Source organism: Enterococcus xiangfangensis (assembly GCF_005405365.1).
Taxonomy (GTDB): domain Bacteria; phylum Bacillota; class Bacilli; order Lactobacillales; family Enterococcaceae; genus Enterococcus_A; species Enterococcus_A xiangfangensis.
Window position 1 is genome coordinate 1 of sequence record NZ_BJDX01000015.1, and the last position, 44,369, is coordinate 44,369.

Here is a 44,369-nt window from a genome sequence, read left to right on the forward strand (position 1 = left end):
GAGTAGCGAAGTGGCTAAACGCGACGGACTGTAAATCCGTTCCTTAGGGTTCAGTGGTTCGAATCCACTCTCCTCCATTTGTTTCAGGGGCATAGTTTAAAGGTAGAACAGCGGTCTCCAAAACCGTTAGTGTGGGTTCAATTCCTGCTGCCCCTGTTTTTATTAATATGGCGATCGTGGCGAAGTGGTTAACGCACCGGATTGTGGCTCCGGCACTCGTGGGTTCGATTCCCATCGTTCGCCCTTGTATTATTGGGGTATAGCCAAGCGGTAAGGCAAGGGACTTTGACTCCCTCATGCGTTGGTTCGAATCCAGCTACCCCAGTTTTTCAGAAATTATCAAGAAATTTTCTTGATATACTTGTTCTGAGAAAAAATTAATAGTATAATGGCGGTATAGCCAAGTGGTAAGGCAGAGGTCTGCAAAACCTTCATCACCGGTTCAAATCCGGTTACCGCCTTAGTACTAAAATAGTATTATTGATATGCCGGCGTGGCGGAATTGGCAGACGCGCTGGACTCAAAATCCAGTGCCCTCACGGGCGTGCCGGTTCGACCCCGGCCGCCGGTATAAACTAAGATGCTAGATCATCTTGGTTTTTTCTTTTGAATTAAATAGCAATATGGCGATCGTGGCGAAGTGGTTAACGCACCGGATTGTGGCTCCGGCACTCGTGGGTTCGATTCCCACCGTTCGCCCTAAAACGAAAAAGATCAGACAAAAATGTCTGGTCTTTTTTTATGAATTCTAATTTAGTTTTCCTGTACTAATATGAAATTTTAGGTGAGCAGGTTCTTTTGGTAATTTTTTTTTGAGAGTGTATGATTAAATTTAAGATATTTCGGCATACTAGTATATCATTTAGGAAATGGTGAAATGAGACTCAAGGCCTATTTACAGGGTTTATCGGTCATCGATATACTTGAGACTAGTGAATACGAAGGAGGTGCGATTATGGATATTTATCGGGCGGATAGACTGCCATTTGATTGTCGCGAAGAATTAGGAATTATTTTTGCAGATGGTTTTACTCAATGGTTAGGATTTTTTTCAAAGGATAAGAATATAATAGCAAAAGCATTCAGTCACTCTTTTCAATTGGATCAATTTTATGTTGCTGTAGTGGATCAAAAAATCGCAGGCTTTGTCGCTTGTACCAATTGTTATGATAAGAGTCTAGTCTTAGAAAAAGAGGAGCTGAAAAAGCATTTTGGCTGGTTTAAAGGAACGATTGCTGCCAAAGTATTAAAAAAAGAATTCGAAGCTCCATTTAAAAATCCGCCAAACAATACAGGTTCGATTGAATTTGTTGGTGTCTCTTCGGAATTTAGAAAGCAAGGAGTGGCTTCAAATATAATCAAATATATTATTGAACAGACTCCTTATGCACATTACGTCATTGAAGAGGTGGCGGACACTAACTTAGCGGCTATGTCGTTATATTACAAGCTGGGTTTTACTGAAACAAAACGTAAGAATCTTTCCCAAAGCCAAGCGAAGAAATTAAAGATCAATTCTTTTGTATCTTTTCAATTGAACAAATGATAATTCAATTTAAGAGTCGTGAGATCACCTTTTCTATCAATCAAATTATTAATTAAGCTTGACAAATTTTGTCGGGCTTTTTTTTGTACCTTGAATTTGAAGCTTCTTTCAAGTTGATAGAAATTAGATAAGTACACAATTAGTCCTAAAATTTTTATGAAATAAGATGGAGAATATTATTTAGAAAATATTCTGAAAACTCATTGACTTTTAATTTAACGAGAGGTATAGTGTTGAAAAGGTTAGAACAACATTAAAAAACAAGGAGACGATTATTATGCATACAAGAAAATATAATAACTATGACGGTATCGTCTTATTAATTATTATGTCCAGGGCTTAGAACGCGGAGAAACAACCGTTAGTTTGAGTCCTGTTTGCGTTAAGAAATGGGATTCTTGCAAGAGCATCCCATTCTTGATGGGATGCTCTTTTTTGAAGGTAGGAGATGTGAATAGTGAGAGAGAATCGAATAAAAAAAAGAATCGATGCGCCACCAGTTGAAAGTTTCTTATTTGCTGGTCAAGCAATTCATCAGCATAACGCTATTGGTAGTAAAGGTATCAGTTACTCAGTAACAGCTTTAGCGGACACAAACAGCTTAATGAAAGTGTCTGAAGCATAGGAGGAATGGGAATGGAAGAAATGAAGCAAAAGGTGGAAGTTGAAAACCTGCAAACAGGTGCAGATATATTAATCAACTGTTTGGAAAATCAAGGAGTAGAATTGATTTTTGGTTATCCTGGCGGTGCGGTCTTGCCATTATATGATTCACTTTATGATGAAACTATTCCAAATATTCTTACTCGTCACGAACAAGGAGCTGTTCATGCCGCAGAAGGATACGCCAAAGCCACTGGCAAACCAGGTGTTGTGATCGTCACTAGCGGGCCTGGTGCGACCAATGTAGTGACTGGAATCGCCGATGCAATGATTGATTCGGTGCCATTAGTAGTTATATCGGGTCAAGTATCAAGGGCAGGAATTGGTAAAGATGCTTTTCAAGAAGCTGATATATTGGGAATCACAGTCCCAATCACTAAAAATAATTATCAGGTTCGTGATATCGAAGATCTTCCGCGAATTGTCAGCGAAGCTTTTCATATCGCGACGACGGGTAGAAAGGGTCCTGTGCTGATCGATTTGCCAAAGGATATTACGACATTGAAGTCTAATCCTAAAATCGAGAATGTCGTTCAGCTGGAAAGTTATCAACCTACGACGACACCTTCGACTTTACAAATCGAACGACTAATGAACTTATTAAAACAATCAAAAAAACCACTTGTGTTAGCTGGTGCTGGTGTAGTTGCAGCAAATGGCGGAGAAGAGTTACGACAGTTCGTTGAAAAATATCAATTGCCAACGGTCACCACGTTATTAGGTTTAGGGCTATTGCCTCATGATCATCCGAATTTTCTTGGGATGGGCGGGATGCATGGAGCTTATGCAGCTAATATGGCATTGATGGAGACCGATTTGTTGATCAACATCGGTAGCCGTTTTGATGATCGCTTAGCCTGTTCACCAGAAGCCTTTGCGCCATATGCGAAGGTTGCTCATATCGATGTTGATCCAGTTGAAATCGGGAAAGTTATTCCAACGGATGTACCAATCGTCGGTGACGCAAAAATTGCTTTGCAGCAAATGTTGGCAGTTGAAATTGGTTCACCAGATTATGATCAATGGCGAGAACTTTGTGAAGAACGCAAACAGAAACATCCATTGAAATATGAACGAGATGAGAAAGTCATCAAACCGCAAGAAGTGGTTGAAATCATTGGTCGGATCACTGAAGGTAAATCTTATGTGGTCACCGATGTTGGTCAACATCAAATGTGGGCAGCGCAATTTTATCCATTCCAATTTCCTAAACAGCTGATTACAAGTGGTGGTCTTGGGACGATGGGATACGGGATACCTGCCGGAGTCGGCGTAAAATTTGGTAAACCGAATAATTCGGTAGTAGTTTTTGTTGGGGATGGCGGGTTTGAGATGACGAATCAAGAGTTAGCAATCTTGAATCAAAATAATTTGGATATCAAGTTTGTCTTGATGAACAATCAATCACTTGGGATGGTTCGGCAGTGGCAAGAAAAATTCTTCAATGAACGGCGCTCCCAATCGGTCTTCCAGCAACAGCCTGACTTTATGAAAATGGCTGAAGCTTATGGAATTGGTGGTAAAAAAATCACAAATCCAGCTACTTTAGATAAAGAGTTGCAAGAAGCGTTTGCCGCACCAGGACCGATGTTGATCGAAGTAATGATCAGCAATCGTGAGCACGTATTACCGATGATTCCGGCTGGAATGCCAAATGATCAAATGTTGGGGGTTGATTAAATGAGGCGAATGATTACGGCAATGGTTCACGACCAAGCAGGGGTGCTGAGTCGAATCACAAGTGTTTTGAATCGACGGCAAGTAAATATGGATAGTGTTTCCGTCGGCCGAACAGAACGAGCAGGGGAGTCGCAAATGACGATTATTATCCAAGCTGATACCTTAGCCGATGTGGAACAAGTTACCAAGCAACTAAATAAACAAATTGATGTTGTTAAAGTATCTGATATTACCGATGAACCGCATCTGGAAAGAGAATTGGCATTGATCAAAGTCAATGCTCCGGCAGCAACGCGCTCGGAGATTCAAGCAATGATCGATCCCTTTCGTGCAGATGTCGTGGATGTAGGATTAAAAACGATCGTGGTCCAAGTTGCTGGCTCTACTGAAAAAGTCAACGCTTGTATCGATGTGTTGAGGCCTTATGGTATCAAACAATTGGCTCGAACCGGAGTAACCGGCTTTAATAGGGGTTAATAGCAGAAATGCTTTTAATATAGTTTAAAAAAATGGAGGAAAAAATTATGGTTAAAGTTTATTATGATAATGCAGTAGAAAAGGATGCTTTAGAAGGAAAAACAATCGCTGTGGTAGGTTATGGTTCACAAGGTCATGCGCACGCACAAAACCTTAGAGACACAGGCCATCAAGTCGTAATCGGTATCCGTGAAGGAAAATCCGCTGAGGCAGCTCGCAATGATGGATTTGATGTATTTCCTGTAAATGAAGCAACCAAAAAAGCCCAAGTGGTCATGATTTTGGCTCCAGATGAAATCCAAGGAAATTTATATGAAAAAGAAATCGCGCCAAATTTGGCAGAAGGCGATGCAGTAGCCTTTGCCCACGGTTTCAATATTCATTTTGACGTAATCAAAACACCTAAAAACGTAGATGTGTTCTTAGTTGCTCCTAAAGGCCCAGGTCATTTAGTTCGACGTACCTTTGCAGAAGGATTTGCCGTACCTGCCTTGTTTGCTGTTCATCAAAACGCTACAGGTGCTGCTCAGGATTTGGCACTATCTTATGCAAAAGGAATCGGTGCTACTCGAGTAGGCGTGTTAGAAACAACCTTTAAAGAAGAGACAGAAACCGATCTATTCGGTGAGCAAGCAGTTCTTTGCGGCGGTTTGACAAGTATGATCGAAGCTGGATTTGAAACATTAGTTGAAGCCGGATACCAACCAGAATTGGCTTACTTTGAAGTTTGTCATGAAATGAAATTGATCGTTGATTTGATCTATGAAGGTGGTTTCGGAAAAATGCGCAACTCGATCTCTAATACTGCTGAATATGGAGATTATGTTTCTGGTCCGCGTGTGATTACTGAGCAAGCTAAAGCAGGAATGAAAGATATCTTGACTGATATCCAAAATGGAAAATTTGCTAAAGGCTTTGTTGAAGATAATGCGAACGGCTTCCCAGAATTCAAGAAAATGCGTGCGGAAAGTGCCGGTCATCAGATCGAAGCAGTCGGCAGCGAATTAAGAAAAATGATGCCATTTGTAAGTCGTAAGGATTAATGGGGGAATAGCGATGGGATTAATTAAAGATACCGAAGTTCGAAGTGCCTATCAATTACTGAAGAACTCCGTAAATCATACACCGTTACAATATGATCGTTATTTATCTGAAAAATATCAAGCGACGATTCTTTTGAAACGTGAAGACTTGCAAAAAGTTCGTTCATTTAAATTACGTGGTGCATATTATGCCATAAAAAAACTTCCAGAGTCTGAACTGAAAAAAGGGGTAGTGTGTGCGAGTGCAGGCAATCATGCGCAAGGAGTCGCCTATACTTGTCAGGAATTAAAGACAAAAGCGGCGATTTTCATGCCGACGACAACACCACAGCAAAAAGTTTCTCAAGTCCAATTTTTTGGCGGCGAATTTGCTGATATTCATTTAGTCGGCGATACGTTTGATGCTTCTGCAGCAGCTGCGAGAAAGTACTGCGAAGAAAACGGGATGACTTTTATTGATCCTTTCAATGATCGAGATATCATTGCTGGGCAAGGAACATTAGCTTTAGAAATGATGACTGACGCAGAAAGTGAAGGCTATAAACCTGATTATGTGATCACAGCAATCGGCGGCGGCGGATTAATCAGCGGTGTTTCTGCTTATGTGAAGAATACGTCACCAGATACAAAAGTAATTGGGGTTGAACCAAAGGGAGCTGCTTCAATGCAAGCAGCTTTTGCCAAAGAGCAGCCAGTGACATTAACAGAGATTGATAAATTTGTCGATGGTGCGGCGGTTCAACGGGTCGGTGATATCACTTATTTGCATAGTAAAGAATACGTCGATGAGTTGATGTCCGTCGATGAAGGGTTGATCTGTTCAACGATTTTAGAATTGTATGGTAAACAAGCAATCGTTGTTGAACCAGCTGGAGCATTGAGTGTCGCCGCTTTAGATCTTATGAAAGAAAAGATCAAAGGCAAAACGGTGATCTGCGTCATTAGCGGTGGGAACAACGACATTAATCGGATGGCTGAGATTGAGGAACGTTCATTGATCTATGAAGGATTGAAACATTACTTTGTTGTGAATTTCCCGCAAAGACCGGGCGCATTGAAAGAATTTGTCTCAGAAGTTTTAGACAAAGGCGATGACATCACTCGTTTTGAATATACTAAAAAGAGTAATCGCGGCAAAGGCCCTGTTGTGATCGGTGTATTATTAAAAGAGCCTAAAACTTTGCCCAATCTGTTAAAACGACTGGAAAAATTCGATTCGACTTATATTGAATTAAGTCAAAACAAAACATTATACGATTTATTGGTTTAAATCAAAAAAGACGATGGCTTTTAATGTCATCGTCTTTTTTGTTCAGTCAGGCCTGGAAAGCTCATCATGGGAATCGAAAATTTTTGATCAGTAAGGAACGATAACGATCCAAGTAGGGTGACCATCAACTTGGACCTCTTTTAGTTTGAATTCAGGATGAGGGATAACGTTTGAAGAGCAGTCATAATTTTCTTTAAAGTAGGCTTTAATTTGTGCATCTGTCCATTGGCGAGCCGGGAAATGTTGAAAATTCTTTCCGTTGTACATGAAAACAAAGCCGATACTCCAGGCGTGTCTTACAGTTTCTGGGAATTGTTGGATCTTTTTTTCGAAGGTATTCATTCGCACACTCCTAGCTAAAAAATTTCTTAAAATCAGAGGGTACATTCATTATTGCGTAATTGAAACCATTCGTCCAGTAGATAGGAGACAAATCATTTGGTGTTTGACCAATTCTGATGTATTATGATCACGGATAGTTACTTACAAAAAGTAAAAGTGTAAATCTTTTTCATTTAGCTAAAAATGTTTTACACTATATCCGTAAGAATTTTTTATATTTTAGGAGGTTTGTTTATTATGGCAAAAGAACATTATGATAGAAGTAAACCACACGTTAATATTGGTACCATTGGTCACGTCGATCACGGTAAAACAACATTAACGGCAGCAATTACAACGGTATTAGGTAAGAAAGGTCTAGCAAACCCTCAAGACTATGCTAGTATCGATGCTGCACCAGAAGAACGTGAGCGTGGAATCACTATTAATACGGCTCACGTAGAATATGAAACAGAAAAACGCCACTATGCCCATATCGATGCTCCAGGACACGCGGACTATGTGAAAAACATGATTACCGGTGCTGCTCAAATGGACGGTGCGATCTTAGTTGTATCTGCTACAGATGGTCCAATGCCGCAAACACGTGAACATATTTTGTTATCACGTCAAGTTGGTGTTAAACACTTAATCGTCTTTTTAAACAAAATTGACTTAGTTGATGACGAAGAGTTGATCGACCTAGTTGAAATGGAAGTACGCGAATTACTTTCTGAATATGGTTTCCCAGGTGATGATATCCCTGTTCTTAAAGGTTCTGCTTTAAAAGCCTTAGAAGGCGATCCTGAACAAGAACAAGTGATTCTTGATTTGATGGATACAGTTGATGAATATATTCCAACACCAGAACGTGACAATGACAAACCATTCTTATTACCAGTGGAAGATGTCTTCTCAATCACTGGTCGTGGTACTGTAGCTTCTGGTCGTATTGATCGTGGTGAAGTAAAAGTCGGTGATGAAATTGAAATCATCGGAATCAAACCTGAAGTTCAAAAAGCGGTTGTTACTGGACTAGAAATGTTCCGTAAAACATTGGATTATGGGGAAGCCGGCGATAACGTTGGGGTTCTATTGCGTGGTATTACACGTGATGAAATCGAACGTGGTCAAGTTCTTGCAAAACCAGGTTCAATTACACCGCATACGAAATTTAAAGCTGAAGTATACGTATTGACAAAAGAAGAAGGTGGACGTCATACACCATTCTTTAACAACTATCGTCCTCAATTCTACTTCCGTACAACTGACGTAACGGGTAATATTTTATTACCAGAAGGTACTGAAATGGTAATGCCTGGCGATAACGTAACGATCGATGTTGAATTGATCCACCCAATCGCTGTAGAACAAGGAACAACATTCTCAATTCGTGAAGGCGGCCGGACTGTTGGTTCAGGTATCGTAACTGAAATCGAAGCTTAATGAGTTAGCAAAGAACACCGCAATTTTTGCGGTGTTCTTTTTTATGATTAGGATAATAAAGGCAATTTGTTGCGCAGCAGACAATTATTGAACAAAATATCCGCGAGAACTGAAAAGTTCTCACGGATATTTTTAGATATTTAAGACCTTATTCAAGAAATCTTGTGTTCTTGGATTGTGGGGATTATTGAAGACTTGTTCAGGTGTGCCGTCTTCTAAAATTTTCCCGCCATCAGTAAAGATCACACGGTCAGCAACTTCTTTAGCAAAGCCCATTTCATGAGTAACGATGACCATCGTCATGCCTTGCAAGGCTAAGTCTTTCATAACTTTTAAGACATCGCCGACCATTTCAGGGTCAAGCGCAGAAGTCGGTTCATCAAAAAGCATGATATCAGGGTTCATTGCTAATGCGCGCGCGATTGCAACACGTTGTTTTTGTCCACCGGATAAACTGTCAGGGTAGACATCTTTTTTCTCAGCTAGGCCAACTTGAGTGAGTAATTCGATGCCTCGTTTTTCTGCGGCATCTTTTTTTTCACTTTTTAAATCCAAGGGAGCTAAAATAATATTTTCTAAAACAGTCAGATGCGGAAACAAATTGAAATGTTGAAAGACCATTCCGATATGTTGACGGACTAAGTTGATATTGGTATGTTTGTCCGTCAAATCTTGTCCATCAATAATGATTTCACCAGAAGTCGGTTCTTCTAAACGATTCATACAGCGCAAGAATGTACTTTTACCTGAACCAGATGGTCCAATGATACAAACGACTTCGCCTTCACCGATGCTGATATTCAAGTCATTCAGAACAGTGTTGTCTCCGAATTTTTTTACTAAATGATTTACAACAATTTTTTTATCCATCTTATTTCACCTTCTTATCTAAACGGTTCGCTAACTTGGTTAAGATCGTGATCAAGATCAAATACATGATCGCGATAATCAAGTATACGTAAGAACTTTGGGTAGTCCGAGCAACAATGATTTTTCCTGTTTGCAACAATTCGACCACACCGATTGCAGAAATGATCGTTGTATCTTTCAAACTGATAACAAATTGGTTGATGAAAGAAGGAATCATAATCTTCACGGCTTGTGGTAAAATAATTTTTTGCATTGTCCGATTATAAGAAAGTCCCAAACTGCGGGAAGCTTCCATTTGTCCTACGGGTACGGCGTTGATCCCGCCGCGGACGATTTCAGCGATATAAGCACTAGCATTCAAAGTCAAAGTGATGATTCCAGCTGCAAAGTCAGGAATTTTAATCCCTGTAATCCCTGGCAGACCGAAGAAAATAAAGAAGGCTAATACCATCATCGGGATCCCGCGGATGATATCGATATAAATCCCCGCTATGATCCGCAAGCTGCTGACAGGAGAAACTCGGAACAAACCGAAAATAACACCAACGACTAACGCTAGTCCAAAGGAAACTAGTGCTAAGATGATCGTTTTCCATAGACCGTCTAATAATGATTTGTAGTTGTTTTTTAATAAACCAGTGATCGTTGATTCATCGACAGTTGATTGTTTTTCTTCGCTACCTGAACCGATGTATTGGTTTACGATTTCATCGTATTCGCCTGTACGTTTTAATTCTTTCAACCCTTCAGTGAACATTTCGCTAAGTTCAGGGTTTTGTCCTTTTTTGACCGCAAAACCATATTCACCGCCGACTTCGCGTTTGATCGGTGTTTTTAATGCTTGTCCTTGTTTTACTGCATAACCGATAACAGGGTAGTCATCCATCATCGCATCAATCGATCCAACTTTTAATGCATCATATAATTGATCGGCTGCATCAAAACTTTTAATAGTGTAACCATACTCTTTTTTATGCGCTTCTAAGAAATCGGCACTTTCCGTTCCTACTTTGGCACCGACTGTTTTTCCTTTTAGGTCTTTATAGTCTTTGATGTCTTTATTATCTTTAGCAACGGCTAATTGGATGCCGCTTTGGAAGTATGGATCAGAAAAATCATAGTTTGCTTTTCGTTCATCAGTGATCGTCATGCCAGCGATCATTCCATCGGCTTGTCCGGATTCTAGTGCTTGCATCGCAGGAGAGAACCCGATAAATTTGAAGTCGATTTTGAAACCTTGTAATTCTGCAATCCGTTTTAACAGATCCACATCGATCCCTTTATATTCGCCATCACTGTCTTTGTATTCAAAAGGGGCGAAAGCTGAATCACTAGCAACGACATAGACATCTTTTTTCGGTTCGATCTTTTTCATTTCACTTGAAGCAGCAGAGTCATTTGAACCGGTAGAGATATATTCGCTGACGATTTTATCATAACTGCCGTTTTGTTTTAAATCTTTCAAACCTTGATTGAATTTTTTCAATAACTCTTTGTTTTCGCCTTTTTTGACGGCAAAACCATACGCGCTGCCTTTTTCTGGATCACCGACTAGTTTAAAGGGTTGGCCATTTGTTACGGCATAACCTAAAACAGGGTAATCATCAAAAATTGCTTCAACATTACCATTTGTCAATGCGTTGTACATGGCGTCGGCGGCTTCGTATTGTTTGATTTCATAGCCGTATTTATCTTTGTTCTTATTTAAGAAAGTCGCACTTTCCGTGCCGATTTTTGCAGCGACCGTTTTTCCTTTTAAATCGCTGTAGTCTTTGATGTCTTTATTATCATTTTTCACAGCCATTTGAATGCCGCTATCAAAATAAGGATCAGAGAAATCAAAGGTTTTTTTTCGTTCGTCCGTGATACTCATACCTGCGATCATTCCATCAAGCTGGTCTGATTGTACACCTTGGATCGAACTGTCAAAACCTAAAGGGCGTAAATCTATTTTAAAATTTTGATCCTTAGCTATCTGGTTAAGTAAGTCCACATCGATTCCTATGTATTCGCCATCGGAATTTTGAAACTCGAAAGGTGCAAAAGTCAGATCCGTTCCGATTTTATATGTTTTTTCTGCAGCATTTGTCTTACTGGCAAAGCCAAGTGTGAAAATACTTGCCATTAAGAAAATGAAGAATGGAATTAATTTGTTTTTTCTCATAATAATCCTCCTAAGTACTTATCATTTGTTTATTATATGTTAGTTTAAGCTTAAAATACAAGGGAGTTTGACGTTAGATCGAAAAAAATCGTAATTTAATGACACGTTATGTAACAAAACGTTACATGAGGGTTTGTAGAAATTTTTGGGAACAAGTACAAAAAATGGCGAAAATATGTTCGGTATGCTATAATTTTAAAACGGAAAATCTTTGTTTATTGAATAGAAAAAGGGGGATTTTTGTGTGATTGAAAGAGTAACGGATACAGCGTTTGACCTTCATTCAAAATATCAGCCTGCTGGCGATCAGCCTGAGGCCATCAAACAATTAGCCGAAGGAATCGTCGATGGAAAAAAAGCACAAATACTTTTAGGCGCTACCGGTACAGGGAAGACGTATACGATTTCTAATGTAATCAAGGAAGTCAACAAACCAACTTTGATCATTGCCCACAATAAGACATTGGCAGGTCAATTATATGGTGAGTTCAAGGAATTCTTTCCTAACAATGCGGTGGAGTATTTTGTTAGTTACTATGATTATTACCAACCAGAGGCTTATGTGCCTTCTAGTGATACTTATATTGAAAAAGATTCAAGTATTAACGATGAAATCGATAAATTGCGTCACTCGGCAACTAGTGCACTGCTTGAGCGCAACGATGTGATTGTTGTTGCTTCAGTTTCTTGTATTTTCGGTTTGGGTTCACCTAAAGAATATTTGGAACAAGTCGTTTCACTGCGGGTCGGGATGGAAATGGATCGAAATCAATTGTTGCGAAACTTGATCGATATTCAATTTGAACGCAATGACATTGATTTTCAGCGAGGCCGTTTTCGGGTTCGTGGCGATGTGGTAGAAATATTTCCTGCTTCACGCGATGAACGAGCTTTGCGCGTGGAATTTTTTGGTGATGAGATCGAACGAATCCGTGAGGTCGACGCATTGACAGGAGAAATTACTGGAGAGACCGAACACGTCGCAATTTTCCCCGCCACTCACTTCCTTACAAATGAAGATCATATGGAAGTAGCAATCAGCAATATTCAAACGGAACTGGCTGAGCGATTAACTGAGCTACGTAATGATAATAAATTATTGGAAGCGCAGCGGTTAGAACAGCGGACCAATTATGATATCGAAATGTTGCGTGAGATGGGCTATACTTCTGGAATCGAAAATTATTCGCGGCATATGGATGGTCGTAAAGAAGGTGAGCCGCCCTATACACTAATCGATTTTTTCCCTGAAGATTTCTTATTAGTAGTCGATGAGTCGCATGTAACAATGCCACAAGTTCGAGGAATGTACAATGGGGACCGCGCGCGTAAACAAATGTTGGTAGATTATGGATTCCGTTTACCATCAGCATTAGATAATCGTCCATTACAGTTGAAAGAATTTGAAGAACGGGTGAACCAAATCGTTTACGTTTCGGCAACACCTGGACCCTATGAACATGAACAAACTGACACAGTAGTAGAACAAATCATTCGCCCAACCGGCTTATTGGATCCGGTCATTGAAGTGCGCCCGATTATGGGCCAAATCGATGATCTTGTCGGTGAGATCAATGAACGTGCTGAACGCAATGAACGTGTCTTTGTCACGACTTTGACGAAGAAAATGTCAGAAGACTTGACGGATTATCTCAAAGAGTTGGGAATCAAAGTCAAATATTTACACAGTGATATCAAAACATTGGAACGTACAGAAATTATTCGTGATCTACGGTTAGGAAAATTTGATGTACTGATCGGAATCAACTTGCTGCGTGAAGGGTTGGATGTTCCTGAAGTTTCGCTAGTAGCAATCTTAGATGCGGATAAAGAAGGATTCTTGCGTAGTGAACGTTCTCTTGTGCAAACGATTGGTCGGGCAGCTCGAAATTCTGAAGGACGAGTAATCATGTATGCTGATAAAGTGACGGATTCAATGCAAAAAGCGATGGATGAGACCACTCGTCGACGCACTATTCAGCAGCAGTATAATGAAGATCATGGAATGGTACCGAAAACAATCATTAAAGAGATTCGTGATTTGATCTCTATCAGCAAAGTAGCAGAAGAGACCGGAACTTATGACACGACTTCTTATGAGGACTTGTCAAAATCCGAGCGAAAAGAACTTATTGCGAAACTGGAAGACGAGATGCGTGAAGCTGCTAAGACCCTTGATTTTGAAACAGCGGCAACCTTACGTGATACTATTTTAGAATTAAAAGCAGCGGACTAAAGATAGTAAGCTCGGATGCCGGTTCTGCTTTTCGCAGAGGATAAAAAAAAGCGCGGGAACGTAATTTTTTCATACTATTGGTGATCAGCAGTTTAGCAGAATGGTATGCGTGATGAAAATAAGATTCATTTTTTACTTTTAAAAATGAATACATTGAAATGAAATAGGAGATATAAATGGCGAATGATAAGATTGTAATTCATGGAGCGCGGGCTCATAATTTGAAAAATGTAGATGTCACGATTCCTCGTGACAAGATGGTTGTTGTTACTGGTTTATCGGGTTCGGGGAAAAGTTCATTAGCTTTTGACACACTATATGCTGAAGGTCAGCGTCGCTATGTAGAAAGTTTGTCTGCATATGCCCGCCAATTTTTAGGCCAGATGGATAAACCAGACGTCGACAGTATCGATGGTCTGAGTCCGGCGATTTCTATCGATCAGAAAACGACAAGTAAAAATCCTCGGTCAACTGTTGGTACAGTAACTGAGATCAATGACTATTTGCGATTATTGTATGCTCGTGTCGGACATCCGATTTGTCCGAATGACCACATTGAGATTACGTCACAATCTGTAGAGCAGATGGTCGACAAAGTTTTGGAACTGCCTGAACGCACAAAGCTTCAAATTTTGGCACCAGTCGTTGCGAAGAAAAAAGGTCAGCATAAAAAAGTTTTTGAAATGATCCAGCGCGAAGGCTATGTCCGGATGCGTGTTGATGGAGAATTGTATGATGTAACAGAAGCACCAGAGCTGACTAAAAATAAAAAGCATGATATTGAGATCATCATCGACCGAATTGTTGTTAAAGAAGGAATCCGTTCGCGGTTGTTTGATTCCTTTGAAGCGGCGTTGCGCTTAGCGGAAGGCTATGCGATCGTTGATGTGATTGGTGAAAAAGAAATGTTGTTTAGCGAACATTACGCGTGTCCTTATTGTGGTTTTACCGTTGGTGAACTTGAACCACGCTTGTTTTCATTCAATGCTCCGTTTGGTGCCTGTCCAGATTGTGATGGTTTAGGAATAAAATTGGAAGTCGATACAGATCTAGTGATTCCAGATCAAAGTAAAACATTACGCGAAGGCGCATTAGTTCCTTGGAATCCGATCAGTTCACAATACTATCCTCAAATGTTGGAACAAGCTTGTTTGAGTTTTGGAATCGATATGGACACACCGTTTGAAGAATTACCGGAGGAACATCAAGCAATTATTTTGAATGGTTCCAATGGTGAAAATTTTCATTTCCATTATGAAAATGATTTTGGGGGTGTTCGCGATGTGGAAGTTCCTTTTGAAGGAATCATCAGCAACATCGATCGTCGCTACAAAGAAACAAACAGCGACTTCACACGGGATCAAATGCGTCTGTACATGACTGAATTGACTTGCCAAACGTGTCAGGGCTATCGCTTGAATCCGCAAGCTTTATCAGTTCAAATCAATGGCGAAAATATCGGGAAAATTAGTGAAGATTCGATAAATGGTGCATTGGGATTTTTTGAAACAGTGGCTTTGAGTGAACAAGAAAAAATCATTGCTAAACCAATCTTAAAAGAAATCAGAGACCGTCTAAGTTTTTTGCGAAATGTCGGCTTGGATTATTTGACATTGAGTCGTGCAGCCGGGACGTTATCTGGTGGCGAAGCTCAACGAATTCGTTTAGCAACACAAATTGGCTCAAACTTATCTGGTGTGTTATATATTTTAGATGAACCGTCGATTGGGCTGCATCAAAGAGACAATGACCGCTTGATCGAATCGCTGAAAAAAATGCGCGATCTTGGAAATACATTGATTGTGGTAGAACACGATGAAGATACGATGCGTGCGGCAGATTATTTGATCGATGTAGGTCCTGGTGCGGGAGATCAAGGCGGCGAGATCGTAGCAGCCGGAACGCCTAAAGAGGTTGAGGGAAATCCTAACTCACTAACAGGTCAATATCTATCAGGAAAACGAGAGATTGCTGTACCGAAAGAACGTCGTAAGGGAAATGGCAAGAAAATCAAAGTTACCGGCGCAGTTGAAAATAATTTGAAAAATATTGATGCAGAATTTCCATTAGGAAAATTTGTTGCAGTTACTGGAGTTTCAGGGTCAGGAAAATCAACGCTAGTTAATCAGATCTTGAAAAAGGCACTGGCACAAAAATTAAATCGTAATTCAAATAAACCCGGGAAGTTCAAGAAACTGACTGGTTACAAACATATCGAGAAATTAGTCGATATCGATCAGAGTCCAATCGGTCGAACACCACGAAGCAATCCAGCGACATATACTAGTGTGTTTGATGATATTCGTGATCTATTCGCTCAAACGAATGAGGCAAAAATTCGCGGATATAAGAAAGGTCGATTCAGCTTCAACGTCAAAGGCGGACGTTGTGAAGCTTGTCGTGGCGATGGAATCATTAAGATCGAAATGCACTTTTTACCAGATGTGTATGTTCCATGTGAAGTTTGTCATGGCAAACGCTACAATTCAGAAACGTTGGATGTTCATTATAAAGGAAAAAATATTGCGGATATTTTAGAAATGACCGTAGAAGATGCGGTAGAATTCTTCAAACACATTCCGAAGATCCACCGCAAATTGCAAACGATCGTTGATGTTGGTCTAGGCTATGTGACGATGGGACAACCAGCAACGACCTTATCTGGTGGAGAAGCGCAACGGATGAAGCTTGCCAGCGAACTGCATAAAAATTCGAACGGCAAAAATTTCTATATTTTAGACGAACCGACGACTGGTTTGCATACCGACGATATCGCGCGTTTATTAAAAGTCCTTGAACGGTTTGTCGATGCTGGTAATACTGTTTTAGTGATTGAACACAATTTAGATGTCATTAAATCTGCAGATTACATCATTGACCTTGGTCCAGAAGGCGGCGATGGCGGCGGGACAATTTTAGCAACGGGGACGCCGGAAGAAATCGCTGAAGTACCAGAGAGTTATACTGGATATTATCTAAACCGTGTGCTTAAAAAATAAATAACTGATAAGTAAAAATGCGAGTAAAGGATTCTCCTTTGCTTGCATTTTTCTTTATGGTATGATTATCAAGGATTTAGAATGAGAAGGTGTAAGAGAATATGAATGAAAAACAAAAATTTGTACCGATTTTATTAGGAAGCGACATTAACGTATATGGGATGGCGCGTTCTTTTCATGAAGCTTACGGAATCGTTTCTGAAGCTTATGCCGGTTTACAGTTGGCACCGACGAAATACAGTAAGATTGTAAATGTCCACATTGTTCCAGGGTTCGATAAAGATCCTGTATTTATGGAGCAAATGCGTGAACTGGGAAAAAATACTTATAATGATCCTGCAACGAAATATTTAGTGATTGCTTGCGGCGATGGGTATGCCGAATTGGTTTCCCAACACAAAGAAGAACTTTCTGAATGGTTTGTCTGCCCGTACATTGATTTTGATTTACTGCAACAATTGATCAGTAAAGTCAGCTTTTATGACATCTGCGAAAAATATGATTTGCCTTATCCTAATACATTCATTATTACAGAAGATATGCTGGAAGCAGGCAAGTTGAAACAAGATCTGCCGTTTGATTTTCCAATCGCATTGAAACCTGCAAATAGCGTCGAGTGGTTATCAATCGATTTTGAAGGACGCAAAAAAGCGTTTATTTTAGATACACGCGATGAGTTTGATACGATCATTGAACGGATTTATCAAGCGGGATATACGAGCGAAATGATCGCACAAGATTTTATTCCTGGTGATGACAGCAATATGCGGGTTTTAAATGCTTATGTTGATCAAAATCATCATGTTCGAATGATGTGCTTAGGGCATCCGTTACTGGAAGATCCTTCACCAGAGGCAATCGGTAACTATGTGGCGATCATGCCGGAATATAATGAAAAAATCTATCAAACGATCAAAGGGTTTTTAGAAAAAATCAATTATACTGGTTTTGCAAACTTTGATATGAAATATGATCCTCGAGATGGCGAGTATAAATTATTCGAAATCAATTTGCGCCAAGGTCGCAGTAGTTTCTTTGCGACATTGAACGGCTTTAATTTGGCTCGATTTGTGACAGAAGATCGTGTCTTCGAAAAACCATTTACTGAAACACTTTATGGCAAAGCCGAACCTGAAACAGCGATGTTGTGGATGGGTGTCCCAAAAAGTGTGTTTGAAAAGTTTGCACGAAACAATTCAGATAAAGAACAAGCGTTAGCACTGATTAAAAAGGATCAGTGGGGAACAACGGTCTTTTATAAAAAAGACATGTCTTTGATGCGCTGGATCTTAATGAAATACATGTTCAGTAAATACAAAGGACGCTTTGATTTATTCTTTAAAGAGAAAGAAGGGTAAGCATGGAAAATTTCTTTAGTATTCTTGGCGGGATGGGGACGATGGCGACTGAAAGTTTTATTCGTATCTTGAATAAGCGGACGCAGGCGCACAATGATCAAGAATATTTGAACTATGTGATGTTCAACCATGCCACCATTCCTGACCGAACGGCGTACATTTTGGATCATGAAGCGGCGAATCCATTGCCGTTTTTGTTAGATGATATTGAAAAGCAAAATTTATTACAGCCTGATTTCATCGTATTGACCTGTAACACGGCTCATTATTTCTTTGAACAATTACAAGGAGCAACAAAAATTCCAATCTTGCATATGCCGAGAGAAGCGGTAAATGAAGTAACACGACATCACCAAGCTGGCGAGAAAATTGCTGTGCTGGCGACGGCAGGAACGATGACTGCAAAAGTATATCAGAGTGAATTAGAAGCACGAGGCTTTGAAGTCTTGGTTCCAGAAAAAGAGTTGCAAGACAAGGTCAACTATTTGATCTATCATGATGTGAAAGAACATGATTTCATCAATAGTGAACTGTATTTAGAGATTCTTTCAGATGTTTTTGAAAAATATGAGTGTCAAAATGCTATTTTAGGTTGTACAGAACTTTCTTTGGTCCAAGAGTTGACAAAAGACGTTCCATATCCAGTCATCGATGCGCAATCAATCTTAGCTGATCGTACGATTGAACTGGCGTTAAAAAACAGATCTTCCAAGTAGGAGGTCTGTTTTTTTAGTTTTATAACTAGAAGGACAGCCGAAAAATCAGCAAAATGAGTAAAAAGAGAAGAATTAGGAAAGAGTAAAGAATTATAAATAAGTAGCAAAGACACGCCAGGAGTGTTATAATTTTATAGATAGCTAAGGAAGCTAACGTTCAGTTTCTTTGGCATCTTTTTGTGTGGTCAGAAATTTAAACAATCAAAAAATTATGGTTAAAAGAAGTGATCCAGTTAGATTCAATTAAGAGGATCCCAGGAATAAAATCAATGATTCAACAAAATCATTTTCTAATTATGTGAAAGGAGTGACACAAATGACTGATAGTTTACATTTAGTTGTCATTACTGGTATGAGTGGCGCGGGGAAGACCGTTGCAATCCAAAGCTTTGAAGATATGGGCTATTTTTGTGTAGATAATATGCCTCCAGGACTGATTCCAAAATTTTGGAAGTTGATCCGTGAATCAGGGAAAGTAACTAAAATTGCCCTAGTGGTAGATTTACGTTCACGTTCATTTTTTGAAGATATCCAAAAAATGTTGATAGAGATCGAGAATACCGGTTTCATCGATACGAGTATCTTATTTTTAGATTGTTCAGACGAGGAGCTTGTTTCTCGTTACAAAGAGACTCGCCGCGCCCATCCATTAGCAATGGATGGGATGATCACAGAAGGGATTCGCAAGGAACGTGCGATCTTGGAGGATTTAAAAAATCGTGCGACGTTGATGATCGATACAACTGAATTATCGCCGCGACAATTACGCGAAAAAATCAATCAATCCTTTAAACAAAAAGACGATGTAGGATTCCATGTCGAAGTCGTTTCTTTTGGTTTTAAATATGGATTGCCGATTGATGCAGATATCGTAATGGATGTTCGTTTCTTGCCAAATCCTCACTACATTCCAGAGCTGCGTCCGCAGACTGGCTTAGACAAGCCTGTCTATGATTATGTGATGTCTTTTGCTGAAACGGAAAATTTCTATACGAACTTTGTCCGTTTGATCATGGATATTTTGCCAGGTTATATCAAAGAAGGCAAAAGTTCACTGACGATTGCCATCGGCTGTACTGGCGGACAACACCGCTCAGTCGCTTTGACCGAGCGGATAGGCAAAGCAATCACTGAGGCGGATTATCGAGTGAATATTACTCATCGTGACAAGGATAAGCGGAAAGAGACGGTGAATCGTTCATGAAAATGAAAACATACCGTATTCGCAAGCCTAAAATCGTTGTGATTGGCGGCGGAACAGGACTGCCGGTCATTCTAAAAAGTTTACGCAACCAAAGTGCAGAGATCACAGCCGTCGTGACTGTGGCTGACGACGGTGGCAGCAGCGGTGAATTACGCGATTCAATCGATATGGCACCGCCGGGAGATTTGCGCAATGTTTTGGCAGCTTTATCTGATATGCCTAAATTGTATGAAGATCTATTTCAATATCGTTTTCATGAAGATGATAAATTTTTAGCCAATCATACAATTGGGAATTTATTGATTGCGGCTTTATCGGAAATGCGCAGCAGTACGTATGAGGCAATCCAATTACTTTCTAAGATGATGCATGTGGATGGACATATCTATCCTTCATCGGAAACGCCATTGATCTTGCATGCTGATTTTACTGACGGAACCAGTGCAATCGGTGAATCAAAAATCGCTCTTGATCGCAAAACGATCGAAAGAGTGTATGTCACTGAAAAAAATGGTCAAGAAGCGGTTCATGCGGCACGTAAAGTTGTGAATGCTATCAATGAAGCAGATATGGTGGTACTAGGACCGGGCTCTTTATTTACGAGTATTTTGCCGAATTTGGTGATTGAAGAATTAGGCGAAGCCGTTCGGACGACCGCCGCGGAAGTAGTCTATATTTGCAATATCATGACCCAAAAAGGCGAAACTGAGCATTTTAGCGATGCGGATCATATTCGTGTGTTGCATAAACATTTGGGCAGCCATTTTATTGACACTGTTTTGGTCAATACTGAAAAAGTTCCAGAAGGATATATGGATCCTGAGATTTATGATGAATATTTAGTACAAGTAACACATGATTTTAATGGATTAAGAGAAGAAGGATGCCGAGTGGTTTCAACGGATTTTTTGAAACTGCGTGACGGCGGTGTATTCCACGATGGTGAAAAGGTCGTGGATGAATTGTTCCGGATTGTGTTTGGTGCAAAACTTTAAACAATTGGACTGCTTCTATCTGGTAAAGCAGTATGATCCTCAAAATCAGAAATATTTATCAAACTAGTATTATAGAATTAAAATAATTTTTCTAATTTAAAAAAAGGAGGGCTCGTCATGTCTTTCGCAGCAGAAGTAAAAAAAGAATTAACGAGTCTGACAGTCCAAAAGAATCTCGCACAGGCTGAACTAGCTGCTTTGATTCGAATGAATGGCTCGCTTAGTTTGAGCAATCATCAATTTGTTTTAAATGTCCAGACTGAAAATGCGGCGATCGCTCGTCGGATTTTTACTTTGTTGAAGGAGCATTACGGTGTACGCAGCGAATTACTGGTACGTCGGAAGATGAAGTTGAAGAAAAACAATGTCTACATTGTCCGGCTGAAACAAGGGACTCAAAATATACTATTAGATTTAGATATCATGGATGGAATGATGTTCCAAGCCCATATCACCAATGAGATCAAGCAGTCTGATGAAAAGACAAGAGCTTATTTACGCGGCGCATTTTTGGCATCCGGTTCAGTCAACAATCCGGAAACAAGTCGTTATCACCTGGAAATTTCTTCGATTTATGAAGAACACAACCAAGATATTTGTGATTTGTTGAATCAATTTGAACTTAATGCCCGAACATTAGAACGGCGCAATGGGTTCATCACTTATTTAAAAGGGGCAGAGAAAATCGCCGACTTCTTGACATTGATAGGTGCGACAAATTCGATGTTGAAATTTGAAGATGTCCGGATTGTGCGCGATATGCGCAATTCCGTGAATCGGTTAGTCAATTGTGAGACTGCTAATATGAATAAAACAATCGATGCTGCTTCAAGGCAGATTGAAAACATTCATTTTATTGAGGCAACTGTCGGATTGCAATCATTACCGGAAAAATTACAGGAAATTGCCGAGTTAAGAATTCAAAATCCAGAGATCAGTTTAAAAGAATTAGGAGAAATGATTCCTTCAGGAGCAATCTCTAAATCAGGTATCAATCATCGCATTCGAAAGATCAATGATTTTGCGGACAATTTGCGAAAAAAAACAGTTTAAAATAAAATCGACCTTCAAAGTTAGCGTAAAAAGCTAACTTTGAAGGTCGATTTTTCATTCAGCAATATAGGCTTTTAACGTTGTGTCATCAATCGCTTCATCAAAAATATGTTCGCCTAAAATAATCGTTGGAACAAATGTAATGTTGGCTTGCTCGGCTTCATTCCGAATTTCTTGCTGCAAACTGCGATTTGCTTGTTGAACAAACTGCAGCGTTTTTTCAGCGTATTCGGCAACGGCTTCTAATTCAAAATCTTCCCAAGTTTCTTGAGTTTCAAAGGCTTGCTGGATTTGGATCAAGGCTTTTTTAGGATCAGCACTGATATATTCGTGCATTACATTTCCGCGTTGCAAACTGAGTTTATCTTTATCTAATAATTTAATAACACGTTGAATCTTCCCGTCAGCGACCGCTTGGTTCAAAGTAGCATAAGATTGTTCGAACCATTGCTTACAATACGGACACCGAAGATTGATAAACTCAATTAAGCGTTTAGGGGCAGTATCAGAACCAATCTTTATTCCATTGAAGTCATTGACTAACTTTGCATTAATAATCGAAATATCCATAAAAAAGACACGTCCTTTCTTTTATTAGTGTACAAAAAAAAGATTAGAAAACAAAATTTTTCGTATAAATAAATGAAAAAGCTTAAAACCTAGGTTTGAAATTGTGCAAGGTTGGTTTATAATTAAAGCGTTATAGCAATGGTTATATGGAAGTTGCTTCGATTTTTTTCAGCCTGTTAAATTTAAGAAAAATGACAAATTTTCTGCAATGAATTACAGGTGAAAACGTTGGAGTGTAGCAAACGGAGGAATCTGATGGGGTTTCTAACAAGAAATACTCGGATATTATTATATAAATGAGGAGGAGAAACATGCGTAAGAAAAAAACGATGGATGGAAATACAGCAGCTGCTTATATTTCCTATGCATTCACGGAGTTAGCCGCGATATATCCAATCACTCCCAGCTCAACGATGGCCGAACTTGTAGACCAATGGGCATCGCAGGGAAAGAAAAATATATTTGGCCAACCTGTATCAATTACAGAAATGCAATCAGAAGCTGGTGCGGCTGGAGTTGTCCATGGTGCGTTGAAAACAGGTGCACTAACTACAACATATACAGCCTCACAAGGCTTGCTGTTGATGATCCCGAATATGTATAAAATTGCCGGAGAATTATTGCCGGGCGTTTTTCATGTTGCGAGCCGCGCGGTGACGACGAACGCATTAAATATCTTTGGCGACCATGGCGATGTCATGGCAGCACGTCAAACGGGTTTTGCGATGCTGCAAGAAAGCAGCGTACAAGAAGTGATGGATTTGTCCGCCGTGGCACATTTAGCCGCGATCGAAGGCAGTCTTCCTTTCATGAACTTTTTTGATGGGTTCCGGACGAGTCATGAGATTCAAAAAGTAGAAGTCCTTGATTATGAAGAATTGGCTCCATTGATCGATCAAGAAAAATTGCGCGCTTTCCGCAAACGCAGTATGAATCCTAATCATCCAATGATCAGCGGGACGAATCAAAATCCGGATGTTCATTTCCAACAGCGGGAAACAGTCAATCGTTATTATGATGAGTTGCCGGCAATCGTACAAAAATATATGTTTGAGATCAATAAACTTCGTGGGACCAACTACGATCTAGTGACTTATTATGGTGCAGAAGATGCAGAAGAAGTTATCGTTGCGATGGGCTCTGTTGCTCAAACGATTGAACAGACAGTGGATTATTTAAATGCGAATGGTCGCAAAGTCGGTTTTTTGAATATCCATTTGTATCGTCCGTTCCCAACCGAAAACTTTTTAGAAAAACTGCCAGCTACAGTTAAATCAATTGCGGTACTGGATCGTTCAAAAGAACCCGGAGCAGATGGAGAACCGCTTTTACTAGATGTTCAAAGTGTAATGTATGAAGCAGATGTTCGGCCAAAAGTTATCGGTGGACGTTTCGGTTTAGGTTCAAAAGATGTGACGCCAGATCAAATTATCTCTGTTTATGATGAGTTGTTAAAAGATAAAAAAACGGCGAAAAAACGATTTACGATCGGAATTGTTGACGATGTGACGAATATGTCGTTGAAAAAAAGAGAGGTTGTTGATTTAACCAATCCAACTACATTCCAAGCGAAATTCTGGGGATTCGGATCCGATGGGACAGTTGGAGCGAACAAATCAGCAATCAAGATTATTGGTGATCATACGGATAAATATGCCCAAGGCTATTTTAGCTATGATTCGAAAAAATCCGGTGGACTGACGGTTTCTCATTTGCGTTTTGGAGACACACCGATCCGTTCAACGTATCTTGTTGAAAGTGCTGACTTTATTGCGTGTCACACGCCAGCATATATTCATACTTATGATTTATTGAAAGGCTTAAAACCAGGCGGAATCTTTTTGATGAACTCTATGTGGAGCGATACGCAGATAGATAAATTATTGCCTGCGAAGATGAAACGTTACATTGCTGAAAATGATATTAAATTCTATACGATCAATGCTGCAAAATTAGCGATGGAAGTCGGTCTTGGTTCACGAATCAACACCGTGATGGAAACAGCATTCTTTAGTTTGACAGAAATCATTCCATTTGATGAGATCTTGCCGATTTTACGAGCTGAAGCTGATAAAAGTTATCGTCGTAAATCGTTGGAAATCGTAGAAAAAAATATCGCAGCAATCAATCAAACGGTCGAATTATTACACCAAGTACAAGTTCCTGCGACTTGGCGGACCGTTGAAATACCTGAAAAAATTCGTAAAACACCCGTTTCTCAATATGTGGAACAAATTGTCGAACCAATCAATTCACAGCAAGGAAACGATTTGACTGTAAATGATCTTGTAGCAAATGGAATGACAGATGGAACCATTCCGACTGGGACGGCGAAGTTTGAAAAACGAGGTGTCGCACTGGAAGTTCCTCATTGGATCAGCGATCGTTGCACGATGTGTAATGAGTGTTCCTTCGTTTGTCCGCATGCGGCAATTCGACCATTTTTAGCAGATGATGAGGAAATGGAAGAAGCGCCAGCGGGCTACATCGTTCGTGAAATGCGCGGCGCTGACGGCATGAAATATCGTATCCAAGTTTCAGTTGAGGACTGCACTGGCTGTGGATTGTGTGTTGAATCGTGTCCTGCAAAAGACAAAGCGTTGGTTATGAAACCTTATGAAGAAGAAAAAGAACAAGCAATCAATTGGGCCTTTTCAATGACGTTGAAACAAAAGGCCAACCCTGCAAAAACAAATTCTGTTATCGGATCGCAATTTAACCAACCGTTGCTTGAGTTTTCAGGCGCATGTTCTGGTTGTGGTGAAACACCGTACGTTAAATTGATGACACAAATGTTTGGCGATCGGATGATGATTGCTAACGCGACAGGCTGTTCATCCATTTGGGGCGCAGCAGCACCGGTCAGCCCTTATACAACGAATGAAAAAGGTCAAGGTCCTGCATGGTCTAATTCATTGTTTGAAGACAATGCTGAATATGGGTACGGTATGTTTTTAGCAAATCAAACGCGGCGAAAAGAGTTAGCCGATAAAATCAGTGACGTCTTAGATACCGTTTCTGAACCTTTGCGCAATCTGATGGAAGACTGGATGGATCATATGTCCGAATCAGAAGGAACGCAGCAGCGGGCAACGAAATTGACAGCAGCACTTGAGGCAGAAGGTTTAGCTGATCCTAAATTAGCAGATATTTATGATAACCGCGATCTATTCGTCAAAACGAGCCAATGGATGTTCGGTGGCGATGGCTGGGCGTATGATATCGGCTTTGGCGGAATCGATCACATCTTGGCAAGCGGTGCGGATGTGAACATTTTAGTCATGGATAATGAAGTTTATTCAAATACTGGCGGTCAGACCTCTAAAGCAACACCGGCTTCAGCTATTGCGAAATTCTCTGCCGGCGGTAAGTACCAATCTAAAAAAGATTTAGGGATGATGGCGATGACATACGGCAATGTTTACGTTGCGCAAATCGCTTCAGGTGCAAACCAAATGCAAACGATCAAAGCTTTAGAAGAAGCAGAGAAGTTCCCTGGGCCATCACTGATAATTGCTTATACGCCATGTATCAACCATGGGTTACGCGGCGGTATGAGCCAAACATTGAAAGAAGCTAAAGATGCAGTCAACTCAGGTTACTGGTCATTGTATCGCTTTAATCCTGCCCAACGGGAAAAAGGAAAAAATCCGATGTCATTGGATTATAAGAAACCTGATTTCAGTAACATGATCAGCTTTATGAAGCAACAAAATCGCTTCTCAGCATTAGAAAGAATCCAGCCTGATGACGCACAGCGTCTATACCAAAAGACAGTTGATGACGCACAGACTCGTTTTTATAACTATGCGCGTTTAGCCGGTCAAGAAGAAAAGATTCGTGCAAAATTGGAAGGAACAACAGTCGCCGTTGGTGTCGCTGAGGCAAAACCAACTCGTGAACGTACAGTTGATCCTGAAGCAGAAGCGCGCCGTGCTGCCCGCAGAGCCGCTCGAGCTGAGAAACGCAGCAAATAGTAAAAGTTTTGAAGAGCCTTAGTTTACTAGGGCTCTTTTTCTGTTCAATTCTTATGCCAGAACTGTACCACTGTGGTATAATTGTAAAGAATTTTGGATAGAAAGAGAGGTTATCTATGCCTAATCGTCTAATTGAATTATTCAAACCAGAATATTGGCTTAGCTTTTTTTCTGAGAATCTTTCAACTTGGGATATCATCGTCAACCTTTTAGATATATTTGTCGTTTGGTTTTTGATCTATCGTTTGTTTGAACTTGTTCGAGGAACGAAAGCCGTCCAATTAATCAAAGGTGTGGCGATTTTTATTGGGATTCGAATCGTGGCAGAATTGATTGGTTTGCACACATTGTCGTGGCTGATGAATCAAATTATCACATACGGTGTGATCGCAGCAATCGTCATTTTCCAGCCAGAAGTTCGACGCGGACTAGAACATTTAGGGCGTAGTTCTTTCTTCAAAACAACGAAGAAAGAAGAGCGCGATGATGAACGGATGATTCTGGCGTTTGACAAAGCGATTCAATACATGTCCAAAAGGAAAATCGGCGCATTAGTAACGATTCAACGTTTCACTGGCTTGGAAGAATACATTGAAACAGGAATCGATTTGGACGCAGATATCACCGGTGAGTTATTGATCAACATCTTTATACCGAACACACCTTTGCACGATGGCGCTGTGATTGTTAGAAACGGCAAGATTGCTGTTGCTTCAGCATATCTGCCCCTTTCAGACAGTATGTTCATTCCAAAAGAATTTGGGACACGGCATCGGGCTGCTGTAGGGATCAGTGAAGTCAGTGATGCATTGACATTTATTGTTTCTGAGGAGACTGGTGGCGTGAGCATTACGCTGAACAACGAATTCCTTCATGATCTATCTCAAGAAGAATATTTGGCTGTAATGCGGCGTGAGTTATTACCGGATGAAAAGAATGTTGGTAAAAAGAGTCTCTTGCAAACCTTTTTGGAAGGATTGACTAAAGGAGGCCAAAAATGAGAATTAAATTTAAGAAAAGCAATGCACCGTATATGCTGATCTCATTATTATTTAGTTTGATCTTATTTTTTAACGTAAACAGTCAAAGCTTCAGCCGCTTGATTTCATCTGAAACCAATTATGAAGAAGCACTTCAAAATGTGCCAATCAACGTTTTATATGATTCGGATGAATATTTTGTTCACGGTTTTTCGTCGACCGTTTCAGTAAAATTGAGCGGAGCAAATCGGATTCAGCTAAATAGGGAAGTCGACCCGGATACACGTAATTTTAGTGTCGTGGCTGATTTAACGAAATTGTCGACAGGAACGCATGAAGTACGCCTGAAAACAAAGAACTTATCCAGCTCGCTTTTTGCAACGATTGAACCTGAGACTATCTCGGTCACGATCGAGAAAAAAGTGACGAAGCAGTTTGATGTATCGCCGATTTTAAGCAGTACGACTAACAATACCGGTTTAGAGATTGGTCAAATGTCTGTTGAACCGACAAAAGTTTCAATCACAACTGGCGAAGATACAATGAAAGAAATCGATCGTGTGGTCGCGTCAGTAGACAGTAGCAAACTAACTGCGGATCAAAAAAGTGTCCGCACGTCTGTCCAAGCGTTAAATGCTAGCGGGGAATCTCTACCAATCCAGTCTGATCCGCAAAATGTTACGATCAATCTTGAAATTCAGACACCAAGCAAAGAAGTATCGCTTTATCCGATTCAAGAAGGAGAGCTGCCTTCGACGATTGAAAGTGTCAAAATCACCTTGAATCGTTCAAAAGCAACGATTACCGGTGCAGAGTCAGTAATTGATCAAATAGACAGTATCGGAATTCCAGTCGATGTCAGTCAAATACAAGGGACTGTAAAAAAATTGGTCGATATACCAGTCGCTGGAAATTATCAAGTTAATCCTAAAACGGTGAACGCGCAAGTGACACCGGTATTCAAGAAATCACAAGAAACAGAAACTAGTAATACAGATCAGTCTAACGCATCAACAGAAGCATCCAAAAATTCGAGCGAAGCTTCAAGTTCTGCTGAAACAAGTACCACTCAAACGACGAGTGATCAAGAAGCAGCGACAGATCAATCGACTAACTAGATGGAGAAGGGAAATATAATTTAATGGGTAAATATTTTGGAACGGATGGCGTACGCGGGATCGCAAATAAGGAATTAACGCCGGAATTAGCATTTAAATTAGGGCGATGCGGGGGATATGTACTAAGCCAGCATCATAACAGTGAAGAACGTCCGCGAGTTTTAGTTGGTCGCGACACACGTATTTCTGGTGAATTATTAGAAACAGCTTTGATCTCTGGTTTATTATCTGTTGGGATCGAAGTATTCCAGCTGGGTGTTATTTCAACGCCAGGTGTAGCATATTTGACAAGATTACAAAAAGCTTCGGCAGGTGTCATGATTTCTGCTTCTCACAACCCGGCAGAAGACAATGGAATCAAGTTTTTCGGTGGCGACGGGTTCAAATTAGTCGATGAACAAGAAGCTGAGATTGAAGCATTGATCGACGCTGAGGAAGATACGTTGCCTCGTCCATCTGCTGAAGGACTTGGAACATTGGATGAATTTCATGAAGGTTTATTGAAATACTCGCAATTTTTGGTCCAAACAATTTCAGGCGATCTATCAGGATTGACTGTTTGTGTCGATGCAGCGAATGGCGCGACTTCGACAAGTGTCGATCGATTATTTGCTGATTTAGAAACTGATTTCTATACAATGGGAACATCACCAAACGGCTTGAACATCAACGCCGGTGTTGGTTCGACCCATCCTGAAACATTAGCGAAAATGGTAGTTGAAAAAGGAGCAGATGTCGGTTTAGCTTTTGATGGCGATGGCGACCGAGTGATCGCAGTAGATGAGCTAGGAAATATCGTTGACGGCGATCGGATCATGTTTATCTGTGCTAAGTATTTAGCTGAACGCAAACGATTAAAAAAAGATACTGTAGTGACGACGGTTATGAGCAATTTAGGTTTTCATAAAGCAATTGAAGAAATTGGTTTAGCGGATGTCATTACCCAAGTTGGTGATCGTTATGTCGTTGAAGAAATGCGTAAAAATGAATACAATCTTGGCGGCGAACAATCTGGTCATGTCTTATTCTTAGATTATAATACGACTGGTGATGGCATGTTGACTGGCGTTCAATTATTGAACATCATGAAACAAACAGGCAAAAAGCTTTCTGAACTTGCAGGAGAGGTAACAATCTATCCGCAAAAGTTAGTCAATATTCGTGTGAGCGATAAATATGGCGCAATGGATGTTCCAGCTATTAAAAAGGCGATTGAAGAAGCAGAAGCTGAGATGAATGGCGATGGACGGATCTTAGTTCGACCTTCAGGGACAGAACCATTATTACGAGTGATGGCAGAAGCACCCACTGATGAAAAGGTCGAATACTATGTTGAAAAAATCGCGTCAGTTGTCCGTGCAGAAATCGGTTTAGACTAGACAAACGAAGTTGTGACAGAAATGAGCAGTTTCAAGAATAAAAAGTAGTTTTTGTAAATTGCTTCTGAAATTTTTGAAACAATATTTATTCAAAAAAGATGGGGGATGATGAGAAATTTGTCATTCCCTTATTTTTATGAATTAAAAAAAGAGTACTCGCAAAATAGATTGAACTATTTTGCGAGTACTCTTTTTTGATTTATTCTACTGTAACTGATTTCGCTAGATTCCGTGGTTTATCAACATCATGTCCCCGTAATAAGGTCGCATAATAGGCGATCAATTGTCCTGGAATAACTGAAATTAGTGGACGCAAGAATTGATGAACAATCGGTAAAATAATTTGATCGCCCTCTTTGCTCAATTCTTCTGAAACAATGACTAATGTATGAGCACCGCGGCTTTCTACTTCGCGTAAATTTCCACGGGTATGAGGAGCAGTCACTGCTTCAGTGATGATTCCGATAACTGGTGTTCCTTCTTCGACCAAGGCAATTGTTCCGTGTTTTAATTCACCAGCTGCAAAACCTTCTGCTTGAATATAAGAGATCTCTTTTAGTTTTAGAGCAACTTCCATAGAGACATAATAGTCTTCTGAACGTCCGATATAAAAAGCATTCCGAGTCGTTGCTAAATATTCTTTCGCTAATTCTTCGATCATTGCTTTTTCAGAGATCATCACATCCATCGCGTTAGCTGCGATTCCTAATTCTTTTGTCAAATCGAATTCTTTAGCCGCTGCGATTCCTTTTGCCTGTCCAACCGCTTTAGCTAAGACAGTTAGTGCTGCAATTTGCGCAGTGTAGGCCTTAGTAGAAGCCACCGCGATTTCTGGACCCGCGTGTAATAACATTGTGTAGCTTGCTTCCCGTGATAGAGTGGAGCCTGCGACATTTGTTATCGTAAGTGCTGGGTGCCCTAATTCGTTGGTCTTAACCAAAACTTGGCGACTATCTGCTGTTTCACCGCTTTGAGTTAAATAAATGAAGAATGGTTTTTTTGAAAGAAGTGGCATATTATAACCAAATTCACTCGATAAATGGATCTCAACGGGGATATCGGCTAAACCTTCGATGATTTGCTTGCTTGCCCAACCGGCATTGTTACTTGTACCGCAAGCAACAATATAAATACGATCGCTTGTTAATAAGCTCTGCAATAAGTCATTGTCGATTACGACGGTTCCTGTTTCATCGGTATATTCACTGATGATCCGACGCATCGTTGCAGGTTGTTCGTCGATTTCTTTCAACATGTAGTAAGGATAAGTTCCTTTCTCCATATCAGAAAGGTCAATTTTTGCTTCATAAGAGGCACGTTGGATCTCGTTGCCGTTTTCGTCTTCAATCTCCACGTGTTCTTTTGTTACGATGACCATTTCGCCATCGTTAATTTCAACAAATCGATTGGTTTGTTCTAACATAGCCATTGCATCGCTGCAGACAACATTAAAGCCGTCGCCTAATCCAATCAATAATGGGCTTTTATTTTTTGCAACATAAATCGTTTCGCGATCGTTTTTGTCAATCAAACCAAAAGCATAAGAACCATGGATCTCTTTCAATGCCTTTTTAAAGGCATCTTTGGTCGATAGGCCTTGGTCGGCGAAATATTCAACTAAGTGAACAGCAATTTCTGTGTCGGTTTCACCATAAAAACGATCATTTGCCAAATATTTTTCTTTTAAATCATCATAATTTTCAATCACGCCATTATGAACCAACACAAAACGCTTACTTTGCGAGGTATGAGGATGCGCATTTTCTTCGCTTGGTTCGCCGTGAGTTGCCCAGCGTGTATGACCGATCCCGATCGTACCGTGAACATCCTCACCGATTTTTCCAGCCAATTCTTTGATCCGTCCTTGTGATTTGATCAAGAAATCTTCGTTTTGATCTGCTACAAAAATACCAGCAGAGTCATATCCACGATATTCTAATTTTTCCAATCCGTTAACTAAAATACTTGTTGCTTGCTCATTTCCTACGATTCCTACAATTCCACACATAATGTTTTCCTACTTTCCTAGCATTATATGTTTCCGAGCTGTCTGACCATTTTTTTGTTCTTTTAATAAAGTTTTTGTAATGATCTGTAGAGCACAGCTACCCTGAAGCCACCCGCCGAAACGTTCGATCAGCTTCTTCCTCGTCACCCTAAAAAAGGGTCTGGCGCTATCTTATTGGTCCATTTAAGATTTTATTGTTTTATTATCGGAAACAAGGACTAATATAATATAAACTTTCTAACTAGTCAAATATTTTTTTATTTTTATAGAATTGGTATATATGTAATTTGTGAAAAGTCCCAAGTGAATGAATTTGTTTCTACATTTCATCTATTAGAAGAATAGGTTAGAATGAAAGAGTATTATTTATAAAAATTCTGCCTGATAAGCGGAGTTGAACGAAGTTTGTTTCAAAAAGAGGAGGAAATTAAATGAATCAACTAGAAAATCTAACAGTTGGAGACTTGCGTAATTTTTTAGCACAGCTGACCAATGATCCAGAAGTCACAGATGAAACTAAAATATTTTTAGATACTGGCTGGGATAGTATCCAAGAGATCAGTCCAGATGCTTTGAGTATTGAAGGTGCCCAAGCATTTAAAATAGAAGATCCTTTGACCCATGAATTTTTTGGCGGGTATTCTCTATTGGAAAAGGCAGAAAAGATGAAAGGTGAAGGTCCGATAGAAAAAGTTTTAGTTATCCGCAATTTATATTAAAATTTGGGTCGAGGTCATTTTTGGAAAAAACGGTCGTACGTTAAGAGGGTTCTCTGAAGAAAATTAGGAAATAGTTGTATTCGAAAGTATTCGTATGAACGAGGAGGAAAATGATGAATAAAAGACGGTGGGCTGCTATTGGTATTGCAGTGACATTATTGATTTTATCAGGAATATCATCAGCAATCAGCAGCAAAAAAGACGAGAAAAAGGAACTTAGTCAAGTCAATGAATTGTTGTATGGGACAAATGAAGTACAAGAAAAAATAGAAGAAGCTGGCTCAAATAATAAAAAAATCGTCAAATTGGTAGTAGAAGGTGCAATTATTGATGATGGGACCAGCGGTTTGTTTTCAACTGGCGGATACAATCATGAATCATTTATGAAACAACTGGCAAAGATCAATAATGATTCTAAAGTCAAAGGAATCCTATTAGAAATCAATTCTCCAGGGGGGTCTGTGTATGAGACGGCTGAAATTACTCGTGCGCTGAAAGAACTTCAAGCATCTAAAAAAATCCCAATTTATGCTTCGATGGAGAGCCAAGCGGCTAGCGGCGGTTATTATATTGCGGCTAATTCGGATAAAATCTATGCAACGGAAGACACGATGACCGGTTCAATTGGTGTCATCATGTCTAGTATGAACTATTCTGGATTGATGGAAAAACTTGGAATCAGTGATACGACAATTAAAAGCGGTGCTTTAAAAGATATCGGTTCTTCCTCGCGTCCGCAAACAGAAGAAGACAAAAAAGTTTTGCAAGCTTTTGTTGACAGTATGTATGGTCGTTTTGTAAAAACAGTCGCAGAAGGGCGCGATATGAAAGAAGCGGACGTGCGCAAATTAGCTGATGGTAGAATCTATGATGGGACACAAGCAGTTGAAAATGGCTTAGTTGATACGCTTGGCTATCCAGATCAAGCGTTAAAAGCACTAAAGAAAGATAAAAAATTGAGCGATGCAAAGGTTGTTTCTTATACTAGCGGATCGACCAACTTTATGAATACTTGGTTAGGGAATAACTTGGCAGAGTTTCAAGGAATCAAACCTTCACAAGAAGAATTAGTCAGAAATATCGTTGAAAGTGTCGGCACGCCTCAAGCACCTAAAGCAATGTATCTTTACGGAGGTGAGTAAGCATGAATGAAGAAACTAGCCAAAAACCGGCAGTTGGACCGGTGACGCGCTTACTGGAAAAACAAAACCACCGGCCCCAGTTTCATGACTATCCTAATTACTTTTATGCAGGTTTTTTGATTCGGCTGTTTGCTTATTTATTAGATTTATTATGTATTACTGCGGTGACGGGGCTTTTGTTAGGCTTACCAGCAAATTTATTTGGTTGGACAAAAAGTACTGAATTGTTAAGCGTATACGGATCGTTGACACTTCTGATCTATTTGGCGTATTTTATTTTGTTGACAAAATTAAACCAGGGACAAACAATCGGGAAAATGGTGTTTGGTATCCGAGTCATCTGCTTTAATGAAGAAGAATTAAGTTGGCAAACGGTTTTGATCAGAGAAGGTGCTTGTCGATTCGTTCTGCGGGGATCATTTTTTATGATTGGATACCTTGTAACGATTTTTACAGCAAACAAACAGCACATCGGCGATTACTTTTCCGATACCAGTGTAGTAACTATAAACTTATTAGCAGCTAGAGAGGGCTTTATTCAAGAATGAATCCGATAGAATTTCCCAATAATGATCAATATTATTTAGCGCTTGCCGAAGAAGCATTTTCAGCCGGCAACTATCAGCAAGCGTTAGAAAAGTATCAACTTGCTTATCAAGAAAATTCTTCGACAAAACTGAATCATTTGATCGCAAGCTTGGCCTTAGAACAAGGTGAATTTGCTGAGGCACTAGAATATGCGAATGAAGCAGCCGATAGTTACCTTGAAACAGCTGAAACGATCGATTTGTATTTGCAGATTCAAACATATTCAAAAAAATTTTTTGCCGCACGGGAATTTTTATGGCGGGGACAAAAAGAGAAACTGTTGACCGAAGAACAAGGCGAACTATGGCTGTTGCGGATCGATGACCAAGAAGCGTTTTATCAAAGACAGCAGCAGACACTGCTCAAGCAAATTGAGGAACAACTTAGTCAATTACCAACATTAATGCCGATGGAGCAGTTGGTGCTGGTCCGCAAAATCAAACAACTCCCAGAAGAACGCCTAAGGTCAGTGGCTGAAGATTTTATGATCGATTCTAAAATAGCACCATTAGTCCGCGGTTATTTGTTTGAAAGCTTGGCACGCGTGGGAATTGCTGATAAGGTCCGCTATTTGACTATTCAAGCTGAGATCGTAGAATTGTCACCCGCAGAGACAGGATTTGATGTGACGTTGCAGACTGAAATCGAAATGCAGTTAGATGAAAAGCTGCGTGATAATGATCCAATCCTTTTAGCCAACATATTAGAGCAAGTTAAATTAGAAATGGCGTTTTTATATCCATTACAGACCGCTTATCAAAAGCCGGAAGCCTGGGTTTCCAGTTATTTAGCCGATTATTTAAATGAAGCAGAGACACTTGACGAAACGATTGAAGCAATCCGCGAAAAAATCAAACGACTGATGTTTGATTACCATTAAAAAATGCCGAGAGTAACAGCTTTATATTTACATTTTATAAGCAGTAGTGTAATATTTAATGGTATGCAAAATGCAAGTATATTAGTATTCGGAGGGAACAAACGTGACTGTAAATTTTGAAAAAACAGGCACCAATGATGGTGTGTTAACATTTTCAATTGAACAAACTGAGATTCAAAAAGGATTAACAAATGCATTCAACAAAGTGAAAAAAAATCTTAATGTACCTGGCTTCCGTAAAGGAAAAGTATCACGCCAAGTATTTAACCGGATGTATGGTGAAGAAGCATTGTATGAAGATGCGTTAAACGACGTATTGCCAACTGCTTATGAAGCTGCTGTAAAAGAAGCTGGAATCGATCCAGTCTCTCAACCAAAAATTGACGTAGACAGCATGGAAAAAGGCGAAGCTTGGGTCATCAAAGCAGAAGTTATCGTAAAACCTGAAGTAAAATTAGGCGACTACAAAGAACTTGAAGTTCCTAAACAAGATGTAGAAGTAAATGAAGCTGACGTAGATGCTCGTTTGAAATCAGAACAAGAATCTCAAGCAGAATTAGTTATCAAAGAAGACGAAGCCGCTGAAAATGGCGACACAACTGTTATCGATTTTGAAGGTTTTGTCGGAGACGAAGCATTCGAAGGCGGTAAAGGCGAAAACTATTCACTTGAATTAGGTTCTGGCTCATTCATTCCTGGCTTTGAAGAACAATTAGTTGGTCACAAAGCAGGCGAAAGCTTAGACGTAACAGTAACTTTCCCAGCAGATTACCAAGCTGAAGATTTAGCGGGTAAAGAAGCTGTCTTTAAAGTAACGATTCATGAAGTAAAAGCCAAAGAATTACCTGAATTAGATGATGATTTTGCTAAAGACGTTGATGAAGAAGTAAATTCTTTAGACGAATTGAAAGCAAAATATCTTGAAGAATTAACAAAACAAAAAGAAGAAGCTGCCAAAGAAGCAAAAGACGAAGCTGCAATCAAGCAAGCTGTTGAAAATGCTGAAATCGTAGACCTTCCGCATGTAATGGTTCATGACGAAGTTCATCGCTCAATGGATGAATTCCTAAACAACATGCAACGTCAAGGAATCTCACCAGAAATGTACTATCAATTAACTGGTTCTACAGAAGAAGATCTTCACACACAATTTGAAGGCGAAGCTGAAAACCGCGTGAAGACAAACTTAGTGATGGAAACAATCGTTGAAGCAGAGAAAATTGAAGCGACAGAAGAAGATATCGCTAAAGAAATCAAAGAATTAGCAGATATGTATCAAATGCCTGAAGAACAAATCCGTCGTGTCCTAACAGAAGACATGATCGAACATGATATCAAAATGAAAAAAGCAGTTGAATTAGTAACTGGAACAGCTATAGAAAAATAAGTCTAATGATGAAGCTCTTCGGATCTTAGTAATGAAGACTAAATAAATTTTGGCTCTTCGTCAAATTGTGTTAGTAGAGACAAATTTTAATAAAAGTGAGTCGAATATGCGGTGCGTTTTGCGCGCCGCATATTTTTTGGTTTTTAAAACTAGTCCTTTGGTAGAAGTAATTTTAGTCGCCTAAATTTTACCAAAAGTGGAGTTTTTTTGATTTGTCTACAAAAAAAGTGTTGGTAGAAAAGCTGTTTTGAATGTCCGTCCATACGAAACATTATTGAACCTAAGTATGTAGCATGATATGTTGCATACTTTTTTTGTATCCATTAAGTTTAAGCAGATACATGTCTAATAATCTCTAATTTGATTCCTCTTTTTTATAAGGATAATTTACAAATTTTTAGTTGGAAAATCGAAGCAAATAACCACTTTGAAAAATAATAATTTAAATTTGGGATGAAAATATCTCATATTTGGGTTCACTTTTTTTGGAGCAATAAAGATCAACTGAACTGAAAACGCTTTTTAGGTTCTTTTCGAAAGTTGCTATCCATGTATATTTAATAAAAAGTGATAAATTGCCTCAATTGAGAACGCTTTTTATTTTATGCCAATGAAAAAGGTGAACTTAATGCTCATTGTCAATTGTTTATTAAGTAACTATATTATAGATGTGCACAAGAAATAAACGAAATTGAGGTGAAGTAAGTGTTAAGTAAAGTAATCAAAGATGAATATATTCAGCTGGATGTTCAGGCAAATAATTTTGAAGATGCCATTAAAAAAGCTTTGCAACCTTTTTTAGAGGCAGATGTAGTTACCGAAAAATATATAGAAGCAATTTTACGAATCTACGAAGAAACTGGTCCATATATTGTAATTACTAAAAATATTGCTTTGCCTCATGCACCAGTCGAGGAAGGGGCGAAAGATGTCGCCATTGGATTCACACGTTTGAAGACTCCGGTTGTTTCCGGACACAGTACAAATGATCCTGTTAAATATCTTTTCCCATTAAGTGCTAAAGATAGTCAGTCACATATTGAACTATTATCAGAACTGGCAAATTTATTAGGAGATCCTGAATTTTTAGGGTTTATTGAAACAGTACCATCTGAAGAAGAGTTTAAAAACTATATTACAAAAACAGAAGGAGAGAACAAAAATGAGTAATCATAAAGCATTAGTAGCCTGTCGTGCAGGTGTTGGATCAAGTTTGATGTTAAAAATCAAAGTAAACGAAGTCGTTAAGGAAAATAATTTTCCATTAGAAGTAGAACATTCATCTTTAGATGGTGTACCAGGATTCCCTGGAGATATGATTATTACTTTACCTGATGTAGCAGAAGAATTAAGAGAAAAAAATCTTCCACAAAAAATTGTAGGTATTGCCAATATTGTAGACAAGAATGAAATCAAAACAAAACTAGAAGAAGCATTTGCTGAATTGGAAAAATAAAAGGTAGAAAGGGAGACTGAAAAATGGATTTTATTATTAGCTTCTTAAGTACACCAGCCGTCTTGTTAGGACTTGTGGCAATGGTTGGGTTATTGGCTCAACGAAAATCTGGAACGGAAGTCCTGACTGGGACTTCTAAAACAATCATTGGTTTCTTAATCTTTAGTGCAGGCGGCACGATCATGACCGGTGCCTTGCAGAACTTCAATACATTGTTCCAAACTGGATTTCATATTAATGGTGTCGTAGCATCACCGGAAGCCGCAACAGCACTGGCACAGACAGAATTTGCATTTGTTACAAGTAGTACCTTGATTTTAGGATTTATTATGAACTTAGTAATTGCCAGAATCACTCCATTTAAGAATATCTTCTTTACAACTGGTCATAGTTTATTCTTTGCTTGTGTATTATCTCTAATTCTGAAAGCGCATAAATTTTCAGATGTATCAGCAATTATCGTTGGTGGCTTATTACTTGGATTCTTCTCAGCAGCATTACCACAACTATGTCAACCATTTATGCGGAAAATCACGGGAAGTGATGCAACTGCGATTGGGCATTTTAACATGGTGGGGTATGCGCTATCAGGTTATATTGGTAAATTGTTTGGTAAATGGAAAGACCGTACAACAGAAGATATCAACTTCCCTAAATGGTTATCTTTTTTTAGAGATTTCTTAATGGGTGTAGCAGTTGTCATGTTGTTCTTGTTTTATATTTCAGCGTTGAAAGCAGGTCGTGAAGTAACACAAGAACTTGCAGGAACAATGCATTGGTTAGTATTCCCGTTTGTTCAAGCATTTACATTTACAGCAGGTATGTCTATCTTGATGACCGGTGTACGGATGTTCTTAGCAGAAATTACAACAGCTTTTGTGGCAATCTCTGAAAAATTCATCCCTAATTCACGTCCTGCATTGGATGTTCCAACCGTATTCCCATTTGCACCTACAGCGGTTATCGTGGGATTCCTTTCATCATACACAGCTGGATTGTTGGGCGTATTGATAATGGTAGTCTTCAAATTCCCTATTGTCATCATCCCAGCTGCTCATATTTGTTTCTTCTCTGGTGGTACTGCAGCTGTATTTGGTAATTCAACCGGTGGTTGGCGTGGCGCAGTTGTTGGATCATTTGTAGTTGGTCTATTATTAGCATTCTTACCAACAGTTCTATATCCATTATATGGAAGCTTAGGAATTGAAGGCTCTACCTTCCCTAATATTGATTATAATGTTTGGGGTATCTTATTAGATAAAGTCTTGAGTGTATTTGGAATGTAATTATTCTTACAGCAGGCTCAGTAGTTAGTCTACTGAGCCTATTTTTAGAAAGAAGGTAAAATTTTTGGAAACAAATAAATTAGATAACTTTATTGAAACAGTAGATAAGGAAGTTCATAACTTTATAAATGAAATTGATAAACAAGAATTAATTGCCGCAGCTAAATTGATCACTAACAGTAAAAAAAACCATGGGCGGGTTCATATCACTGGCGTAGGCAAACCGAGCCATGTGGCTGAATATATTGCTGCACTGAATTCATCAATTGGAACACCAACTTATTTTTTAGACACGACTGAGGCTGTTCATGGTTCAGCAGGTCAAGTTTTGCCTGAGGATATTGTTATTGCTATTTCCAACAGTGGTCAAACAGATGAACTAAAACGTACTATTCTTGCTTTGAAGAAAATTGGTGCAAAAATAATTGGTGTTACAGGGGGAGCTTCTTCGTGGTTGAGTGAAAATGTAGATGTTTTCTTATTTGCTGGAGTAACTAAAGAGGGCGATGATCTGAATAAACCGCCAAGAACGTCTATTTTAGCAGAGATCATTATTTTACAAAGCTTATCGATCCTTTTACAACAAGCAGAAAATATTGACCTAAATGATTACTATCTATGGCATCCAGGTGGAGCATTAGGACAATCAATTCTGGAAGAAAAGGGAGCAAAAGTAAAATGAAAATAGAAGGTATTGTTACAGCAATGGTTACTCCATTAAACGAAAAGGGCATTGACGAAATTGCAACTAGAGCATTAGTCAATCGTTTAATTGACTCCGGTGTGGCTGGACTGTTTATCTTGGGAACAAATGGTGAATTTTATGCATTAAGTGAAACAGAAAAAATGATGTTAGCAAAAATCGTAGTCGATGAAACAAATGGTCGTGTACCAGTATTTGCTGGTTCTGGTGGTATTTCTACAGAAGCGACGATCAAACTAACGAATAAGCTAGAAAAAACTGGTGTGACAGCGGTATCTGTTATTACCCCATTTCTAATGAAGATTAATGATGAAGAACTAATCAATCATTATGAAAGAATCGTAAAAAATACCAATTTACCGATTATCCTTTACAATATTCCAGCAAATACAAAAATTAATATCAGTGAAGATGTTTTCAAGAAATTGGTCCAAAATGATCAAATTATTGGGATTAAAGATAGTAGCGGCGATATTGAGAATATTAAGATGTATATTGAAAACAGCCAACAACGAGAAGACTTTTCAGTTCTAATTGGATCAGATTCAAAGATTTTAACGGGATTAACGCTTGGAGCAGATGGAGCTGTAGCAGCTACTTCAAACGTTTTAACTAAAACAGATGTAGGAATTTATGATCAATTTATAAAAGGTAATATAGAAAAAGCGCAAGAGTTACAAAATAGTCTTGAGGAATTTCGCAGAGTCCTTAAATTTGCGACAGTGCCTAGTGTTTTAAAATATAGTTGCACAATCATTGGAAATTCAGTAGGTGTTCCCAAATTGCCAGTATTACCTGTAAAAGAAAAATATTATCAAGAGATCAAAAATGTAGTAAAGGGATATCAAAATGTAGAAGGGTTTGAGATTGACAATGAAGAAAATTAAAATTCTATCTAGAATTGAAGCAGAGAAATTAATGGCAATTGTTCGAGTTCAGACAATTGAAAGAGCAAGAGAGATTGTGGATGGATGTTTAGCAGGAGGCGTTTCATGCCTTGAAATTAGCTATACAAACGAGAATGCCGGAGAAATCATTGCACAGTTAAAAGAGATTTATAAAGACGATGTATTAATTGGTGCTGGTACTGTTTTGGATAGTGAAACAGCCAAACAAGCCATTTCAAGTGGTGCGGAGTTTATCATTGCGCCTAATTTTCAATTGTCAGTTGCCAAACTTTGTCATAGATATCAAATTCCATACATGCCTGGTTGTACTTCGGTAACTGAAATAGTAGAAGCTTTGGAAGCTGGTGCGGATATGATTAAGGCCTTTCCTGCTTCTAGCTTTATCGGTCCGAAAGTTGTTTCCACAATCAAAACACCGATGCCACAAGTTCCGGTCCTATCTTCTGGTGGGGTTACATTGAATAATGTAACAGAATGGCTTGAAAATGGTGTGGACTGTATGGGTGTTGGAACGTTATTATCTAAAGGGACGCAGAAAGAAATTGAAGAACACGCTTCAATATTAAAAAATAAAGTAGTGGAATTTTATAAGTAACCGAAAGGAATGAGCATGGATGGTGATGATTGATCAAAGGACTCGTCTTTTAATGAAAAAATTAATTGAAAAGCCAATTAATAGTCAGCAAAATTTGATGGACCAATTATCATTATCGAAATCTCAGATTGACTATGCGTTGGAAAAGGCAAGTGCTGTGCTAACCGAAGCCGGCCTTGAACCGTTGTTCATAGACAATCTGAATGTGGAGCTAAGTGAGGAGAATAAAAATTATTTCCTCACTTTGTTTTCGCAGAAGAAGATATATGATTATTATGAATTGAGTTCGGAAGAACGAAAAAAATATATCTTTCTAATGTTGTTGTTTCATTATAAGGAGTATTTATCTCTGAATCATTTTATTCAAGTTTTAAAAGTAGGCAAGACTACTTTTACAAGAGATATCAAAAAAGTCGAAGAAGAGTTAAAGAATCACAATTTGGAGATCATTTACACTAGAAAAGAAGGATACCAATTAGTCGGAGATGAAGCGAAAATACGCTATCATCTAATGAGAATGATTTTGGAAGATTCTAGTTTGGGTGATAATTTATTTTTATACAACTATTTTCTTAGCCAAGAAAGCGAGATTGATGTAAATGAAATTTCAAAGATAATAAAAGAACTAATGGACCAGTTTAATATCAAATTGGTCGAAAATAGGTTTAATGAATTTTCTTACATGTTGATATTTCTGGTTCCTCGCTTGAGTAAAAACTGGACAGAGTTTTATACAAAATATAATTATCAAACTTTTTTCAAAATGCAAGAGTATCAGTTTTCGGTGGCGCTATTAAAGAGTTTTAATATCACAAATGAATACGCAAGTTTGTACGTTTGTGGATGGATATTAGGAATGGCCATGGGTACCGCTGATCAAACAATTCCTGACTATTCTATTATTAATGAATTAGTTGAACGAATCTTTAATCGTTTTGAAATGTTATCCGGTGTCCGATTCAGAGATAAACAATCCGCCAAAAAACAATTGTTCAGTCATTTTAGGCCAGCATATTACCGTTTGTTTTTCCATTTGCCTATTGTGAACTATCTTCATGAAAAAATTTTAGTAGAATTTCCTGATTTATTTGAAATTGTCAAAGAGACGATGCGTCCTATTGAAGTTCTTTTTGGCACTGATATACCTGATGAGGAAATCACATTCCTAACGATCCACTTTGCTTCCCTGCTAGATGATTATGATGAATATCCTGTGCGTCAAAAAGTAGGTTTAATTGTATGTCCTAATGGGATTGGAAGTTCAGCTATCATTTACAATGAATTAAAGAATATTTTTCCTGAAATGATTTTGATTGGGCCGGTAGAGACGAATGAGTTGACTACTGTTACTGAAAATTATGATATGATTTTTACAACGGTTCCGAACATTCGGCTTTATTCCCAAAAGAAACCCATTTATGTAGTCAATCCCATTATGAGTATCGATGAAAAATACCATTTGATTCACGAAATTCAAAACACAAGTGATATTTCTCCTAGAAGATATAAAACAGAAGAATTACTAGAAATAATTGATAAATATGCTGATATAAAAGATAAGGAACAATTAGGAAAAGCATTAGAGTCCTATCTACATGAGAATAGGTCTTCAAAATCGAAAGGAAATGTTAAAGCTAAAGCAACTGTAAATTCTGAACTAAACTTATTGGATATTTTGAAACCAGAATATATCCAATTGGATGTGATGACTCGAAGTTGGGAAGAAGCGTTCTATGTAGCAGCAACACCTCTAGTTGATGCAGGAGTTTTCGGACGTCGGTACATTGATACGATCATCCAAACCACTCGAAGAGAAGGACCATATATGGTAATCATGGACAAAGTAGCGTTGCCTCATGCTCGTCCAGAAGATGGTACGAAGAAAGTTGGTCTGGGAATTACTGTATTAAAAAATGAGATTAAAGTAATGGGGAAAACACCAATTAAATATATCTTTACCCTTTCAGCCGTCGATAACAAGAAGCACTTAGCAGCAATTGCAGAACTGGTTTCGTTACTAGATAAAAAGGAGTTCTTTAATATCCTAGATCATTCGAATCAATCCACTGAAGTGTATCATTGGTTAGAAAAAGAGTTGGCTAAGGTTTAATCGGGCTTTAAGCAAGTCTATCTTGTTGAAAGCCAGATTTGGTACCAGTAATAGGGAGCTGACGATACTCATCCTGTAAAATGATGTAATGCTCAAAAAGTATAATTATTGAAACAATTTTTTGTTTTATTCATTACTATTAATAGTCATATCAAAAAAAGAGGACAATTATGTTCTCTTTTTTATTATCTAATGTCAGATAAATTTCTATCGATATGTTTTGACGAGAATCCTATTTAAGTTTACTTAACTTACTTTATTTCAAGTGATTGCTTAAGTCTTTGACAGATTTACTCTTTTATCCATATAATAGTGTGTTAGTTAAATGCATGACACAAGATCCCTATATTGATAATAATCAAACAAATAATTTTAATTGCAATACAACTAATAACTTTTAAATAGTACTTTAATTTGTTATTATTAAAATAATGACAAAATTAGTGGTTGCGTCAAGAATTATGTGTAAATGGAAAAGCCCATTCTGTTGATCAAGTTAAAACATTGATTCTAATGTATCAT

Annotated in this window: 35 protein-coding genes and 7 tRNA genes; 37 read left to right on the forward strand and 5 right to left on the reverse strand. The window is 38.9% G+C overall.

The genetic code is table 11. The features are described 5' to 3' along the window. The 13 genes from FFM68_RS12700 (at position 1) to ilvA (ending at position 6,679) form a co-directional block, all read left to right on the forward strand. A tRNA-Tyr gene (locus FFM68_RS12700) sits at positions 1-77 on the forward strand. An 8-nt stretch (positions 78-85) separates the two neighbouring features. After that, positions 86-156: transfer RNA gene (locus FFM68_RS12705), tRNA-Trp, on the forward strand. A 14-nt stretch (positions 157-170) separates the two neighbouring features. After that, positions 171-243 (forward strand) — tRNA-His (locus FFM68_RS12710). A gap of 10 nt (positions 244-253) precedes the next feature. Next, positions 254-325, forward strand: a tRNA-Gln gene (locus tag FFM68_RS12715). Between the two features lie 65 nt (positions 326-390). After that, positions 391-461: transfer RNA gene (locus FFM68_RS12720), tRNA-Cys, on the forward strand. Positions 462-487: 26 nt separating this feature from the next. Next, positions 488-571, forward strand: a tRNA-Leu gene (locus FFM68_RS12725). A 55-nt stretch (positions 572-626) separates the two neighbouring features. Then, a tRNA-His gene (locus FFM68_RS12730) sits at positions 627-699 on the forward strand. Between the two features lie 256 nt (positions 700-955). Continuing rightward, positions 956-1,546 carry a GNAT family N-acetyltransferase gene (locus FFM68_RS12735; protein WP_204652639.1) on the forward strand — a complete coding sequence of 197 codons (591 nt, stop codon included), beginning with the start codon at positions 956-958 and terminating at the stop codon, positions 1,544-1,546. Positions 1,547-2,003: 457 nt separating this feature from the next. Then, positions 2,004-2,171, forward strand: a complete 168-nt coding sequence (locus FFM68_RS13155; RefSeq protein WP_167483499.1) for a hypothetical protein — start codon at positions 2,004-2,006, stop codon at positions 2,169-2,171. Positions 2,172-2,182: 11 nt separating this feature from the next. Beyond that, positions 2,183-3,889 carry a biosynthetic-type acetolactate synthase large subunit gene (ilvB, locus tag FFM68_RS12740; protein ID WP_137619652.1) on the forward strand — a complete coding sequence of 569 codons (1,707 nt, stop codon included), beginning with the start codon at positions 2,183-2,185 and terminating at the stop codon, positions 3,887-3,889. Then, positions 3,890-4,366 carry an acetolactate synthase small subunit gene (gene ilvN / locus FFM68_RS12745; RefSeq protein ID WP_137608301.1) on the forward strand — a complete coding sequence of 159 codons (477 nt, stop codon included), beginning with the start codon at positions 3,890-3,892 and terminating at the stop codon, positions 4,364-4,366. It begins immediately after the preceding gene. Positions 4,367-4,413: 47 nt separating this feature from the next. Continuing rightward, entirely contained in the window at positions 4,414-5,409 is a 996-nt protein-coding gene (gene ilvC / locus FFM68_RS12750; protein ID WP_137619653.1) for a ketol-acid reductoisomerase, read from the forward strand. 13 nt (positions 5,410-5,422) lie between these two features. Then, on the forward strand, positions 5,423-6,679 hold the full coding sequence (gene ilvA, locus FFM68_RS12755) for a threonine ammonia-lyase IlvA (protein ID WP_137619654.1): 1,257 nt from the start codon (positions 5,423-5,425) through the stop codon (positions 6,677-6,679). 87 nt (positions 6,680-6,766) lie between these two features. On the opposite strand, the gene FFM68_RS12760 is transcribed toward ilvA, so the two are convergent. Continuing rightward, positions 6,767-7,021 (reverse strand): hypothetical protein, encoded by a 255-nt coding sequence (locus FFM68_RS12760; RefSeq protein WP_137619655.1) that lies wholly within the window; start codon positions 7,019-7,021, stop codon positions 6,767-6,769. Between the two features lie 237 nt (positions 7,022-7,258). Between FFM68_RS12760 and tuf the strand changes: the two genes are divergently transcribed. Further along, complete coding sequence (gene tuf, locus FFM68_RS12765; protein WP_137619656.1) at positions 7,259-8,446, forward strand: elongation factor Tu; 1,188 nt, start codon at positions 7,259-7,261, stop codon at positions 8,444-8,446. Positions 8,447-8,578: 132 nt separating this feature from the next. Here the strand turns inward: tuf and FFM68_RS12770 are convergent, their stop codons facing one another. Both FFM68_RS12770 and FFM68_RS12775 read right to left on the reverse strand, forming a co-directional pair. Next, positions 8,579-9,316, reverse strand: a complete 738-nt coding sequence (locus FFM68_RS12770; RefSeq protein ID WP_137619657.1) for an amino acid ABC transporter ATP-binding protein — start codon at positions 9,314-9,316, stop codon at positions 8,579-8,581. Position 9,317: 1 nt separating this feature from the next. Continuing rightward, positions 9,318-11,480, reverse strand: a complete 2,163-nt coding sequence (locus FFM68_RS12775; RefSeq protein WP_137619658.1) for an amino acid ABC transporter substrate-binding protein/permease — start codon at positions 11,478-11,480, stop codon at positions 9,318-9,320. Positions 11,481-11,724: 244 nt separating this feature from the next. Between FFM68_RS12775 and uvrB the strand changes: the two genes are divergently transcribed. The 7 genes from uvrB to whiA all read left to right on the forward strand — a co-directional run bounded on the left by uvrB (position 11,725) and on the right by whiA (position 22,041). Next, positions 11,725-13,716, forward strand: coding sequence for an excinuclease ABC subunit UvrB (uvrB, locus tag FFM68_RS12780; protein WP_137619659.1), 1,992 nt, complete (start codon positions 11,725-11,727; stop codon positions 13,714-13,716). A gap of 176 nt (positions 13,717-13,892) precedes the next feature. Continuing rightward, a complete protein-coding gene (uvrA, locus tag FFM68_RS12785) occupies positions 13,893-16,715 on the forward strand; it encodes an excinuclease ABC subunit UvrA (protein ID WP_137619660.1) in 2,823 nt (940 codons plus the stop codon). Positions 16,716-16,816: 101 nt separating this feature from the next. Then, complete coding sequence (locus FFM68_RS12790) at positions 16,817-18,073, forward strand: carboxylate--amine ligase (protein WP_137619661.1); 1,257 nt, start codon at positions 16,817-16,819, stop codon at positions 18,071-18,073. A 2-nt stretch (positions 18,074-18,075) separates the two neighbouring features. Beyond that, positions 18,076-18,789 carry an amino acid racemase gene (locus FFM68_RS12795; RefSeq protein WP_137619662.1) on the forward strand — a complete coding sequence of 238 codons (714 nt, stop codon included), beginning with the start codon at positions 18,076-18,078 and terminating at the stop codon, positions 18,787-18,789. 316 nt (positions 18,790-19,105) lie between these two features. Beyond that, entirely contained in the window at positions 19,106-19,993 is an 888-nt protein-coding gene (rapZ, locus tag FFM68_RS12800) for an RNase adapter RapZ (protein ID WP_137619663.1), read from the forward strand. After that, the gene (locus FFM68_RS12805) at positions 19,990-20,988 is read left to right on the forward strand and encodes a gluconeogenesis factor YvcK family protein (protein ID WP_137619664.1); all 999 of its coding nucleotides are present in this window, start codon (positions 19,990-19,992) and stop codon (positions 20,986-20,988) included. The genes rapZ and FFM68_RS12805 overlap by 4 nt, the downstream gene beginning before the upstream one ends. A 117-nt stretch (positions 20,989-21,105) precedes the next feature. Beyond that, positions 21,106-22,041 carry a DNA-binding protein WhiA gene (gene whiA, locus FFM68_RS12810; RefSeq protein WP_137619665.1) on the forward strand — a complete coding sequence of 312 codons (936 nt, stop codon included), beginning with the start codon at positions 21,106-21,108 and terminating at the stop codon, positions 22,039-22,041. 54 nt (positions 22,042-22,095) lie between these two features. On the opposite strand, the gene FFM68_RS12815 is transcribed toward whiA, so the two are convergent. Beyond that, complete coding sequence (locus tag FFM68_RS12815) at positions 22,096-22,611, reverse strand: thioredoxin domain-containing protein (protein ID WP_137619666.1); 516 nt, start codon at positions 22,609-22,611, stop codon at positions 22,096-22,098. Between the two features lie 311 nt (positions 22,612-22,922). On the opposite strand from FFM68_RS12815, the gene nifJ reads away from it, so the two are divergent. From nifJ to glmM, 4 genes are all read left to right on the forward strand, one after another. Continuing rightward, on the forward strand, positions 22,923-26,588 hold the full coding sequence (gene nifJ / locus FFM68_RS12820; RefSeq protein ID WP_137619667.1) for a pyruvate:ferredoxin (flavodoxin) oxidoreductase: 3,666 nt from the start codon (positions 22,923-22,925) through the stop codon (positions 26,586-26,588). Between the two features lie 116 nt (positions 26,589-26,704). Then, positions 26,705-27,589 carry a diadenylate cyclase CdaA gene (gene cdaA, locus FFM68_RS12825; RefSeq protein WP_137619668.1) on the forward strand — a complete coding sequence of 295 codons (885 nt, stop codon included), beginning with the start codon at positions 26,705-26,707 and terminating at the stop codon, positions 27,587-27,589. Continuing rightward, positions 27,586-28,686: a CdaR family protein gene (locus FFM68_RS12830; protein WP_137619669.1), complete on the forward strand. Its 1,101-nt coding sequence runs from the start codon at positions 27,586-27,588 to the stop codon at positions 28,684-28,686. Before cdaA ends, FFM68_RS12830 begins: the two co-directional genes overlap by 4 nt. Positions 28,687-28,709: 23 nt before the next feature. Continuing rightward, a complete protein-coding gene (gene glmM / locus FFM68_RS12835; protein WP_137619670.1) occupies positions 28,710-30,065 on the forward strand; it encodes a phosphoglucosamine mutase in 1,356 nt (451 codons plus the stop codon). A gap of 199 nt (positions 30,066-30,264) precedes the next feature. Here glmM and glmS read toward each other — a convergent pair whose 3' ends face one another. After that, positions 30,265-32,073, reverse strand: a complete 1,809-nt coding sequence (glmS, locus tag FFM68_RS12840; protein ID WP_137619671.1) for a glutamine--fructose-6-phosphate transaminase (isomerizing) — start codon at positions 32,071-32,073, stop codon at positions 30,265-30,267. A gap of 431 nt (positions 32,074-32,504) precedes the next feature. Between glmS and FFM68_RS12845 the strand changes: the two genes are divergently transcribed. The 12 genes from FFM68_RS12845 to FFM68_RS12900 all read left to right on the forward strand — a co-directional run bounded on the left by FFM68_RS12845 (position 32,505) and on the right by FFM68_RS12900 (position 43,847). Continuing rightward, positions 32,505-32,792 carry a hypothetical protein gene (locus FFM68_RS12845; protein WP_137619672.1) on the forward strand — a complete coding sequence of 96 codons (288 nt, stop codon included), beginning with the start codon at positions 32,505-32,507 and terminating at the stop codon, positions 32,790-32,792. Between the two features lie 113 nt (positions 32,793-32,905). After that, positions 32,906-33,934, forward strand: coding sequence for a signal peptide peptidase SppA (gene sppA, locus FFM68_RS12850; RefSeq protein WP_137619673.1), 1,029 nt, complete (start codon positions 32,906-32,908; stop codon positions 33,932-33,934). 2 nt (positions 33,935-33,936) lie between these two features. Next, positions 33,937-34,482, forward strand: a complete 546-nt coding sequence (locus FFM68_RS12855) for an RDD family protein (protein WP_137619674.1) — start codon at positions 33,937-33,939, stop codon at positions 34,480-34,482. Then, positions 34,479-35,402 (forward strand): tetratricopeptide repeat protein, encoded by a 924-nt coding sequence (locus FFM68_RS13160; protein ID WP_167483500.1) that lies wholly within the window; start codon positions 34,479-34,481, stop codon positions 35,400-35,402. Before FFM68_RS12855 ends, FFM68_RS13160 begins: the two co-directional genes overlap by 4 nt. Before the next feature lie 103 nt (positions 35,403-35,505). Beyond that, the gene (gene tig, locus FFM68_RS12865) at positions 35,506-36,789 is read left to right on the forward strand and encodes a trigger factor (RefSeq protein ID WP_137619675.1); all 1,284 of its coding nucleotides are present in this window, start codon (positions 35,506-35,508) and stop codon (positions 36,787-36,789) included. A 705-nt stretch (positions 36,790-37,494) separates the two neighbouring features. Next, positions 37,495-37,959, forward strand: a complete 465-nt coding sequence (locus tag FFM68_RS12870) for a PTS sugar transporter subunit IIA (protein WP_137619676.1) — start codon at positions 37,495-37,497, stop codon at positions 37,957-37,959. After that, positions 37,952-38,245, forward strand: a complete 294-nt coding sequence (locus tag FFM68_RS12875) for a PTS sugar transporter subunit IIB (RefSeq protein ID WP_137619677.1) — start codon at positions 37,952-37,954, stop codon at positions 38,243-38,245. The genes FFM68_RS12870 and FFM68_RS12875 overlap by 8 nt, the downstream gene beginning before the upstream one ends. A gap of 23 nt (positions 38,246-38,268) precedes the next feature. Then, positions 38,269-39,531: a PTS ascorbate transporter subunit IIC gene (ulaA, locus tag FFM68_RS12880; protein ID WP_137619678.1), complete on the forward strand. Its 1,263-nt coding sequence runs from the start codon at positions 38,269-38,271 to the stop codon at positions 39,529-39,531. Positions 39,532-39,595: 64 nt separating this feature from the next. Next, positions 39,596-40,213: an SIS domain-containing protein gene (locus FFM68_RS12885; RefSeq protein WP_137619679.1), complete on the forward strand. Its 618-nt coding sequence runs from the start codon at positions 39,596-39,598 to the stop codon at positions 40,211-40,213. Continuing rightward, entirely contained in the window at positions 40,210-41,121 is a 912-nt protein-coding gene (gene dapA / locus FFM68_RS12890; RefSeq protein ID WP_137619680.1) for a 4-hydroxy-tetrahydrodipicolinate synthase, read from the forward strand. The genes FFM68_RS12885 and dapA overlap by 4 nt, the downstream gene beginning before the upstream one ends. After that, a complete protein-coding gene (locus FFM68_RS12895; protein ID WP_137619681.1) occupies positions 41,108-41,737 on the forward strand; it encodes a bifunctional 2-keto-4-hydroxyglutarate aldolase/2-keto-3-deoxy-6-phosphogluconate aldolase in 630 nt (209 codons plus the stop codon). The genes dapA and FFM68_RS12895 overlap by 14 nt, the downstream gene beginning before the upstream one ends. Before the next feature lie 19 nt (positions 41,738-41,756). Next, a complete protein-coding gene (locus FFM68_RS12900) occupies positions 41,757-43,847 on the forward strand; it encodes a BglG family transcription antiterminator (protein ID WP_137619682.1) in 2,091 nt (696 codons plus the stop codon). The last annotated feature ends 522 nt before the right edge of the window (positions 43,848-44,369 follow it).

Bases quoted from the DNA above. Each gene is read 5' to 3' on its own strand.
- whiA (WP_137619665.1), top strand. From the start codon at position 21,106: ATGTCTTTCGCAGCAGAAGTAAAAAAAGAATTAACGAGTCTGACAGTC.
- FFM68_RS12855 (WP_137619674.1), top strand. From the start codon at position 33,937: ATGAATGAAGAAACTAGCCAAAAACCGGCAGTTGGACCGGTGACGCGC.
- FFM68_RS12815 (WP_137619666.1), bottom strand. From the start codon at position 22,611: ATGGATATTTCGATTATTAATGCAAAGTTAGTCAATGACTTCAATGGA.
- FFM68_RS13160 (WP_167483500.1), top strand. From the start codon at position 34,479: ATGAATCCGATAGAATTTCCCAATAATGATCAATATTATTTAGCGCTT.
- nifJ (WP_137619667.1), top strand. From the start codon at position 22,923: ATGCGTAAGAAAAAAACGATGGATGGAAATACAGCAGCTGCTTATATT.
- ilvC (WP_137619653.1), top strand. From the start codon at position 4,414: ATGGTTAAAGTTTATTATGATAATGCAGTAGAAAAGGATGCTTTAGAA.
- FFM68_RS12805 (WP_137619664.1), top strand. From the start codon at position 19,990: ATGAAAATGAAAACATACCGTATTCGCAAGCCTAAAATCGTTGTGATT.
- uvrA (WP_137619660.1), top strand. From the start codon at position 13,893: ATGGCGAATGATAAGATTGTAATTCATGGAGCGCGGGCTCATAATTTG.
- FFM68_RS12845 (WP_137619672.1), top strand. From the start codon at position 32,505: ATGAATCAACTAGAAAATCTAACAGTTGGAGACTTGCGTAATTTTTTA.
- FFM68_RS12875 (WP_137619677.1), top strand. From the start codon at position 37,952: ATGAGTAATCATAAAGCATTAGTAGCCTGTCGTGCAGGTGTTGGATCA.
- glmS (WP_137619671.1), bottom strand. From the start codon at position 32,073: ATGTGTGGAATTGTAGGAATCGTAGGAAATGAGCAAGCAACAAGTATT.
- ilvB (WP_137619652.1), top strand. From the start codon at position 2,183: ATGGAAGAAATGAAGCAAAAGGTGGAAGTTGAAAACCTGCAAACAGGT.
- FFM68_RS12735 (WP_204652639.1), top strand. From the start codon at position 956: ATGGATATTTATCGGGCGGATAGACTGCCATTTGATTGTCGCGAAGAA.
- tuf (WP_137619656.1), top strand. From the start codon at position 7,259: ATGGCAAAAGAACATTATGATAGAAGTAAACCACACGTTAATATTGGT.
- FFM68_RS12895 (WP_137619681.1), top strand. From the start codon at position 41,108: ATGAAGAAAATTAAAATTCTATCTAGAATTGAAGCAGAGAAATTAATG.
- FFM68_RS12830 (WP_137619669.1), top strand. From the start codon at position 27,586: ATGAGAATTAAATTTAAGAAAAGCAATGCACCGTATATGCTGATCTCA.
- FFM68_RS12775 (WP_137619658.1), bottom strand. From the start codon at position 11,480: ATGAGAAAAAACAAATTAATTCCATTCTTCATTTTCTTAATGGCAAGT.
- ilvN (WP_137608301.1), top strand. From the start codon at position 3,890: ATGAGGCGAATGATTACGGCAATGGTTCACGACCAAGCAGGGGTGCTG.
- dapA (WP_137619680.1), top strand. From the start codon at position 40,210: ATGAAAATAGAAGGTATTGTTACAGCAATGGTTACTCCATTAAACGAA.
- ulaA (WP_137619678.1), top strand. From the start codon at position 38,269: ATGGATTTTATTATTAGCTTCTTAAGTACACCAGCCGTCTTGTTAGGA.
- FFM68_RS12760 (WP_137619655.1), bottom strand. From the start codon at position 7,021: ATGAATACCTTCGAAAAAAAGATCCAACAATTCCCAGAAACTGTAAGA.
- rapZ (WP_137619663.1), top strand. From the start codon at position 19,106: ATGACTGATAGTTTACATTTAGTTGTCATTACTGGTATGAGTGGCGCG.
- FFM68_RS12790 (WP_137619661.1), top strand. From the start codon at position 16,817: ATGAATGAAAAACAAAAATTTGTACCGATTTTATTAGGAAGCGACATT.
- sppA (WP_137619673.1), top strand. From the start codon at position 32,906: ATGAATAAAAGACGGTGGGCTGCTATTGGTATTGCAGTGACATTATTG.
- FFM68_RS12795 (WP_137619662.1), top strand. From the start codon at position 18,076: ATGGAAAATTTCTTTAGTATTCTTGGCGGGATGGGGACGATGGCGACT.
- FFM68_RS12900 (WP_137619682.1), top strand. From the start codon at position 41,757: ATGGTGATGATTGATCAAAGGACTCGTCTTTTAATGAAAAAATTAATT.
- cdaA (WP_137619668.1), top strand. From the start codon at position 26,705: ATGCCTAATCGTCTAATTGAATTATTCAAACCAGAATATTGGCTTAGC.
- glmM (WP_137619670.1), top strand. From the start codon at position 28,710: ATGGGTAAATATTTTGGAACGGATGGCGTACGCGGGATCGCAAATAAG.
- FFM68_RS12770 (WP_137619657.1), bottom strand. From the start codon at position 9,316: ATGGATAAAAAAATTGTTGTAAATCATTTAGTAAAAAAATTCGGAGAC.
- ilvA (WP_137619654.1), top strand. From the start codon at position 5,423: ATGGGATTAATTAAAGATACCGAAGTTCGAAGTGCCTATCAATTACTG.